38 protein-coding genes and 1 tRNA gene (1 of these 39 cut by a window edge) are annotated in these 48,557 nt (G+C 37.4%); 12 read left to right on the top strand and 27 right to left on the bottom strand.

Annotated features, from left to right (window positions below; genetic code table 11):
• Positions 1-97 precede the first annotated feature (97 nt).
• The 9 genes from WAE64_RS17730 to WAE64_RS17690 all read right to left on the bottom strand — a co-directional run bounded on the left by WAE64_RS17730 (position 98) and on the right by WAE64_RS17690 (position 8,607).
• On the bottom strand, positions 98-1,261 hold the full coding sequence (locus tag WAE64_RS17730; RefSeq protein ID WP_340238875.1) for a carboxypeptidase-like regulatory domain-containing protein: 1,164 nt from the start codon (positions 1,259-1,261) through the stop codon (positions 98-100).
• A 244-nt stretch (positions 1,262-1,505) separates the two neighbouring features.
• Positions 1,506-1,883, bottom strand: coding sequence for a transposase (locus WAE64_RS17725; RefSeq protein WP_340238873.1), 378 nt, complete (start codon positions 1,881-1,883; stop codon positions 1,506-1,508).
• 553 nt (positions 1,884-2,436) lie between these two features.
• Complete coding sequence (locus WAE64_RS17720) at positions 2,437-3,354, bottom strand: bestrophin family protein (RefSeq protein WP_340238872.1); 918 nt, start codon at positions 3,352-3,354, stop codon at positions 2,437-2,439.
• Positions 3,355-3,434: 80 nt separating this feature from the next.
• Positions 3,435-4,991: a Fic family protein gene (locus WAE64_RS17715; RefSeq protein WP_340238870.1), complete on the bottom strand. Its 1,557-nt coding sequence runs from the start codon at positions 4,989-4,991 to the stop codon at positions 3,435-3,437.
• Positions 4,992-6,255: 1,264 nt separating this feature from the next.
• Positions 6,256-6,897 carry a porin family protein gene (locus WAE64_RS17710; RefSeq protein WP_340238868.1) on the bottom strand — a complete coding sequence of 214 codons (642 nt, stop codon included), beginning with the start codon at positions 6,895-6,897 and terminating at the stop codon, positions 6,256-6,258.
• Between the two features lie 85 nt (positions 6,898-6,982).
• The gene (locus tag WAE64_RS17705; protein ID WP_340238866.1) at positions 6,983-7,423 is read right to left on the bottom strand and encodes a sll1863 family stress response protein; all 441 of its coding nucleotides are present in this window, start codon (positions 7,421-7,423) and stop codon (positions 6,983-6,985) included.
• 196 nt (positions 7,424-7,619) lie between these two features.
• On the bottom strand, positions 7,620-7,889 hold the full coding sequence (locus tag WAE64_RS17700) for a YtxH domain-containing protein (protein WP_340238864.1): 270 nt from the start codon (positions 7,887-7,889) through the stop codon (positions 7,620-7,622).
• Positions 7,890-7,912: 23 nt separating this feature from the next.
• Positions 7,913-8,068, bottom strand: coding sequence for a lmo0937 family membrane protein (locus WAE64_RS17695; RefSeq protein ID WP_340238863.1), 156 nt, complete (start codon positions 8,066-8,068; stop codon positions 7,913-7,915).
• Between the two features lie 101 nt (positions 8,069-8,169).
• Positions 8,170-8,607: a hypothetical protein gene (locus WAE64_RS17690; protein ID WP_340238861.1), complete on the bottom strand. Its 438-nt coding sequence runs from the start codon at positions 8,605-8,607 to the stop codon at positions 8,170-8,172.
• 471 nt (positions 8,608-9,078) lie between these two features.
• Here WAE64_RS17690 and WAE64_RS17685 point away from each other — a divergent pair, with 471 nt between their 5' ends.
• On the top strand, positions 9,079-10,188 hold the full coding sequence (locus WAE64_RS17685; RefSeq protein WP_340238860.1) for a fatty acid desaturase family protein: 1,110 nt from the start codon (positions 9,079-9,081) through the stop codon (positions 10,186-10,188).
• 403 nt (positions 10,189-10,591) lie between these two features.
• Here WAE64_RS17685 and WAE64_RS17680 read toward each other — a convergent pair whose 3' ends face one another.
• The 8 genes from WAE64_RS17680 to WAE64_RS17645 form a co-directional block, all read right to left on the bottom strand.
• Positions 10,592-10,789: a general stress protein CsbD gene (locus WAE64_RS17680; RefSeq protein ID WP_340238859.1), complete on the bottom strand. Its 198-nt coding sequence runs from the start codon at positions 10,787-10,789 to the stop codon at positions 10,592-10,594.
• Between the two features lie 379 nt (positions 10,790-11,168).
• Positions 11,169-11,729, bottom strand: a complete 561-nt coding sequence (locus WAE64_RS17675; protein ID WP_340238857.1) for a helix-turn-helix domain-containing protein — start codon at positions 11,727-11,729, stop codon at positions 11,169-11,171.
• A 746-nt stretch (positions 11,730-12,475) separates the two neighbouring features.
• Positions 12,476-12,814 (bottom strand): cupin domain-containing protein, encoded by a 339-nt coding sequence (locus WAE64_RS17670; RefSeq protein ID WP_340238855.1) that lies wholly within the window; start codon positions 12,812-12,814, stop codon positions 12,476-12,478.
• 425 nt (positions 12,815-13,239) lie between these two features.
• Positions 13,240-13,620, bottom strand: coding sequence for a hypothetical protein (locus WAE64_RS17665; RefSeq protein WP_340238854.1), 381 nt, complete (start codon positions 13,618-13,620; stop codon positions 13,240-13,242).
• Positions 13,621-14,154: 534 nt separating this feature from the next.
• A complete protein-coding gene (locus WAE64_RS17660; protein ID WP_340238852.1) occupies positions 14,155-14,571 on the bottom strand; it encodes a response regulator in 417 nt (138 codons plus the stop codon).
• Positions 14,572-15,153: 582 nt separating this feature from the next.
• Positions 15,154-16,251, bottom strand: a complete 1,098-nt coding sequence (locus tag WAE64_RS17655; RefSeq protein WP_340238851.1) for a calcium:cation antiporter — start codon at positions 16,249-16,251, stop codon at positions 15,154-15,156.
• An 81-nt stretch (positions 16,252-16,332) separates the two neighbouring features.
• On the bottom strand, positions 16,333-17,844 hold the full coding sequence (locus WAE64_RS17650) for an acyl-CoA dehydrogenase family protein (protein WP_340238850.1): 1,512 nt from the start codon (positions 17,842-17,844) through the stop codon (positions 16,333-16,335).
• 397 nt (positions 17,845-18,241) lie between these two features.
• Positions 18,242-18,315, bottom strand: a tRNA-Asp gene (locus tag WAE64_RS17645).
• Between the two features lie 479 nt (positions 18,316-18,794).
• Here WAE64_RS17645 and WAE64_RS17640 point away from each other — a divergent pair.
• From WAE64_RS17640 to WAE64_RS17625, 4 genes are all read left to right on the top strand, one after another.
• Complete coding sequence (locus WAE64_RS17640; protein ID WP_340238848.1) at positions 18,795-20,081, top strand: M20/M25/M40 family metallo-hydrolase; 1,287 nt, start codon at positions 18,795-18,797, stop codon at positions 20,079-20,081.
• Complete coding sequence (locus tag WAE64_RS17635) at positions 20,078-21,178, top strand: Nif3-like dinuclear metal center hexameric protein (RefSeq protein WP_340238846.1); 1,101 nt, start codon at positions 20,078-20,080, stop codon at positions 21,176-21,178. The genes WAE64_RS17640 and WAE64_RS17635 overlap by 4 nt, the downstream gene beginning before the upstream one ends.
• 104 nt (positions 21,179-21,282) lie before the next feature.
• Positions 21,283-22,023 carry a zinc ribbon domain-containing protein gene (locus tag WAE64_RS17630; protein ID WP_340238844.1) on the top strand — a complete coding sequence of 247 codons (741 nt, stop codon included), beginning with the start codon at positions 21,283-21,285 and terminating at the stop codon, positions 22,021-22,023.
• A gap of 77 nt (positions 22,024-22,100) precedes the next feature.
• Positions 22,101-23,615: a tetratricopeptide repeat protein gene (locus tag WAE64_RS17625; RefSeq protein WP_340238842.1), complete on the top strand. Its 1,515-nt coding sequence runs from the start codon at positions 22,101-22,103 to the stop codon at positions 23,613-23,615.
• On the opposite strand, the gene WAE64_RS17620 is transcribed toward WAE64_RS17625, so the two are convergent.
• Both WAE64_RS17620 and WAE64_RS17615 read right to left on the bottom strand, forming a co-directional pair.
• Positions 23,602-23,739, bottom strand: coding sequence for a hypothetical protein (locus WAE64_RS17620; protein ID WP_340238840.1), 138 nt, complete (start codon positions 23,737-23,739; stop codon positions 23,602-23,604). The two genes, WAE64_RS17625 and WAE64_RS17620, sit on opposite strands and share 14 nt — an antisense overlap.
• 17 nt (positions 23,740-23,756) lie before the next feature.
• Positions 23,757-25,538 carry a DNA polymerase III subunit gamma/tau gene (locus WAE64_RS17615; protein ID WP_340238836.1) on the bottom strand — a complete coding sequence of 594 codons (1,782 nt, stop codon included), beginning with the start codon at positions 25,536-25,538 and terminating at the stop codon, positions 23,757-23,759.
• A 116-nt stretch (positions 25,539-25,654) separates the two neighbouring features.
• On the opposite strand from WAE64_RS17615, the gene WAE64_RS17610 reads away from it, so the two are divergent.
• Entirely contained in the window at positions 25,655-26,029 is a 375-nt protein-coding gene (locus WAE64_RS17610) for a VOC family protein (protein WP_340238835.1), read from the top strand.
• Between the two features lie 484 nt (positions 26,030-26,513).
• Here the strand turns inward: WAE64_RS17610 and WAE64_RS17605 are convergent, their stop codons facing one another.
• From WAE64_RS17605 to tgt, 3 genes are all read right to left on the bottom strand, one after another.
• Positions 26,514-28,283 (bottom strand): D-alanine--D-alanine ligase family protein, encoded by a 1,770-nt coding sequence (locus WAE64_RS17605; RefSeq protein ID WP_340238834.1) that lies wholly within the window; start codon positions 28,281-28,283, stop codon positions 26,514-26,516.
• Between the two features lie 130 nt (positions 28,284-28,413).
• Positions 28,414-28,662, bottom strand: a complete 249-nt coding sequence (locus WAE64_RS17600) for a NifU family protein (RefSeq protein WP_340238833.1) — start codon at positions 28,660-28,662, stop codon at positions 28,414-28,416.
• Positions 28,663-28,832: 170 nt separating this feature from the next.
• The gene (gene tgt / locus WAE64_RS17595) at positions 28,833-29,963 is read right to left on the bottom strand and encodes a tRNA guanosine(34) transglycosylase Tgt (protein ID WP_340238881.1); all 1,131 of its coding nucleotides are present in this window, start codon (positions 29,961-29,963) and stop codon (positions 28,833-28,835) included.
• 131 nt (positions 29,964-30,094) lie between these two features.
• Between tgt and WAE64_RS17590 the strand changes: the two genes are divergently transcribed.
• Positions 30,095-31,573, top strand: coding sequence for a DUF1501 domain-containing protein (locus WAE64_RS17590; protein WP_340238832.1), 1,479 nt, complete (start codon positions 30,095-30,097; stop codon positions 31,571-31,573).
• 230 nt (positions 31,574-31,803) lie between these two features.
• Here WAE64_RS17590 and WAE64_RS17585 read toward each other — a convergent pair whose 3' ends face one another.
• Both WAE64_RS17585 and WAE64_RS17580 read right to left on the bottom strand, forming a co-directional pair.
• The gene (locus WAE64_RS17585) at positions 31,804-33,516 is read right to left on the bottom strand and encodes an NHL repeat-containing protein (protein ID WP_340238831.1); all 1,713 of its coding nucleotides are present in this window, start codon (positions 33,514-33,516) and stop codon (positions 31,804-31,806) included.
• Positions 33,517-33,940: 424 nt separating this feature from the next.
• The gene (locus WAE64_RS17580; RefSeq protein WP_340238830.1) at positions 33,941-35,287 is read right to left on the bottom strand and encodes a tetratricopeptide repeat protein; all 1,347 of its coding nucleotides are present in this window, start codon (positions 35,285-35,287) and stop codon (positions 33,941-33,943) included.
• Positions 35,288-35,545: 258 nt separating this feature from the next.
• Between WAE64_RS17580 and WAE64_RS17575 the strand changes: the two genes are divergently transcribed.
• The 5 genes from WAE64_RS17575 to WAE64_RS17555 all read left to right on the top strand — a co-directional run bounded on the left by WAE64_RS17575 (position 35,546) and on the right by WAE64_RS17555 (position 42,439).
• Positions 35,546-36,154 carry an OmpA family protein gene (locus tag WAE64_RS17575; RefSeq protein ID WP_340238829.1) on the top strand — a complete coding sequence of 203 codons (609 nt, stop codon included), beginning with the start codon at positions 35,546-35,548 and terminating at the stop codon, positions 36,152-36,154.
• Positions 36,155-36,341: 187 nt separating this feature from the next.
• Positions 36,342-38,204 (top strand): CocE/NonD family hydrolase, encoded by a 1,863-nt coding sequence (locus tag WAE64_RS17570; protein WP_340238827.1) that lies wholly within the window; start codon positions 36,342-36,344, stop codon positions 38,202-38,204.
• A gap of 218 nt (positions 38,205-38,422) precedes the next feature.
• Entirely contained in the window at positions 38,423-39,373 is a 951-nt protein-coding gene (locus WAE64_RS17565) for a sugar phosphate isomerase/epimerase family protein (RefSeq protein WP_340238825.1), read from the top strand.
• A 3-nt stretch (positions 39,374-39,376) separates the two neighbouring features.
• Entirely contained in the window at positions 39,377-40,408 is a 1,032-nt protein-coding gene (locus WAE64_RS17560; RefSeq protein WP_340238823.1) for an Ldh family oxidoreductase, read from the top strand.
• A gap of 504 nt (positions 40,409-40,912) precedes the next feature.
• Positions 40,913-42,439 carry a P-loop NTPase family protein gene (locus tag WAE64_RS17555; RefSeq protein ID WP_340238821.1) on the top strand — a complete coding sequence of 509 codons (1,527 nt, stop codon included), beginning with the start codon at positions 40,913-40,915 and terminating at the stop codon, positions 42,437-42,439.
• 58 nt (positions 42,440-42,497) lie between these two features.
• Here the strand turns inward: WAE64_RS17555 and WAE64_RS17550 are convergent, their stop codons facing one another.
• The 3 genes from WAE64_RS17550 to WAE64_RS17540 form a co-directional block, all read right to left on the bottom strand.
• The gene (locus WAE64_RS17550; RefSeq protein ID WP_340238818.1) at positions 42,498-45,149 is read right to left on the bottom strand and encodes a T9SS type A sorting domain-containing protein; all 2,652 of its coding nucleotides are present in this window, start codon (positions 45,147-45,149) and stop codon (positions 42,498-42,500) included.
• Positions 45,150-45,273: 124 nt separating this feature from the next.
• Positions 45,274-47,904 (bottom strand): valine--tRNA ligase, encoded by a 2,631-nt coding sequence (locus WAE64_RS17545; RefSeq protein WP_340238816.1) that lies wholly within the window; start codon positions 47,902-47,904, stop codon positions 45,274-45,276.
• Positions 47,905-48,117: 213 nt separating this feature from the next.
• A protein-coding gene (locus WAE64_RS17540) for a head GIN domain-containing protein (protein ID WP_340238815.1) crosses the window boundary here: on the bottom strand, positions 48,118-48,557 show its 3' portion. 277 nt of this gene lie beyond the right edge of the window; only the last 440 of its 717 coding nucleotides appear in the window; its start codon lies beyond the right edge, outside the window — the gene reads right to left on this strand; the stop codon is at positions 48,118-48,120.

The following is a 48,557-nucleotide window of genomic DNA, read 5'->3' as shown; positions in this document are numbered from 1 at the left end:
TGTTTAAAGTAAAATTAACATTTTAGCTAAATTTTACCTTGACACAGTTTAATTTACAGTCTCTAATCTATTGAAATAATTCATATATTTCATTCAATTAAAAGTTACTGGTAAATTGTTGTTTTTTCTCAAAATATTTAATAATATCCTCTTCAAGCTTTGTATGTTTTATAGGAATATTTTTCTCCCAGAATGAAGCATTATAAGGTGCCTCCTTTATTATTTTCATATCATTTTCTACAAAGGCAGGGTATATAGTTTCTTTACTTAACCCTTCAATTTCTTCGTAAAAAAAGAACCAGACTTTTTCAGTATTTTGTTCGCTTGAAAACTTTTTCCCGACCTTTTCTGAGAGATAAAGATTATCAAACAATGAAAACCCTTTGCTGTCTTCTTTATAATTAATATCTAATGAAATGGTTCGTGATACATTTCTTGATTTGGGATAATTATAGTCACCTAGTATGCGACATAAATTATCCTTTGAGGTCCAGATGAATATTTCTCCTTCAAATTGAGGGTATACATATTCTTTTGCTTTAGGTTTACAAGATATTACTGCAATTTCTTTTTCACTACCAGGATTGATATAGTGCTTCAGCTTAAATGAATAGGTTTCGGTAATGTCTACTATATTAAGTGGAAAAAAAGGCTTTTTGAATATAATACTGGAATGTAAAAAGCTTAACACAGAGATATTAGGAACAGTATATTTCTGAACTTCCATTTGAGCATACCTCACATTAGTAGGTTGCCATTTGTCTACTCCGAATTGCCCCCATGAAGCGTTTAAAAACATCTCTTGAAGTTTGGTATATTTCCCATTAAAAGAAGAAACTTTTTGATAGAAAGCTTTGAAATAGTGCCTTTTAGAAGTATCATTTAAGGCTTTTCTTATAGTGTTATTTATAATAGATATAGCAGGATTGCCTGTCTTAACTTCAGCTAATTTAATAATCGCAATAGGTAATTGTATCTCCTGAAAATCAGTAGTAATTACTTTTTTTTGTTTTTGTTGGTAGCTTACATGGCTAAAATTCAATATTACGGGCAGTTTTTCAACACTTATTTGAAATTCGCCATTTTCATTGGTAATCGTGCCATTCTTAGAATTTACTTCCATAACCCCCACACCTGAAATAGGTTGTTTAGAAAGACTATCGGTAATTACACCTCTTATTAGCTGTTGGCTGAAGCTATCAATAAATGGGAATAGAATTAATCCCAATATAATAGGGAGATAGACCTTTCTTTGTGTCACAATCGTATATTTGTTAGAAAATAAGTAATACAATATTTCAATTAGGAATTTAAAACCCCGATAATAATGTAGGAAATACTATCGGAGTTCTTAAAAGATAGGCTAAATTTTAGGTTGTTTGCTCAGGCATTGGAGTACCACAAGGCACCTGAACCCAGTTTTCATGCCAAACACCATAAATATCATACCTGCCACGATCTTGCCACTCTTGCCCATTCCAACAGTTCTCTAATCTTTGTAGATATTATTGTCTTTTTTTCAATTTTATAGGCGTTAAAACGACCGTGTTATTTTTAGAAAGTTGTTGGTTGAATTTTTCTGAACTATATGCTTTATCACCGACCACAATTTGATTTTTTAATTGGTAAATCATGGGTTTTATAGCTGTTAAATCATTCACACTGGCAGGCGTAAAATCAAAAAAGTTAGGTTTAGGTATTTTTTCAAATCTGTCCTTACCTATCAAATGGAGCTTTACTCCATGATAAAATTGTTTTTTTGCATCGCAATAGCCCTTATCTGCTATCTTAGATGCTACTTTAGCTGTATAAGGGTGTTTGCAAAGCATGATAGGCAATGAATCCACCAAAGATACATTATCATAGCAATCATTAAAATTCATTTGATTCATCAAATGGGAAATAATTACCTCAAAATGCCAGTATATTGCATTAATTCGTGCATTATAAGCTTGATATGACGGCAATTTTGGAAACCATCAGGACCAATGATTGACCATATAATCATAAGTTGAGCGATGGCTATAATGGCCTTCGAAAATACCACATAGGTAAATCGTTATTGCCTCTTGGTCTGTAAATTCAGGACAATTATTATTGCTCTGTCTTTGGAAATGTAAACTCATGTGCGTATCATAGCACTCACAAACAAGGCTGTATGTTTGTATTAATTGTAAAGGTCGCATTTTGCAATTTAACAAAATACTCCTTGTTTGTTTATGATAATTTCAACCCTTGATTCAAATTTAAACTTTGAATATTTAACAACCGCTTGAATTAAGTTTTAAAATTATTAAACAATAAATTCAGGAAAGGATTTTGTTGAAACGCTCCTATTTACAGTTAATCCTTCAAAACTCTTTCTTAAGTCGCTGTAATGATTCAACCCAATAAAACTACAAGCAATTACCATTTATTGTAGTCTTTTAATACGAGTTAATAAATAATTTGCTGATTTGGTTCTTGCCAGTTAATTCTACGAGTACCAGCCATATCAAATAATGCCGATTCAATCATTTGACACATACTATTTAAGGCGAGGTCATTGGCTTCTACTCCAAATGGTTCCTCAATCTCATCCGCAATCGCCTCAAAAGCAACAAAAGTATAAGCAATAAATACGACTATTAAGGGAGTAATCCATGAAAGGCTGTCTACAAATCCAAAGGATAACAAAAAACAGTAAATGTAAATCGTGCGATGCAGCAAAACCCGATAACTATAGGGAATAGGCGTAGATACAATTCTTTCGCATCCCCCCACTACTTCAGCCAATTTATTAAGATTTTCTTCAAAGTATCCTTGCTGAATAGTGTCGATTCTATTTTCATGTCGCATTTTTTGCACCCATTCAGCGATAAGTCTCATCAGTATAACGGGTTTATATTGCGCTTCTACAACTATGTTCATCTGATTTTCGTTCAGCCGTTTTGCCATATCTTGCTGGGGATCTGTGCCTCTCAACTGATGCTTTAATGCATAAGCAAAAGAGCTAAGTAAATGGATCAAATCCACTATACGAGGATCGTCAGTGCTTAAATCAGCTAAAGTAAGAGCTTGTCGGAGTAATGACCTGGTGTGATTCAACAAAGCGCCCCATAACTTTCGTCCTTCCCAAAAACGCTCATAGCTTGCATTATTGCGAAAGCCAAGAAACAATGCTAATACAAAGCCAAATAAAGCAAGTGGAGTTGGATTAAGAGGTACTTTGAATGAAAAAATGGTTCCATGCAGATAGACAATCATCATGGATAAAATAAATAGCAAGCTTAAACGAGGCAATAATTGGGGTAATACCGAACCATGCCAGACAAAAAGCATTTTAAACCAGTGCTCTTTCTTACGAATAATCATGTGTCCTATGAATAGCTTTTGAAATTTCTCTGTTTTTTCAAAAGAATAAAAACTAACTTAAATACCTTCTGATATCTATCTTAGTTCTGTGGTATGCTAACGATTTTTCCCTGCATTCTTTCCTTAACCAGATTAGCAATCATTGAAGAAAAGGCTGATATGTCTTGCTCAGTACTCGCCCTTTCCAAAGCCTGCATATATTCATTTCTTTTTTCTACGGGTATGACAGTCCATGGATAACCACCTGAGGCGAGCATTGTATTCATCAGGAATCTTCCCATTCTACCATTACCGTCCATATATGGATGAATAAAAACAAAAATAAAATGTCCCAACACTGCCCTCACAGAGGGCTCTGGCTCTTGTTCAAGCAGCTCAAATAGTATTGGCATCGTGTCGCGCATTGCATCTACACTTAATGGGACATGCTTTGAATTGCCTATATATACCTGATGACTCCGATAACCCGCCAAATCTGATGCTTTCAATATGCCGACAGTTACACTAGGGTCAAATAGCTCCCTGTACCATTTTGAGTGATCTTTATCAACCTGGCTCCCGGCATTATTGCCTTTTAGTATGTCTCTAATCGTTTCTTTTACACTTTGAAATGCCTGATAATATCCTCTGGCAGCCATAGCATCTCTTTGCTTTCGGTCATCTTCATTTTCTTCGCTATTCCATTCTCCGCTACTCACCTTGGCTATCAATTCAGGCGTTACCTTATACCGCTCAATGGAAAGAGAATGATAGGCATCTGTTACATACATATCATCTATGTCTTTCATATAAGTCTCATGATTATCCGGTATTCCAGGTGATTGGGGAAAATCTCCGATAATTGTATCACGCATTTGAATCCACATCAGCCGTATCCGGTTGATGTAGGGAGATCGTTCTCGTGCTGAAAGTTTGAGTGTTAATTTTTCTAAAAAAGGATCCTCCTCCCGTATATCATATCCTGCTTGTTTGATGGTATCAATGATTTGATCTGCTATTTTCTCACGACCTATATTTCTGAAAGCCCCGGCTAACCTGCCTGCAATCGTGCTGTGTCCATTCTCTAATAAAATGGGTAATACTTCTGAAGCATCGCGTATCAGAGAAAGGGCTGTCCGGGTATCTATTGCATTTCTTGTATAAATTCCCGGTGAACTATAAATTAATGCGGAGGGAAGATTGTACATCCTGATACCATCAACCATTAGAAGATATTCAGCCGATGGCAAGCTGGTTCGTAAATTAAAAAGTGAGGTCTTATGAGGTAATGGTGTGGGCAGGTTATTACCTTTAGGCGAGCGGATTACGAGTTGCTGCGGTACAGCCCGGTTTCCGGCATGAATCATTAGCGACTGATCAGCCGTCAGACACCATTCCTCTCCAAACTTATAGGTAAGGAATTTTACACAAAATTCCCAAAAAGCCGTATACCATGAAGTACTCTCCCCCTCTATTTCTGCCGGATCTGAAGGAATATACCAACCTTTGGTCACCTCTTTCAGAAAACCGTTCTTCATGAGAATTCCCCTATATGCCCTATTGGGAATTTCATCCGTATAAACTCCAGTAATACCTTTGTCCTGCAGGGTTTTCAGGAATTTCAGGGCCTCAATAAATTTTTCCTTTGGTGTGGCCATAATCTATCATCTTTGACTGGTCTCCTCTATTTAACTGCACGCTACTTCAATTTTCCGAGGAGAACTTATTAAATACTTACGTGCTCATCTTATTAAACGACGATGTGGTAAAGTTATTAAATATTGTCGTGATAATCTTATTATACTTCGCAAAATAAATATACTAAGACTTTTTTTACTGCTGTACTTATCAATGTAGCATTTTTTCCTGTAAAAAAGAAATTCAATCTACTCCGGAATATATTAGCAAACGTTTACTTAACTCAAAAGTAAGAGTGAGTGTAATAGACAAGTTTTTGGCCTTATGAGTTTACCAGATAACATGATAAGAGTTATTCAAAAAAATGCACTGCGCATTTTTGAAACAAGAACAGCTTCTGATAAACAACTATTATTTGAGAAACAAAAGGAACTTGAAGCCGAGGATTAAAAATTGTTTGCCATCGAAGAAAAATGAATTACGAATAAAATCTCTTATGACACCAACGAAAGATAGTTCTAAGATTAGTGCCGAATCGCGCTTCGCGTGTCCGATTATTTACCTCACTATAAAACAAAAGCGCTGATAATCAGTTGCACTGAATGGGCTTGCAATCGAACCTTTAATACCATTATTGACTTTTTTATATAATATTTTTGAATTTCAATGATTAATTTTAGAAAGAACCAGTTAATGATAATTATACCTTTTCTAATTAGCTGTTTAATAAATAAAACATTTCTCTGATATATTTAGCCTGAGGTTGTGACTAATAAGAAATTGCATTTAGTTTTGGAAAACCTCTCAGATCGTATAGTATGTTTCTTTTTGACATATTTGAGACAAAAAAATTATATACCTTAATTTTGTAGTATGCTAAAAGGGGTTTCCTTTTGATCAAGATGGGTAATAAATGAAGAGAAAGTCGTTATGTATGCCAATCAAAATTCCGTTTCTCTGCCTTAAATCCTATTGGTATCTTCGAGTTAAACTCTAATAAAGTCTTGTCTAAAAACTCTTCTCAAAAAGTGCTATTACCATAATAGAGTTTATACCGAATAAGAGTTTATGAGTTCCCTATTTAGCAAATACTCATTAAAACCTTATTCGATATAAATACTAACATATAAAACTAATCATTCTAATATACTGTTGACTTTCTTTAATTACTCTACTACCGTTTCTTAAATATTACAATTATTTGGTATGAGCGAGTAAGAAATAAGTTAATTTTTTACTTAATTTCTATGTCCTTGTTGTATTTCTCACTCCATTTTTCAGGCTTTAAAAAAGTCTGAATCCTATCGTTGCCTGTACCAGGGCATTTTTGTAGCGTGGATTGGTCGATGTACCATCGCCTTTATTATTTTGAAGGTCCCAACTGGCTCTTGTTCCAACGACAATTCTGTTAAAGTTGAAATCAATTCCCACAACAGCACCTAAAGTGTTTTTGCGGATATTATCATTATCAAATTCGTTTTCGTTTGTAACACCGCCTAAAGCGCTATTAAAAGCATTCTTCTGTTTCATAAGATAAGAAAATTGCGGGCCAAGTTGGAGAGTCAAAAAACTGACAGGCTTGATTGAAACCAATAGCGGAATATCAAAATAGTGAGTAGTACGGGTAAGATCATAATTACTGCCTAAAAAAGAACCTGTTTGCTTATATCCTTTCTGTGAATACATTATTTCAGGCTGAACCCCAAAAAACCTGCCGATAGGAATAGCCAGAAATAAACCTGCTGCGGCACCAAATTTGCCTTCAGCATCAAATTGTTCGCCTTTTGAATCATATATGTTTGAGTAATTTGCACCCGCTTTTAGTCCAAGTTGAATTTTTGTACGGGCATTTGAGCTATTATCCTGGCCATAAGTATTAATGGCCAGAATGGTAATTGCTGTTGTGATTAAAAATATCGTTTTCATGATTCTATTGTAAAGTTTTGTGAATTAAGTATTTCTACTTTTTGGACAGATGCATTGTATAATATTTGTGCCTATCCATTACTTCCTAATTTGTGTTTTTTACCGTTATGACTTTAAATGCTCTTCCGAGTTCATCCATATCATGGCCAAATTCAATTTTGAATTTCTCCCAACCCTGTCTACCATCGTCTTTATAATCTTCCATTTTCTTTTTCATTTCTCTGTTTTTTAATTTTAATTCGGCAATTTGTTGTTCGTACCTCATTTCCGTTTCTTCATTTTTGTCAGCAATTTTGGCGTTGAACTCAAGAATGCTTTTCTCATTGGCGGCAATTTTCTCTGAAGTTTCTATTCTATAGCTTGCCATATCAGCCCTGTATTCTTCATTAGCTCTGTCTAAATCTTTTTGTGCCATCGCTACCTTGGTTTCGGCATTGTCAAGCTTCTTTTTGTTAGATATACAACTTGTAAATAATGTACTTGCAATAAATGCAATGATTGAAATTCTTATGATTCTATTTTTCATTTTGCTATATTTTTTATTTTTTATATTTAGAAGTTGTTTAGGATTATTTCTTTCGTTTAAAAATGAGTTGTTTTGGCTGCGCCCGCATCAAATAATTTCAATCATAGCTCTGCTATGGTCTTATCATTTGATTTGTTTCGCTCAAAACACCACTATTTTTAAACTGAAATTAAAATCCTAAACAACTTCTTAAAGTTTATGATCCGGACACTTCGGATTTTTCGATTTTTATATCCTCAGGCTTTGATTGGCCATCTTCGTGTTCGCTTTTTGTTTTTTGTAGACGGTTTTGATATTTTTTATTTAATGAGTCCATTTTGTCTTTAAGGCTGTCGGCATAATCTTCACCTTTATTCATAATTTGTTTTCTTATGAGTGAGCCTTTCCCCGGAGCAAACAAAATACCTATAAATGTTCCTGCGGCAAAACCTGCCAATATATCAGCTAATAATTTACTTGATTTCATACTTGTTTGATTTTTAAATGATGTTATTTGATAACCTTATTTCCTTTATTGATTTTTAGAATAATAATTACAGCCATAATAAGGAGTGCATGAATAATGTAATCGGCACCAAGTGCAAAGAGCCCGACAGCCCATGAGATGATTAAAATCACAGCGAGTAAATACAGTAACTTACTCATACAGATTGTGTTTTGAGTTTGTGCTGTGGTGATAAAAGCGAGCAAAAATACTACTGTAATCAGGAAACCTTATTCCTTTTAACTCAATGCAGAACTTCAGACTAAAAGTTTTTGGTAGATAACACTATTTGTTTGCCCGCATACTGCGTATTGGCGTCATCCTCTGCAGTAATGAAAACCCTAGTGGGTTTAAAAGAGGTAACGGTTCGAAAAGAAGCTTTTAACTGCTTTGACATCATGCCGCTCGAACTTTTTATTTGCCCCAGATTTTTTATCATATTCTGATTAGTTACTATCCATACGACGTAGGTTCGCCTGGGCGGTTCTAAGCGCTGAACTTCCGCTAAATCAGTCAGGTGTATTTCTATGACATTATTCTTGTTTTTATCGGAGTTTATCTCAACATAGCCACGGGCAGCTGGAACAAGCGATGAATTAAGAAAGGATATCTTTTTGGTACAAGAGCAGATTGAAATCACCATTGTAAGGATGAATATCTTCAAAAGTGAAGATTTAAATTGTGTGTTCTTTTTAGTCATATTTTTAAGTTTTTACCACTAAGCCCTTTTTATATAATCAAAAAAACTACAAATAAGATATTTTTCTGATTAGATTGTAAAAACATAAATGATTAAAATAATAGCAAATACGCAGAGAAAAATAGGAGCATCAAATTGTGTTGATGAGTAAAGTTTTCATATTCTGGCCTACTAATATACTCTTACAAAGGTGGCTATTAAAATTCCCTGAAGTATTACATAATTCTTGCTATTAGTTATATGATTCACACACTACCAAATGAAGTCTCAAAATCGGTGAATTTTGTTAGTATTTAATCAGTATCTCTGGAAGTTTTCAAAGTTACATGAATAATCAAGCTATAATATAATAATTAAAGTCAAACAAATATTGACTTTCAGCGTTTATATTAAAATGACTTGCTGATATAACTATAATTACTTCTGTTTTCTCATCCGGTCTTTTGAAAAAATAGAATTAAATATAGTGCCATGAAAAACCAAGAAAAAATTAAATTCGCTGCGCCGAATAAAAATCTCTTTTTCCCTACACTCAAGAAGAGAGTCGATCAGTATTTCGCCGATAATCAAAAATCAAGATATGCCAATAAAACGATGGTGATAAAAACCATTATTCTGCTTGTGGCATATATAGTCCCTTATATCATTCTAATAAGTTTTACACCACCATTGGCTCTTAGTCTATTTCTATGGCTCCTAATGGGCGCAGGAATTTCAGGTATCGGCATGAGTATAATGCACGATGCAAATCATGGTGCTTTTTCACAAAACCCCACGATCAATAAATGGGTTGGATTCACCATTAATCTGGCAGGGGTTGGTGTAATGAACTGGAAGTGGCAACACAATATCCTTCATCATACTTATACCAACGTAGCTAATGTAGACGAAGATATTAAAGACCGTGGTGTAGTCAAACTTTCGCCTCATGAAACTGTTAGGCGTATACACCGCTTCCAGTGGTTATATGCTTTCTTTTTTTACAGTATACTTACATTATACTGGGTCATTCTAAAAGATTTTATTCAATATGCTAATTTTATTAAGTCAGGGGTGAATCGACAGAGCAGTACAGAAAACAGACAAATGCTTGCCGGACTAATTATATTGAAAATTACCTACTTTGCCATTTTTCTTGTAGCTCCTACACTTATTTTTCATATTCCTTTTTGGCAGGTATTGGTGGGTTTTCTTCTAATGCACTTTACTGCCGGACTGGTTTTGACTGTCATTTTTCAATTGGCACATTCAGTAGAGGGAACTCACTATCCGTTACCAAATGAAGACGGTATTATTGAACAAGACTGGGCCATACATCAATTAGAGACTACATCTAATTTTTCTCCTCAGAATAAATGGCTCAGTTGGTATATAGGAGGGTTAAACTTTCAGATTGAACATCATCTGTTTCCCAGAATTTGCCATGTGCATTATCCGAAACTTGCCCCTATTGTCAAACAGACTGCTAATGAATTCGGGCTAACTTATCTGGAAAACAGAACTTTCCTTATTGCTATTAAGTCACATTTGGCCAGCCTTAAACGTTTTGGCATACCGCATTATGATGAAGCAATTGTTTAAAAGAATTAATTTTCGGTTTTTTCCCATACACAATAAAGATGTAGTCTTTGTCTTTGAAATACCTTCAGTTGTTTCTATTTAATCGTAATAGCCAGGATAAAATCTGACAGTTAATTTTGGCTTCTGTCAGATTTTATCCTGGCTATTACGATTTTTGTTATCATAGCTACTGCTATAATAACACTTTCTGATTTTTGAATTTTGGAACCGCTACTATAGGTATTAATTTACGTCCCTCTTCCATTTTATATGCCGACAATATTTTTATCTTGGATGAAGAAACCGATTTTTTATTGTTTTGATTTTTTTTCTGATTATTCATTTTATTGTTTATTTATCAAGTTGTTAATAGAATCTTTATTAATCAAAATCCTAATAGCTATACTTTCGTATACTTATTACATTAGGTTTTCTGCTTAATCTCATCAAAAACCATGATCAATTCTTCTTTGTTTTTTCCTAATATCAACTGAAGCCTTTCTAACATTTCTTCTTTCCGACCCTCTCTGAAAGATAAATCCTCTTCCGTAAGCACCGAGAATTTTTTCAAAAGTTTTGTTTTCTGTTTATTCCACTCTTCCTTTAATTTTTCTCTGTTCATTTTAAATACCGTTTGTTTGCAAAAGAATTTTTGCACTATAAAGGTGAGCTATTTTATTGCAGTACTTGTTATACAATTATTTAGAATGGTTATATAATTCACACATTAAAGGAAATTTTAATACGCCTTCATGAATAATTTAATAAACAAAAAAGCCACCTAAATTAAGGCGGCTTTTGAATCTAAGCTAAATATGGAGAAAAAATGATAAAAAAGTTTTCTGTGAAATTGATATAGAGTTTACAATAGCGGCTATACATGTTAATTAAAAATATCTGCTAGTCTAATATTTTAATCTTGCAACTGGCTGCTACCATTTACAAAGTTCATATTTCCTTTATCTAAACTATTACATAATTATAGCTTATTATTACATGATTCATATATGTTCGATTGGCGTTCGTTTTTTTTGCTTAAGTGATTTAAAAAAAGAAGGCGTTAGACCGGTTATCTTTTTAAATTGATTAGAAAGATGAGCAACACTACTATAATTGAGCCTATAAGAAATTTCGGTAAGATTTAATTCATTGTAGATTAATAACTCCTTTACCCGTTCAATTTTGTGAATAATAATAAAATGTTCAATTGTGATACCTGTAGCCTCAGAGAAAAGATTGGCTAAATAAGTATAATCATACTTGAGTTTTTCGCTGATATATTCCGAATTCTTTACTTTAAGCAATTCGTCTTCATAATGAACCATTTCAATAATAACATTTTTTATTTTTTGTATCAGGATAGCTTTTTTGTCGTCCATCAGTTCAAGTCCTGATTTTAATAAATTAGCTTTTAATTGTTTATTCTGCTCTTCAGTAAGACTCTCTTCTATTTCAACCTCGCCTAAATCTATTGTTCTGTAATTAAGCCCAAGTCTTTCCAGTTCAGCCTTTACCAACATTTTACAACGGATACTTACCATAAATTTGACGTAAAGTTTCATAAAATGGAGATAAAGTTTTGACAAGGTATATCATTAGATAAACGAGATGAATGGTTGAAAAATTAGTGATTAATCAAATTTTTCAATAAACAAAAAAACCACCTAAAATTAAGATGGCATTTGACATGAAACCTAACCACTGTATCTGAAATAAACATTTCAAATAACCTACAAAAGAAATTACTTATTATCGTTTTATCAAAACCATATTCTCTTTTATCTTAACACGTTTGAGTGTATTACAAAGTTCATAATTCGTAAATATAAAGTGTTGCATAATTATGATTAAAATTTATATAATCCACACATTAATTCATTGTAAAAGCTGAGATAATAATAAAAAATACCACCTAAATTAAGATGGCATTTTGTCTCTGATTAACCTTTAACACCAAAATCTGGGCTACAAGATTTTCAAAATTTTACACTCAATAACTCTATCATACTTATAATTATGGTAGATTTGATACTAAAATTACCTTCAGGCACATACCACAGAATATTATTCAGATAATACTGATAGCTTGAGTTGCATTTTTGGCTATTCAATTGAAGCTATACATGTTTTCAATTGTTGCTGAATAGATTCCAGGTAATGTTCAAAATTTATTGTACTTATGCCTCTATCTTCATAAGTGAGATATAACGGTGTTTCGCTTAAATGCGCATAAAGTGCCGGAAATTCATTCCGAATCTGTTCTGTAATCAGAAAGATTTTAGTTATTATTTTTTTTGTTTGGCTATTATTAATCATAACCGCTTTTAATAACTGTCAGTATCATTTTGAATCTGCCATTCGGTTTGATACAATTAGGAGCATGAGCTGGTATAATAATCGATTGCCCTGTCATTAGCTCATGAGATTCGCCGTCAATTACTATCTTAGCCGTACCCTCAATGATTTGAGCATAGGTATCGAAGGGGGTTGTTTTTTCTGTTAATCCTTCGCCTGCATCGAACGACATTACGCTGATATTTCCCGTTGATTTCTTTAGAATGGTTTTAATAACTACAGAATTGGGCACATATTCGATGATTTCCACAGTGATGTGGACTTTTGATTTTTCAATTTCCGGAGTTTCCATGAATCATTGTGAAGATTTATAATTTTAAACAAATAACTTATTATATAACTCAATAAAGTCGTATCTTCCTAAAAAAGCTAATAATTTAACATGGCAAGTCTGTTATAAATGGCATCATTTAATCTAATAAATTGATATCCATTTTATGAAAACTTACCTGCTTCATCCCTCCGATTTTATTTTTATGGGAATGAATTACTAAATAGGAGCAAATTGTTCAGCACTACCTCAAGCTCTGATACTTATCCTGACGTTTTTTTTTGTTTAGAACCTGCTTACCTGTTTTACCAAATTTAGCAGAAACAAAGAATTTGCTCGCCAAGACAGCTATCACAACCCCTGTAAGTATACCGAGCAAGATGTTTCCTAAGTTTGTGCTTATTAATTCCATGACATTTCGATATTTATTATTATTGACAATACGTCTAAATATTCTGTGTAGATAATACAATGTCCGCACTTGGATACCTGACTCTCGAATCGTACTCGGTAGTGATAAATACTTTGATAGGTTTAAAAGGTGAGATAATCTCTAACGATTCTTTTATTTTTTTTACAAAAAAACCGGTCAGACTATTAATCTGGCCTATATTTTTTAAGATAGTTTGCTCAGTGATCATCCATACTACGTAGCTATGCTTTGAAGGTACCAGTCTTTTTACTTCTGTCAAGTCTGAAACATATACTTTTATGACATAGTTTTTTTCATGATTCAGATTTATATCTACATAGCCTCTGGCTGCCGGAACTACAGTTGATATTAAAAAATCAGTCCTTTGTGCATAAATATTTGAGAAAAAAATCAAGACAAGCAGTATAATTAAGGATATGGTCCCAGCTTTATTTTTTAGTTCTGTAGATTTCATAAAATTTAGTTTCACCTTTTATCTAACTGATAAAGTACTAAAGGTGAGGTTGTTTTATCAGAGAAGCATTACATAACTCTATAAAAGTGTTACAAGATTCACACATTTACTTTAATAGAGAGTTATGCTACTTTACTTTTATTTCCTCTAACAAAAAAACTGTTTTGCCTGGCGACCAAATAAGGGCTTTATTTGTTTTTCAAGTAATAAATCTACCTTTTGATTCAGGCTGCATTTCTGCTTTCAGATTAAAAAGGTAATCGTTTTCTGCTCTCATTCTATTGTATCCTTTTCTTCTTGTCTGTTCTGGCTCATCTATAATAATAGGGGCCTCCCTGAATTATGACTTTTTCTGCTGCAATTGATTCATTTACAATTTTGTGTAACTTATCAAGATACGCACTTTCATCAGATAACAGTACATTAGTTTTAGTATTTTCCATAAATTACGAGTATAAACAGACAACTGCATCACTATTCACCGTTAATTCCTACCATTTCGGTTGAAGCAATAGATACGATCATTTGTGAAAGTTGCTTACTTAAAATATGAAAGTCGGTCGGTTTTTGAATAAAACCTTTGGCTCCCAACTGAAATACATGTGCTTTCTGTCCGGTATCTGTAGAAAGAAATACTACAGGAATATTTTTAGTACGGGGATTTTTCACGATTTCTAAAAAACATTCAATACCATTCATTAAAGGCATGTTGATGTCGGTAAAAATAATATCAGGGAGTACTATTGAGTTTTTAAGTTTATCAATTGCTTCTTTCCCATTACAGGCAATATGACACAATACTGTATTCTGTATTCCACTAATTGCCTCGATAAAAAAGCTCTGGTCATCTTCATCATCTTCTATTAATAGAACACTATTTGTTTTTTTCATTTTGGAGTAGATTTTAGCTTATCAGGCAATAGCCTGAAAGGGATATCAAGAAAGTGTGCGGGTAGATATTGCGTTTAAAGAAATAGTTTAGCTGAGGTTATCAACTACTTTTCTATAAAAGGGGGTGTTCAAATATTATTAAATCATCATTGAAATGTTATTTGTGCTATTGCTTATATATTCAATATGACTAAACAAAGATGAGGGTATTTTTTAGGTATGATATTACACAATTGCAGAAAAGAGTTACATCATTCCTTTATATCTGTGTTGCTGAAACTTGTAAACTCTCAGTATAAATAAAAGAAAACTACTCGGTTAGAAAATCAGTGTAATTAGCATAAAAAATCATAAAAGAATTTTTATATGAAGAACAATTTATAAAGTTTCCGGAAAATACAAGAGGGTAAATACTCAAAACCACATAATAATTAATAGGGTTCTATTTAATGCTTATAAAGCAAAAACACTTTTAAATGAAACCATGTGCTTTAAGGTCAGAATATTCTCAACAGAACATTCTTTAATTAAAATAGCTTATGTTAACCAGGTGAAAATTTCTAAGGATTGAAGAGAAAACTCCTATGGCGCTACGATAGTAAAAAGATAAATCACAAAAATAGCTATTAATACTAATCCCTGCATAAGATTTGTTTTTCCGGTTGTCAAAGAAATAGTAATAATAAACAAGGACAATCCGAGTAGAATGGTCGATTTTACATCAATTCCCAGAATCATTCTTATGTCAGTTATTACAGAGGTTATAGCTATTGCCGGAATGCTTAACCCAATACTTGCTAATGCTGACCCAAATGCCAGATTTAATGAAGTTTGTATCTGATTAATTTTAGCTGCTCGGAATGCCGCCATTCCTTCAGGTAATAACACTATTGCGGCAATGATTACACCGACAAGCGATTTTGGTGCTCCTGCCCAAATAACTATGTGCTCTACATCTTTTGACAGCAATTTTGCTAATAAAACCACAATCCCCAAACAAAGTAAAAGAAATATGATGCTTATATACATTTCCTTTTTGGAGGGTTTTTCCGGAAGGCTTGCTTCCCCTTCAATGCCTTTAAGTTTATTTGCCGGAGAGATAAAATAACTACGGTGTCTGAATGTCTGAACCATGGCAAATCCTATATACAAAACCAGACAAACAACAGCAATAAAAAGTAGTTGAAGTGGTGTATATTCTCCACCACCATGGCTTGTAGTATAATTGGGCAAAATTAACACAAAGATAATAATTGATGTAAGTGTAATTAGTGCAGTGCTTACTCCTTGAAGTGTAAAACTCTGTTCTCTGTATTTTAAAGACCCTATAATAATACATCCACCAATAATTCCGGTAAGAATAATCATTACTGCTGCAAAAATGGTGTCTCTTGCCAGTGAAATAGTTTCCAATCCTTTGGCACCAAGCATTATAGAAATTATCAACGCTACTTCAATCACTGTAATCGCAAAGGCCAGCAGGAGTGTTCCAAATGGTTCTCCAAGCCGATAAGCCACTACTTCAGAATGGTGTACTGCCGCTAAAACACTTCCAATTAGAAATAAAGCCAGCAAGCCTGAATAATAAGTGTTTGCAAAATAAGCATTACCAAAATAAGCCAGCCATGCCAGAGAAGGGACCAGAATAGTCCATAGCAAAAGGTAAATTTTTTTCTTCATTTAATTGTGTGTGTGTTATACTAATAACGGCTCTTTTATAAGTAAGAAAAACTTTGTACTTTAATAGAGCTTATGTAATAATTATGCAAACGCCATCCAATCGCTGTTTTCTGCAATATTATCTACGACCTGTATATTTTTGTGCTGATGCATCGAAGCGAGTAGTACTACAATTTCATGTTTTACCATTTCAATGCAATTATCTGTAAGATTCTGGCTAAATCCTAAGCCATTCAATGTCAATAAATCATTTATAGTAATGACTCTGGCAATAATTTTCCCAAGATCAACCATTTTCCGCTGAGAAAGTGAGTCGTCTATAATGAAATTCAATTCTTTCGAATAAATTCTTCCTGCATTTTTAGTTATTTCATTATCACTCAGATAGTTTCCTAAATGCGTTGTTTTTTTCCTTTTCATATCCTTCAGAATCCCCTCGGAAATTTGTGTATATAGCATTTCATTAGAACCCTCAAAAATCTGGAACGGTCGGCTATCCATAATCCCTCTGCCTCCAATATGACTCTTTCTATAACCTTTCGCTCCGAATAGTTGTACATTTAATTGCGCCGACTCCTGCATCATATCCGTTACTAAAGCTTTCATACTATTGGCATGGATTCCGCTACTAGATACATCATTTTCTATTCCGCTGATTTCACAACTTTTTGCACACATGGCCGAACACAGAGTATAGTAAGACTGCATTTTTGAAAGTTGATACTGCACTTGATCTAAAGCAAAGAGATTACTATTCCCTACTGTTCTTTCTTTACAATATTTCATGGCATCGTCCATCATACGTTTCAGGAATCCCATGCCCATGCCCGGAAACTGTAGCCTGCTTCGATGAAGCGTATCAAGCATCATTTTCAGACCGGTAGTTTCAGGAATCAATTTATTTCGTAAGGGAACTTCAATATCGATTTTATTCAATCCGTATGGAATCATATCCAATCCTGCATTATCATAATACTCCATCACTTCTATATTCTGTTCCTGAAGGTGGGTATTGGCAATAAAGAAATCCACGTCTCTAGCTAAATTTCCATTTAGGGTCATACTTCTTGAAGTAACTAACCAATAATCGGCCATGCCGGTAAGTCCCTGCCAATGCTTGGTACCGCTAATGTGATAGGTATCATCATGTAATTCATTCCTGGTTTTCATGTTCAGTGCATCACTACCAAAATCCGGCTCAGTAATCATTAAGCCGCCCATAGCACCTTTGTCCAGAAAGTGCTTAAAAATATCCGACTTTACCAACTCATTCCCATATTTAGCCAATGGTTCTAAAAATAAGGCTATATTAATACCGAATATCAAAGACAATGAAAGCGATTCATATGAAGCGGCCGATAAAATACCTAAACATTCTTTCACATCTGTACCTCTGCCGCCAAACATTTTTGGAATAGACACCGATAAGGGTTTAAGATTCATAATTTCTTTCCATACATGAGGAGGCAACCCTCTAGTAAGACTTAATTGGTCGATATTTTCTTTTCTGAAAAGAGAAGAAAGTGAAGTTTTAAAACGGCTTAGGAAATCAGAGAATAAAACTTCCGGCAGGCACAAGGCAAATTGATTCATGCTGAGAACTTGAGGTAAAGTGCTGCATGCCGTCTATACAACAATAAAAAAGAGAAGTAATTGAAAAAAGTACTGAATAGTCTAAATCGGCCTATTCACTCTAATAACGAAAAAATCCTTATAAAATTGTGTATTAAACCCTGATGTTTTTAGCAATTACGGGGAAACAAATTATCCGACATATAAAACTAAACTTTTTATAGCTATCTATCCTTTATTGCAAGACAATAAATCCTAGCTTATAGTCACTGATTTTGATGAAGAATATTTTAGTTAAATTTTTTCTCCTTCCTACTAATTTTAAGGATTGATCCGAGGTTTGACTCTTAGAAAGGGTTCGATCACTCACATCACTATAAAACAAAAAGCGCTGATTATCAGCGCTTTAAATTAATTGCGGTCCGGACGGGGCTCGAACCCGCGACCCCCTGCGTGACAGGCAGGTATTCTAACCAACTGAACTACCGAACCGTATTTCCTAAACATTGTAGATTTTTGTTTCTTTTCTGTTTCTCTCTCGTTGTTTGGGACTGCAAAGGTAGGGACATTTTAGACACTTGTCAATACCCTAAGCAAAAAAAAATGAAAAAATTTTATTCCAATATCAACATCCACAAAGCAAACATTTCATACTCAACTAGTTACGACCGAAAAAAAAATTTAAATAATTGAAAAAAAAATCAACAAGTATTCGTTTCTGAAATCATTAGCAGCAAAAAAGCATTTTTATAATAGTAATTACCCTAAAAAATCTGATGAAGTTTTTTATTTCAATGCATAGCCAAAGAAAATCGCTTATCTTGTTGACCAAATCGTTCGGACAATGTAAATTGTCAGTCTATCTTAGCTAACGCTTTGCCTATTCCTGCAAGTATTCTGACTATTAATCATTAGCAAACAAAAATATATAACCTGAATACCAAAAAGAGCATTATCATAAAATCATCAGCATGAAAAAAATTTATTTGTTCTTATTCTTACTTTTCGGTGCCAGTTCGTATGCACAAAAAATCAGTCCGGTCGAAAAGAAAATCGTTGAGCATATCAAAAGCAATGTTAAACAGACCGAACAATTACTAGAGCAAGTAGTGAATATTAACAGTGGGACATTAAACCTTGAAGGAGTAAAACAGGTTGGTCAGGTATTTCGTAAAGAATTTGAAGCTATGGGCTTCACTACCGAATGGATACCCCTACCCGACTCCCTAAACAGAGCCGGACACTTAGTGGCATATCGCAAAGGCAAGAAAGGAAAAAAACTCTTTCTAATTGGGCACCTTGATACCGTCTTCGAAAGGTCTATGCCTTTTACTCCTTTCACCCGTCTGAACGATACTACAGCTACAGGACAAGGCGTGAACGACATGAAAGGGGGCGATGTAATGATTATTGCCGCTTTGCAAGCCCTGCATGCGCAAAAACTCCTTGACGACACATCTATTACAATCTATTTCACCGGCGACGAAGAGAGTTCAGGCAAACCTACCAGCGTCAGCCGTAAAGATTTTATCGACAGAGCTAAACAGTCAGATATTGCCCTTGCTTACGAAAACGCCATGAGCTTTAATATTGCCGCTACAGCCCGCCGGGGCGCAAGTGGCTGGGAATTGGTTACGAGCGGAAAAACAGGCCACTCATCAGGCATTTTCAGCCAGAATATGGGCTATGGTGCTATCTATGAAGCAGCCCGTATATTAGATGAGTTCAGAGAAGCACTTAGCCAGGAAAAATACCTTACGTTTAATCCGGGCGTGATTTCGGGTGGAACAGAAGTGAATTATGACCCTGCTTCTGCCAAAGGCGAAGCCGTAGGAAAAACAAATATTGTTGCGCAAAAAGTAATCGTAAGCGGAGATTTACGTTTTATTAGCGAAGCACAAAAAGAAAACGCCAGAACCCACATGCGTGATATTGTGAGCAAACACCTGAATGGTACCAATGCAGAAATCAAGTTTTCTGACGGAATACCTGCGATGGAACCCACACAAGCAAATACCGATTTACTAAAAGTTCTTAATCAGGTAAGTTTAGATTTGAATATGGGAGAAGTAAAAGCAGGTGACCCAGGCTCACGTGGGGCAGGCGATATTTCTTATATTGCACAATATGTGCCTTGTCTTGATGGCCTTGGGGCTTCGGGAAAAGGCGCACATGCACCCGGCGAAACCATTAATCTGAAAGAATTTCCGGCACTTACACAACGCACAGCTTTATTAATTTATCGACTTACACAATGAGAATAAAAGATTTAACAGCGTATCTTGAAAAACTAGCACCTTTGTCTTATCAGGAATCATACGATAATGCAGGTTTAATAGTAGGCAATCCAAACGAAATCATCACAGGTGTACTGGTAAGCCTCGATTCGACAGAAGACGTAGTAGAAGAAGCCATCCAAAGGGGTTGTAATATCATAGTGGCGCATCACCCGATTGTATTTAAGGGCATAAAAAAGTTTACAGGTAAAAATTATGTAGAGCGTACCATTATTAAAGCCATAAAAAACGATATTGCCATTTATGCGACACATACTAACCTCGATAACGTGGTGAACGGAGTAAGTTTCAAAATTGCTCAGTTACTAGGTTTACAACAGGTACAAATATTAGCTCCAAAAGCAGACTTGCTTATGAAGTTGGTCGTATTTGTTCCAATAGACAATACAGGGCAACTCCTTGATGCATTGTATGCAGCCGGAGCGGGCGAAATCGGCAATTATAGCCAGTGCAGTTTCAGGGTAGAAGGCAAAGGCACATTTAAGCCCAATGCACAGGCAAATCCTACTATCGGGCAAACAAGCGGGCCAATGGAAGAAGTAGAAGAAAACCGTGTAGAGGTTATTTTTCCTGCTTATCTTAAAAACCAGATACTAGCTGCCATGCGTAAAGGCCATGTGTACGAAGAAGTGGCTTATTACCTGACCTCACTTAGTAACGAAAACCAGGAAGTGGGCTCAGGAGCGGTAGGTTTTTTACCGCAGGAAATGGCCGAAACAGATTTTTTAGCTTATTTAAAACAAAACATGAAAGTTTCGGTTATTCGACATACAAGCTTGTTGAATAAACCCATCAGAAAAGTAGCCGTATGTGGTGGAGCGGGAAGCTTCATGCTAAGCGATGCCATAAGAGCAGGCGCCGACATATTCATCACGGCCGATTACAAGTATCATGAGTTTTTTGATGCCGAAAACCGCATCATCATTGCAGATATAGGCCATTATGAAAGTGAGCAATTTACAAAAGAATTATTGAAAGATTATATTTGCAAAAAATTCACTAACTTTGCAGTCCATTTGTCGGAAACTCCTACAAATCCGGTAAAATATTATTATTAAACATTGCGTATTCGAGGCAAAATGGCTTGTAGTTCATTCGTCTCTTTTATCAAAATTTAAAGCTTTAAAATCAAGACGCTCCGCCGTAGCGGTTCAATATATTTATGGAATTAACAGTTGCACAAAAATTAGAAGCTCTTCTTAATCTTCAATCGATTGATTCTGAATTAGACGAAATTAAAAAGCTACGTGGTGATTTGCCAGACGAAGTACGTGACTTAGAAGATGAGGTGGTTGGCTTTGAAACGCGTATTTCAAAATTTAAAAAAGAAGTAGATGCTTTAGACGCTGAAAGCAACGGCTATCGTTTGAACAAAAAAGACGCCGAAAAATTGATTCAGAAGTACAAAGACCAACAAATGAATGTTCGTAACAATCGTGAATACGATGCGATTTCGAAAGAGTTGGAATTACAAGAACTTGAAATTCAGTTGGCTGACAAACGTATAAAAGAAGCTGATTTTAAAATCAGAAACAAAAATACTGAAATTGCAGAAGTAGAGTCGGCAATGAATAGCCGCAAAAAAGACCTTGAGGTAAAACGTAAAGAATTAGATGTATTGGTGTCAGAAAGCCAGGAAGAAGAGAAAAATCTAATTGTTAGCCGTGATAAGGCTGCTACTAACGTTGAAGAACGCTTGATTAACGCTTATAACCGTATCCGTGACAATGCCGGTAATGGCTTGGCTGTTGTAATGGTAAAACGTGGTGCTTGTGGTGGTTGTTTCAATATCGTTCCTCCGCAACGTCAGGCAGATATTAAAGACAAAAAGAAAATTATTGTTTGCGAACACTGTGGCCGTATCCTTGCCGATGTTGACGCAATCGAAATCAGCAGAAAATAATCGTTCTTTTCGTACTAAAAAGCCAAATTTTCAATCATCGAAGATTTGGCTTTTTTATTTTTTCTATCAAGTCAATTTTGGTATTCAAAAATCTACATATCGCTAAATTCTTTTTGTGCTCGTTTATTGGGGTACCTCTATGGTTTATATTCACAGTACCCGCTATTGCTTCCGATGCCGACTTTACCCCTAATCTGCAAAAAGCCTATGCCGAAATATTTAAGCTAAGGTTACAGGCAGGCCGTGAGTTAATTGCCAGAGAGAACCCAAAGAATGCATTCAGGGTCTATGTCGAGAATTATGCCGACATGGTAGAATTACTCAACTCAGAAGACCAAACCGCCTACGATAAACTCGCAGGTAAAGAAGATGAGCGGCTAACGATTATAGAAAGTACCGATAAAAAATCGCCTTACAACCGATTTTTACGAGCCGAACTTAAAATCCATTGGGCGCTACTAAAAATACGCTTTGGGCACGAAGTAAAAGCCGCCTGGAGCATTATACAAGCATATCGTCTGCTAGAAGAAAACCAGAAACTATTCCCAAAGTTTGTACCCAATCTTAAATCCTTGGGCTGCTTGCACGTATTGGTAGGGTCTATTCCTGAAAATCAGAAATGGGTTACGGGTATTCTGGGGCTAAAAGGAAACATTCAGCAAGGTTTAAAAGAGCTTGAGTTAGCTTCGCACGACAGAATCTGGGGCTTAGAAGCCAGTTTCTGCGAGTTTTTTATTCAAGCATATATTCTACCTTACAATGATACCGTAAACGAAGCACTGCTTCAGGCAGTAAAAGCACATGACGATAACCTCAATCTTAATTTTCTGGCCACTGCAATCTCTCTAAAAGGTGGCCGTACTGAGCAAGCCGCTTCTTTAATACGTAAAAGCCCTTACGATGCCTCTTATCTCTACTGTCCGGTGTTTGAATTGTATAAGGGAGAAATAAACCTTTTTCAAGGTCATTATCCGCAAGCTGCTGTAGCATATCAGAGTTATATAAGAAATTTTAAGGGGAAAACTTTTTTAAAAGATACTTATTACAAACTGTTTTTATGTACCTGGCTCGGAGGCGACGAGAAGAAAGGCATAGCGTATATCCAGAAAATTCCGACAGTTGGCAGTACAGTTGCAGAGTCAGACAAGGCCGCTCAGAAATTTTATGAGAACTACGCCAAAACTAATACACTTCCACATAAATCGCTTGTTCGTATTCGTTTGGCATTTGATGCAGGCTATTATGAAAAAGCTTTCGATGAAGCCGAAAATTTATCAGAAAACAACTTTAGCCAACCTAAAGATAAAGCAGATTTCAACTACCGTTTGGCAAGGGTGTATCAGAAAACAGCGCAACCCGATAAAGCCATTGCATACTACGATAGAGCAATTGCACTTAGTGACAAATACAAAGAGGCACAATGGCATTTTGGGGCAAGTTCAGCCTTGCAATTAGGCTATATTTATCAGGAGAAAAATCAGAAAACCAAAGCCCGAAGCTATTTTGAGAAAGCTTTGGCATACAAACGTCACGAATACAAAACCTCAATCGACAACAAAGCCCGAGCAGCTTTAACTGTTATGGGTTTTTAGTCAATAATTCTTTTAATTTAGACTTATCTATTGATTGTATAAACTTTCTTGCTGCTTCATGCTTAGCATCTAAAGCATTTTCTACATTTCTGTAGGTTTTTATTTTGCGTTTCTTGGTCCTCATTTCTTGAACGTTTTACTTTAAAACACCAAATCCATCCCCAGTTTCTCTTTCAAATCCCATAGAGCCGGGTTTTTGTTGGCCAGGTACTCAAATTTTTCCTGTGCAGTATATGGGCGGCGTTCTACTTGTGTTTCAACAATTTCGGCGGCAATCTGAATCGTATTATTTTGTAATTGCTGACGCAGATACACAGCCAAATCCTGCTTCATTTGGGTCAGCAAATCCATTTGCACCTGATTATCTAGCCTTAATTTTAATAAACCTCCTTCTAAACCAAACTCACGTTTTAGCATTACGGCTATGGTAGCATTATTGCGTGAGTCAGCAAAACGGTGTAGTTCTCTTTGCAATTGTTCAGGCGTAAAACTCTTATTTACATTTATATTAGCTACGGCTGGTTCGTTAGCCTGATTGGCTTGCTGCCCGACCGATGAAGGTATATCGAGGTCGACATTTGTAGATTTAAACTTCGATGGCGTAAAGTTGGGCCTTGGTGGTATAACAACAGGCGGCTGGCTTTTTACCTGTGGGCTGGTAGCCGGAAGCGACGGTGGTGTATGAGTAACCGTTGGCGTAACACTAACAGGTTGGCTGACAGTATTTTGCACCACAGGTTGTGGGTTTGGTGGCGTAGAAACCGGGACTACATTACCATTTTTTTTTTCGTCTGTCGTGTTAGCCGACAACTCACTTAGATTTAATACATTCTGAATCTGCGATAGCTTCATCAAACCTATTTCAACATGTAAACGCTGATTTTTGGCCGATTTATAATTAATATCCAGATGGCTACCAACACTTAGCGACGAAAGAATATATCCTAGAGGGAGTTTACCTGATTGCTCAAGATAACGCCTCTGTGTAGACTCCGCTACTTGTAACAACTTTACGGTTTGCTGGTCTTTACTCACCATCAGGTTTCTGAAATGCTCGTTTAGACCTACCACAAACTGGTGGCTATCAAAACCTTTTTCCAACACTTCGTTATAAAGCAACAAAGCCCCCGAAATATTGCCACTATACAGAAAATCCGTCATTCTGAAATAATAATCGTAATCCAGAATATGCAGATTATCCAGTACCGACTTATAAGTCATTTCGTTGCCTGCCGCAAAAGTTACGTTCAGGTCAAACATCGATAAGGCATCACGCAAACCACCATCAGCTTTTTGAGCTATCAGCTCAAGTGCCTGATAATCGGCAGAAATACCCTCTTTACTCGCTACATTGGCCAGATGATCGGCCATGTCTTTTATCTGAATACGGTTGAAATCAAAAATCTGGCAACGGCTCAGAATTGTAGGCAGAATTTTGTGTTTCTCGGTGGTAGCCAGAATAAAAATAGCATAACTTGGGGGTTCTTCAAGCGTTTTCAGAAAGGCATTAAAAGCCGCCTGCGAAAGCATATGAACCTCATCTATGATATATACTTTGTATTTACCGTATTGTGGAGGAAACCTCACCTGGTCGGTCAGGTTTCGGATATCTTCTACCGAGTTGTTTGATGCCGCATCAAGCTCATGAATATTGAATGATGCGTTATTATTAAAACTCTTACAAGATTCGCACTCATTACAAGGCGAAATGTCTTCGGTAAGGTTCTGACAGTTGATAGTTTTGGCTAAAATTCGGGCACAGGTTGTTTTTCCTACACCACGAGGGCCACAAAACAAAAACGCCTGCGCCAAGTGATTGGTTCTGATAGCATTTTGCAAGGTGGTTGTGATATGAGACTGCCCAACTACTGCATCAAAAGTAATAGGACGATACTTACGTGCCGAAACTACAAATTTTTCCATGCTGCAAGTTACAAAAAAACGTAAGCGAGACCAAAAATGATAGCCTGATTCCGACTATTTATTTAGCTTTGCAGTGTTATCTTTTTATTGTTAATTAGCCAATTATTTACTGTATTATGCTTAATAAGCTATCTATCAAGGCCTTCAACCATGTGGCATTGCAAGTAAGTGATGTAGAAAGAAGTGCCGAATTTTATGCCAAAGCACTTGATTTAGAAGAAATTGCCATTCCCGCATTTGATTATCCTGTAAAATGGTTCAGCCTAGGTGCTAACCGTGAATTGCATTTGATTGGCAGAGAAGAAAATGGTGCATCAACGGGTATCAGAGGGAATCATTTTGCATTGGAAGTGTCAGATATTCTGCAAGCCGAAAAACACCTGCAATCATTAGGTATAGCATATATGCCCATCAAACTACGCCCTGATGGTATCAAACAATTATTCCTGACAGACCCTGATGGGCATTATATTGAGTTGTGTGAGATGTAGAATAAGAATTTGTTTGTTATATATAACTAAGAGTATGTTTAAATTTTGTTATTCTGACCAAAAAGCAAATATTTTTTGGCTAGACAAGGCGACATTTTGCAGATGTAGCCAGCAGCTACATCGAAAAAATGCAACGCAGTATAGTTAAAAAAGATTGCTTTGTAGGTCGAATCATAAATTTTAAACATACTCTAAATATTACTCACAATCAACAATTAGGTTATGTTTTGAAATTAATTTATCCTGAAACTGCATCAAATCCGACCTACACACTTATCGGCACTTATAGACAAAGTAACTCCTATAATGCCGAAATTGACATATACCATAGCACACCTACCAAAAATTTACTCGTAGAACTATTACTTAACCTTAGCCTAATTTTAGTGCTAATATTTTAGGCGATATTATTGTAAGGTATAATTGTTAAAAAAGGGCTGTTTCATTACAAAACAGCCCTTTAAAATATGAAATTTCATAAATTTTACAACTCAACCAAGGTTTCAGAATCACACTGGAAGATAAACTGCATGTTCTCGGCTAGTTCGGCTTCCGAAAGTTTTTTCATTTGCGTATCAAATCCGCCAGCATATTTTTTAGTGATGCTTTTGGCTTTTTCCAGAATCTCAATAATGAACGGATGCTTTGGTTTGCCTATTGATTGCCCAAAGTCCTGAATATCGGCCTTGAACATCAGGTTTACCGGAATCTTATACATTTGCCCGTTGCGGGCAGCGCATACAGGAACAGGCTCATATATAGGCGACGACGAAAACTCACCCATTTTCTTTTGGGCTATTTTATATTGCTCGTCAGACTCACCAAATACAACAGCTACTTTTTTTCGAGGAGTATTTACTCGCTCGGCAATCATTTCATCAAGTCTTTCTAATAACTGGCGGAAATTGACGGTATTTTTACCGCTTCTGATTCGCTCACGGATTGATTGACGAATAAAATAAGTGATAGATTGCGTAACCGTAAGCCCGATTTCAGCCATTTGTTTGAATATCAATGAAGATGGCGACATACCCGGAATAGTGTTCGGGTCGTGCAATAGCACACGGCTATCTGGTGTCAGGAAGCCATCAATGCGTGTTACTACACAAAAACCAAGGGTATTGAAAGTCTTCAAAAGGCTTTCGTGTATTTTATGCAGATTCTCAAGGCTGGTATCAACCGGAATCCGTTTTTTAGTAACATTCGATTTATATTTCGATTTGAAGTCGAAGGTCTGAATCTCACCATAAATTTCAGTAGGCGGTAAAGCAATTGCTTTGCCATCATCTTGCTGAATAACCCCACACGAAAACTCCTGCCCTACCACAAACTCTTCAATCATCACGTAGTCTTCTGCGTGTGCCGAAACCACGGTTACGGTTTCAGACGTGAACAAAACGGCGTCAAGCTCTTCCATAAGGTCGGCAGGGTGCGCCAGTATTTTACCATTTACCATTACCGGAAAACCAATGCCCTCATCCAGATTTGTTGTTTTTTCCATCATGTGGCGTTTCTGGCGGTCGGTCATTTTTTCCCATTCACTTTTCTTGAAAGTGACTTCAAAAAAGCATTGGTTAATGGCTCTTGTAAACTCTTCAAGGCTCCTTTTTCTGACAATGGCTACACCGATAGAAGAACCCTGATGTGGTGCTTTTACTACAAACGGGAAGCCAATATTGTTGATCAGGTCGGTAAATAATTTTGAGCGGTCGGCAACAGCCCATTCTTCGCGGGTAAAAGTAACTGATTTTTTCTTCTGGCCTGTTACAAGCGAAATCAGTTTGTTTTGCATAGGTTTGTTAATTCCTACTGCCGAGCCCATTAGGCCAGGCCCCATGTATGGAATACCATACCACTCGAGCAAGCCTTGCATACTACCGTCTTCGGCCTGTGGGCCGTGCATGATAGTAAATGCAAAATCCATTATTTGAGGAAAATCGGTTGGTTGAATTTGTTTCCCTACTTTATAAATAAGTTTATAGAGCTGAGTTTCGTTGAGTTCGCCGAGTGATTCGATGTAGACCCTAAACCCACGATTGAGGTTTTTTGATGGAAAAAAATCACGGATAGACTCTTCATAGAGTAGTTCAGGATTTATTTGAATAAAATGCCCTAAACTATCTACAAATATCGGCACAGGTTCAAATAATGCCTTGTCAATGTGTTCGAAGGCCGTTTTCCCCCCTAAATACGATATTTCTCTTTCTCTGGCTTGACCGCCAAAGAAAACCCCGACTCTAATTTTATTTGCCATTATTTAACCTAAAGCTGATAACGTTGGTGCGTAGTATGCGAAAATTAAATTGTTTGCAAGATAATAAAAAAGCCACTTGCAAACACAAGTGGCTACATATTTTTAGCAATCGGTCTATCAGATGCGTTCATTAAAACGCAGGTGTCAGATTCAAAGCTTCTACTTTACGGATTTCAGGTACAGCCTTTAAAATGGCTTCTTCTAGCCCAGCTTTGAAGGTCATTGAAGACATAGGGCATGAACCACAAGCACCTAGTAACTCTAGTCTTACAGTATAATCGTCAGTAATTTCAATTACTTTTACGTTTCCGCCATCTGTTTGCAAGTAAGGTCTTACAGAATTCAGGGCAGTTTCAACTCTCTCTATTAAATTTTCCATATACCAGCCATTTCGGAGGATTGTGTCTATCTACAAAAGTAAAAAAATATTGAAAAAGTTCAAAATTCTTCTATGAACTTGTCTGACATTATTTTTCGGAAAACAAAGCTCTAAGTGTTAGAAAAGGAAAAATATTTCTAATTGCGTCTGTCCAGACTAAAATAAGTTATTTACAATCGCTCCATTACTTTCTTAACCATTACTTTTTTCCATTCGGTAAAATCTCCGGCCAGAATATGCTCACGAGCTTGACCTACCAGCCATAGATAAAAAGTAAGATTATGCACACTGGCTATCTGAGCCGCCAGAATTTCGTCGCACTTCACTAAATGGCGCAAATAGGCTTTGCTGTAAAATGTACTGGTGTATCCACCAAGCGTTTCGTCAATCGGGCTATAATCATCTTTCCACTTTTCGTTTCTTATGTTAATTATACCTTGTGTGGTAAACAACATTCCATTACGGGCATTGCGGGTTGGCATCACACAGTCGAACATATCAATGCCGAGCGCAATGCTTTCAAGAATGTTCTCGGGTGTGCCTACTCCCATCAGGTAGCGGGGCTTGTCTTGTGGCAGAATATCATTTACGTAGTCGATAGTCTCGTACATTTTGTCGGCAGGTTCGCCTACTGCCAATCCACCAATGGCGTTGCCTTCACGGTTTTGTTCGGCAATAAATTCGGCCGATTGAATGCGTAAATCCTTATAAACACTACCTTGCACAATCGGGAAAAGGCTTTGCGTATAGCCATAAAGCCCTTCGGTGGCATCAAAGCGGTCGCAGCAACGTTTGAGCCAGCGGTGCGTCATTTCCATCGATTTTTTTGCATAGCTATAATCACAAGGATAGGGAGCGCACTCATCAAATGCCATAATAATATCAGCACCAATTACTCGCTGAATATCCATTACATTTTCGGGCGTAAAAAGGTGTCGTGAGCCATCAATATGTGACTGGAACTTTACACCTTCTTCCGAAATCTTGCGTATATCTTTCAATGAAAATACCTGATAGCCGCCCGAGTCGGTCAGGATAGGTTTATCCCAGCCATTAAATTTATGTAGACCGCCAGCACCTTGCAGAATATCTAAGCCTGGGCGTAGGTATAAATGGTATGTATTACCCAGAATTATCTGTGCCTGAATATCGTTTTTTAATTCTCTTTGATGTACAGCTTTTACGGTTCCGGCCGTACCCACAGGCATAAAAATAGGCGTAAGTATTTCGCCGTGGTCGGTCGTTAGTTTCCCGGCTCTTGCCTTCGAACCGCTATCAGTTTTTTGTAATTCATATTTCATGTTGCAAAAATACGAAAGATTCAGCTGAAAAGCCATCAGTTTTAACTAGGTAATATGCCAGATTTTCAGGCATTTATTTAATACAATCAAAGATTGATTAGTATATTTGTCTTGATTCTATTCAAGCCCCAATGGAAAAATTAATAAAAGAGTTTCTTCATGCCGAAAATCTGCGTCAGACACGCCGGCATTTCTTAAATACTTGTACTACCGGTTTAGGAGTAGCCGCCTTAAGCTCGCTGATGAGTGGCTGTTTTCCAAAAAAATCAGGTGAAAACCAAGCAATGACAGACCCAACTTTGCCTAAAACGCCACATTTTGCGCCAAAGGTTAAAAGGGTTATTTATATACACATGGCGGGTGCGCCTTCGCAGCTAGAGTTATTTGATTATAAACCTGAATTGCAAAAATATGATGGCGTAGACTGTCCGCAGGAATTTCTGGAAGGCAAAAAGTTTGCGTTTATCAGAGGTGTGCCTAAAATGCTGGGGCCATTGGCGCAATTTAAGCAACACGGGCAGTCAGGGAACTACATTTCTGACTTTATGCCCTACCTGCCAGAAGTAGCCGATGAACTGACCTTTATAAAGGCTATGTACACCGACCAGTTTAACCATGCACCTGCCCAATTGCTGATGCAAACAGGTAGCCCACGCTTAGGGCGGCCAAGCCTGGGTTCATGGGCGATGTATGGTTTAGGAACCGAAAATCAGAATCTGCCGGGCTTTATAGTTTTAGCATCAGGCGGCCGTAGCCCCGATGCAGGTAAAAGTGTATGGGGGAATGGTTTTCTGCCATCGATATACCAAGGGGTGCAATGCCGCACAGGTGCAGACCCCGTACTTTATGTATCAGACCCACATGGTATGAGCCGTGATATACGCCGACAAACCATTGAGGCCATTAATGAGATTAACCGCCAGCAATACGACGAAGTACAAGACCCTGAGATATTAACACGTATTTCGCAATACGAAATGGCGTTCAGAATGCAGATGTCGGTGCCTGAGGTGATGGATATTAGTAAAGAACCTGAGTGGGTACGTAATATGTACGGCGCCGAGGTAGGCGATGCTTCTTTTGCCAATAACTGCCTTTTAGCCAGACGATTAGTGGAAAACGGCGTGCGTTTCGTACAATTGTATCATTGGGGTTGGGATTCGCATGGAACTGACCAGCGTTTGTCTCTTGATGGTGGTTTTAAGGAACTTTGTAATATAACCGACCGTGCCGTAACAGGCTTATTGAAAGACCTGAAAATGCGTGGATTGCTCGACGAAACCCTTGTAGTATGGGGCGGAGAATTTGGCAGAACACCAATGCAGGAAAACCGTGACGGGCAAACTCTACCATTTAAAGGTCGTGACCACCATCTGGATGCCTTTACGGTGTTTATGGCTGGCGGAGGCTTGAAAAAAGGCATGAGTTTTGGCGAAACCGACCCACTGGGCTATTATGGCGTAAAAGACCGTACACACGTGCATGATTTGCAGGCAACTATTCTTCATTTATTAGGCTTTGATCATGAAAAGCTGACATATTTCTTCCAAGGCCGCCCATTCAGATTGACTGATGTGGCCGGAAAAGTGATAAGGCCTATATTAGCTTAATTGTTTAATTATAAAGTGTTGGTAAAAAATAGTTTATAATATTAATTGACATATGATTTGAGGCTCTAGTCAATTTTCCCAAGATATGACTAGTCTCCGATGGAATTAAGAAATATCCCGCAAAGACGATATAGTAAAACTTTAAACTCTATTTCGCCCAATAGGTAAAATCCCTGTTATCAGATTTTATAATGATAACAGGGACGCCCAAATGTAAAATATTTTCTTTCTTATTCCTGATAACGCCAGATGAATAAATCTCCATAATAACTATTATTAGTTGAATGCACTTGTTGATACCCAAAATTGATAGTCTCTTTGAAATTACCGATAGTATAAGCAACATTATTTTTTACAGATATTCCCCTTGTTGACTCATCGTATCCATCTATTGCGCTTACAACCCATTGTAATGCCCCTGCTGCGTTATACTTTGCAATAAATGGCTCTCCATACTGTACTCCTCGTACATAAAAATTATCTGATGAGTTAACACTATAAAACCACGAGTCATACTGTAACGTACCTGTTATGTATGGATTTCCATTGGCATCTACATCTATATCACCCGAAAAATTATGATAACTACTAGTATTACCATGCCTAGTAGCCCACAGTATATTGCCATTTAGATCGTACTTAGCAAGAAATCCGTTAAAATAGCTAGTTGATCCAACGGTCGTTAAAGAATTAGTTCCTAAACCTGGACCAAAAGAGAGCGCATTTTTATAACTTCCACAGATATATATAGCATTGGCAGCAGCAGAATAAGTAATTCCTCCCATACTTTCTTCTACTACCGAACCAGCAGTTTTAGCCCACGTAAAATCACCAGATGCAGTATATTTCATCACAAATATATCTATATCTCCTCTTGAAGTGAAAGTTACTGTATTTGGAGATTCCCCAAACATAGCAGTACCAGCGTAATGTCCTAAAACATAAACATTATTAGAGGCATCACATACTAACTCAAATCCTGATTCACCATTGTTTCCACTACCTGCGGTTTTTACCCAAATTATATTTCCATTAGCTGCATTATGTTTAGCAGTAAAGATATCATCTGTACCCGAAGTAGAACTTAAACTAAAACCATCAAATGCTACAGTACCTCTATAGTTGCCAGTAGAAAGAATATTACCTGCTGAATCAAAAGTCACACCTTTGCCTCTGGAATGAAAATTACCTCCAGAACTAAATACTTTATACCAAATTAGTACACCCGATGAATTATACTTAGCAACAAATATTTGTTCATAAGAACTACTAGTGGTATATGCGCTTTCACCGCCATTTGTAGAGTAAAAGTTCGTAGCATACCTCAAATAACCCGTTACTGCTATATTTCCTGTATTATCTAAAGCAATATCAAGAATCTCTTGATTGCCCCCAGAACCTCCTATCTGAGTAGCCCATAATAAACTACCGTTCTTATCATGTTTAACAATAAAACCGTCATAATCACCTAATGAAGTAAGTGTTCTGCTGTTTGAAGTACTTCCAAAAGTAATAGCACCATAGAAACTTCCTACTGCAATTTGATTACCTGCATTATCAGCAATAATCGATTCCCCAAGCATATAACTATTTGTTGCGGCTTTAAACGCAAACGACGAACTCAAAGGAGTAGAGGCCACTATATTGGCATTGGCACAAGCCCATTGGCTACCGTTGTAGGTTTTTAGGCATTTCAGGTCAGTATCATAAGCCATAAGCCCTGTAGCGGGCGAAGCTATAGCGTTGATTTGGGCAGTAGTCATCCGTGGAGGAAGCATTCCTTTATTCGTAGAGCGTAACTCAAGAAGAGCCGATGCAGGCATTGCCGCCGCTGCATTCTGGTTAGCTATGAGTGTTCCGGTAGGCGTTGTTTGTGCTCCCTGCCCCCACAATGAAAATTGACAAAAAATAGCCAGAGCAATAAGTAAAGTTTTTTTCAGCATAGTGTTTACCTTAGTCAAGTTAAGAATTGATAAAACATATAAATGCTATGCATTAAAGAAGAGGTACCAAGCCAAGTAAGCTTAATAGTCAGGCTCTTTCTGAAAACCCCAATACCTCATTCAGATTGGCTGCTCAAAACAAAAGAGTATTAATTCTTCATGTAAGTATCAGCTTAAAATGCACAGCAATAGTGCTAAAATTACAGTAACACCTAGCCTTTGTCAATCTACATTTAACTAATACGGTATATTACCTTAGAAGACCATTTATTCTTCAAATGAAAACGAGCAAGTACTATTTTAGTCTAAGACGTTTACTTATTCGCAATGAGTGTAATTTTGTATTGAACTAAACAAGAGCCAAATAAACACCAAAAGCCTTGCTGATAGCAAGGCTTTTGGTATATAAAACTAAAACTATATCTTAATTACAGTACTCACGAATCACGTTGTAAGCAGCCGAATAACCTAATTCTCCGGCACGGCTTAGGTCGTAACAGCCGCCATTATCGTCGCCCAAAGCGTGTTTGATAATGCCTCTTACATAAAATGCTTCACCATATTTAGGGTTTAGCTTAATGGCGTTTGAGCAATCTTGTAGTGCTTCTTTCTGTGCACCAGTTGCCGAGCGCACAAAACCACGGAAGAAATACGCTTCAGCATAAGTAGGGTTTAATTCAATAGACTTATTAAGGTCAGCAATCGAACCTTTTGAGTCTCCGTTCTTGAATCTGGCTACGCTACGGCTGTAGAATGCCTCTGAGCGGTCGTCAGAAAACTCGTTGATTTTCCCTTTCTCCTGTACTACATTACGTAGCTCGTCAAGAATATTTTTATTGATACGGCCCGAATAAGTAACTTTCGAGTCTATATTTATGTTGTTAACCTCAATCGCTTTGGTCAAGTCGTTGATAGCATCTTTCTGGTTATTCAATTTACTTTTACAGAATCCACGGCCATAGTAAGCTCTTACATTCTGAGGGTCTAGTGTAATCGATTTATCGAAATCGTTGATTGCCCCTCTGAAATCATCAATTTTAGTTTTGCTGAAACCACGATTATAGAACGACTCGCTATCTTCCGGGTTCAATTTAATTGCCTCATCAAAGTCTTTGATAGCGCCTGTAAAATCATTGATTTTCAAACGGCTGAAACCACGGCTTGCAAAAGTCTGCGAGCGTTTAGGATTCATGTCAATGGCTTTTGTAAAGTCAGCAATACTACCTGTAAAATCTTCTAAACGTAATTTGCAAGTTCCACGAGAATAGTAAGCCTGAAATTTGTTTATGTCTTCTGTTTTCAGTTCAATTACCTTCGTAAAATCTTCAATAGCACGGCGGTAATCCAATAGTTTGGCTCTTGTAGTACCTCTGTACAAATAAGCAAGGGCATCTTCAGGGCTCAATTCAATGGTACGATTATAATCTTGCAATGCCGATCTGTGATCTTCTTGCTCGCCTTTACTTTTACCACGGAACAAATACGCTAAAGCATTTTTAGCGTCAAGGTCAATTGTTTTGTCAAAATCCAGAATAGCACCACGGTGGTCTTTTAGTTGTTGTTTTGCTAAACCACGGTTAAAATAACTACTCGGATTATCAGGGTTCATTGCAATAGCAGTGCTATATGCTTGAGAAGCACCTACAAAATCACCAGATTTACTTTTGTTGACACCAATGTCGAAATACTCAGAGGCCGTTTGCTGTGCATAAGTACTTGACACACTCAAAACTGCTGCAAGGAAACACAAAGAAAGAAAACTTTTTTTCATAAGAGAATTTAAGCGTTTAGGAGGAAGTATCTAACGATGCTAAGAGAAAATTATACAGTAGCAAAGATAAATTTTATGCGCCTTTACTCAATGTTTTTTCTGAAAAGATTTTGTTAAGCCTGCCACTACATCAACATAGTGTAAATTTTATCACAAAAAACTTGCAAAATTCAATTGTTTTTTAGCAATTTTACCTTAGTTTATAGTTCACCTTTAGGTAGAACCCCTTACTTACGTTGCTAAAAATTTCCTAAATTCATGAAACTACTTCGCCTTTTGGCAGGAGTGGCTATCAGTGTAGTGCTGTTCGCCTCTTGTAATTCAGCCAAAAAATCATCTCAGGACACCGCAAGTGGTCGTAAAAAAGACCCCGTTGCAGCCGATGCAGCTTTGAAAATCGGAATCATGCTTGACAAACTGGCTACCGATTTAGTTAGCGCTACTACAGGTAAAGCTGATATTTTTCGCACAGGCGAGGGTATCAACATTACTTTCCAGCCGGATTTTTATTTTGAATCTAGTTCAGAGCAATTAACACCAGATGCTAAAAATTTACTGGATCAAATATCGGGCGTATTGAATCGTTACCCTTATACTGAATTATTCATAGAGGGGCACGCCGACAGCAGCGGGAATCAGTTAAAAAACAAGAAATTATCTGAAAACCGTGCCAAATCAGTGGCATTGTATTTAAAAGGCAAAGGCGTATTAGCCGAAAGGCTGGCTATTGCAGGCTATGGCGCTACCCGCCCTTTGGCAAGTAATGAAACACCGGAAGGACGCCGTAAAAACCGCAGAGTATTGGTAAAAATAAGAGCCAACGAGAAGAAATTTTTAGCTTCAAGAATACAGGTTGCGAGTAAATGATAAATCTGGCATTAATCATTTTTATAGAAGAATCGGTAGAATTTCTCAGGGAGATTCTGCCGATTCTTATTTTGGTGGGTTTAGTGCAAACGTATTGCTCAAGATTCAAACTAAATCCATATTCTTCACTATATTTACGCATCTGAAACAAACAATTAATTATCTCTAAACCCATTCTCAACAAGCTATGCGAAGCATCCTTCTTATCTGCTTACTTTTATGTACTGGTTTGGTTTCTGCCCAGAATCCAGATGCCGACTACGTAAAAGACAATTATAAAAAAAGAGAAATTTACATTAGTATGCGCGATGGCGTGCGTCTGTTTACCTCTATTTATCTTCCTAAAGACTCTACCAAAAGCTATCCGATTATGTTGCAGCGTACCCCCTACTCGGCAGCACCTTATGGCGAAGGCAAACTCAAAACATTGGTAGGCCCAAGTGCTGAACTGATGCGAGATGGCTACATTTTTGTGTATCAGGATGTGCGGGGCAGATGGATGTCGGAAGGAGATTTTGTTGAAATGCGCCCGCATATTGATACTAAAACCGATAAAAGCCAGATTGACGAGTCGACTGATACGTATGATACCATTGATTGGCTCGTTAAAAACCTTTCTTACAATACAGGAAAAGTTGGTATGTGGGGAATCAGCTATCCGGGCTTTTATACATCAGCCGGACTTATGTCGACCCACCCTGCTTTAGTGGCTTCGTCGCCACAAGCACCAATGGCCGATTTATGGCGTGACGACAGCTATCATAATGGAGCCTTCATGTTACCGCATAATTTCGGTTTTTATCCTTTCTTTACTAACCGAACCGATAACAAACCTACGCAAAGCTTCGGCAAGCGTTTTGATTTTGGCACGCCTGATGGCTATCAGTTTTATTTGAATCTTGGCCCGATGAAAAACTCATTGAAATACACCGAAACCCTCGGCAAAGACCCATACTGGCGAGCGAACCTCGACCACCCAAATTATGACGATTTCTGGAAAAGCCGTAATATTCTGAACCACCATAACGGTATCAAACACGCCGTAATGGTTGTTGGTGGCTGGTACGATGCCGAAGACCTTTATGGTACTTTCAAGACCTACCAATCAATTGAACAGAAAAATCCGGGTATCACCAATATTTTTGTGGTTGGGCCGTGGGTGCATGGCGGTTGGGCCAGAGGCGACGGCGATGTACTGGGCAACGTAAGTTTCGGTCAAAAAACGAGTACGTATTACCGTGAGAATATCGAACGTAAATTCTTTAACTACTACCTGAAAGGGCAAGGCGATAATGTTTTTGCAGAAGCGCTGATGTACGAAACGGGCACTAACAAATGGCGTAATTTTACAGAATGGCCACCGAAAATAGCCAAAGAAAGAAATCTGTATTTTGCAGCTAATGGCAAGCTATCGTTCAGCGAACCAAGCGAGAAAAAAAGTGCCAGCGAATATATATCAGACCCTGCTAAACCAGTACCATCGTCAGACTACATCACTTCTGGCATGCCGCGCGAATACATGGTTGACGATCAACGTTTTGCAAGCCGCCGCCCTGATGTACTTACCTTCCAGACCGATGTTCTTGATAAAGATGTTACGCTGGCCGGCAATATATGGGCAAATCTGAAAGTAGCTATTACAGGCACCGATGCCGATTTTATTGTAAAAATAATTGACGTGTACCCTGACGACGCTAAAGACAATGCCAACACAGCCAAACACATAAAAATGGCTGGCTACCAACAAATGGTACGAAGCGAAGCCATGCGTGGCAAGTTCCGCAAGAGTTTCGAAACACCTGTGCCTTTCAAGCCGAACAAGGTAGAAGATGTATCATTTGAATTACAAGATGTACTTCATACTTTCCAGAAAGGCCACCGAATTATGGTGCAGGTACAAAGCACGTTTTTCCCGATTATCGACCGCAATCCTCAGAAATTTGTACCAAACATCAATTTCGCCGATTACTCCGATTTCCAGAAGGCTACGCACAAGGTTTTCCACGAAAAGAAAAACGCCAGTTATCTCAAAGTAAGAGTACTGGAGTAATTTTCTGATAATTTTGAATTTATGTAAGCATACTTAAATTCCTCTCTTTATTGTTAACGCCATGTATAGAACAATAGGGAGAGGAATTTCTTATTTCAACTTTTCTATTTCAGGCATATCATTTTCAACAAAGTTCTAATTTGCTTGAAAACTCAAACAGATAGCCTTATATTTACCCTCTATCTTTTCAATCAAATATACTTATTACAAAACTATCGATGGAAGCAAACACTATTTCACGAAGAAACTTACTAAAAAACTCATTAGTTGTAGGTGCAGGCTTGGGTTTAGGAATACCCGAAGCAATGGCTGAATCAATAAAAAAAGCCAATCATAACTTCAAATTCTGCTTAAATACAAGTACCATCAGAGAACAGAACCTTGGGCTAATGGGCGAAATAGAAACCGCCGCAAAAGCAGGTTTTGATGCCATTGAGGTTTGGGTAAACACCGTAGAAAAATATGTAGAACAAGGCGGCAAGCTAAAAGATGTTAAGAAAAAAGCAGCCGACCTTGGCATTACAATTGAAGATGCCATTGGTTTCTCGAAATGGATTGTTGACGATGCTAAAGAACGTGAAAAGGCTTTGGAGCAAAACAAAAAAGAAATGGCTATGTTAGCCGAAATAGGCTGTAAACGCATTGCTGCACCTCCGTTTGGTGCTACAACCGGTGAGGTACTTAACCTACAAGCCGTAGCCGAAAGATACGGTAAACTATTGGAAGTAAGTGATAATTTTGGTGTAATACCCCAACTAGAATTGTGGGGATTCTCAACCAATTTGCATCTATTTGGCGAAGTTTTATACGTAGCTTCCGAAAGTGGTCACCCAAATGCCTGTGTGTTGCCAGATGTATATCACTTACACAAAGGCGGCTCTAGCTTCAATAGCCTTAAAATGGTAAACGGCCCTTCTATCCACATGTTTCATGTGAACGATTATCCGGGCGAGCCGCCAAGAGACACCATCAACGATAGCCACAGAGTATTACCCGGCGATGGTATTGCTCCAATGACACAAATCCTGAGAGATTTGAATAGCAAAAACACGCCAATCATGTTATCGTTAGAGTTATTCAACAAAGAATACTGGAAAATGGACGCTCTGGTAGCCGCTAAACTAGGCATAGCTAAAATGAAAGCATCTGTTGCCAAAGCAATTGCATAATATATGAGAAGTTCGCAGGCACTTTTACAATTCAGTCAGCAGGTATTACAACAAGCAGGTTTAGACGAAGAAAAGGCTTTCCATACAGCCCACATACTGCTTGAAGGAGAATTATTGGGGCATCGTACGCATGGCCTCCAGTTATTGGCTTCCTATGTTGCTGAATTAGAAAAAGATACCATGACCAAAACAGGCGATGCCAAATTACTGAACGACATGGGCGCAGTATTGGCATTAGATGGCAGCTATTTACCCGGCCCCTGGCTTGTAAATAAAGCCATTGACGAAGCCTGCAAAAGGGCACAACAATACGGCACTACTATTGTTACGATACAGAAATCACACCATATTGCTTGTCTGGCTGCTTATTTAGAAAAGGTAGCCCGACAAGGCTTTATGATCATTTTGGCCTGCTCTGACCCTCGAAACAAAACAGTAGCACCTTTTGGTGGGCTTACGCCTACTTACAGCCCTGACCCTCTGGCTGTTGGCATTCCGACAGAATCAGACCCGATTATGATTGATGTTAGTATGTCAACTACTTCTAATGGGCTGGTGGCGCGTTCTCATCGTAATCAGGAGCTTTTGCCGCATAACTGGCTTATGGATAACCAAGGAAATGTAAGTAACGACCCTGCTACTTTTTATGCCAATCCTCCCGGCTCAATACTGCCACTAGGTGGGCTCGATAGCGGCTATAAAGGCTTTGGACTAGGTTTAATGATTGAGGCACTCACAAGTGCTTTAGGCGGGCACGGACGGTCGGAAATGCCGCTGCGCTGGGGTGCTTCGGTTTACGTGCAAATCATAAGCCCCGAAGGGTTTGCCGGAGAAGAAGCCTTTAAACGTGAAGCTGAATACTTCAAAAACCAATGTCTTAATTCAGAACCAATTGACCCAAATAAGCCTGTAAGAATGCCCGGTGCGAGGGGTTTTGAGCTAAAACAACGTCAACTAGAGAATGGCGTTGAATTACTTGCTGAAACCCAGAGCTCATTAGAAGAATTGGCAGAGAAATACAGAATTAGTTTTTGATTTCGGGAAATTTTTCCCCCAAAAAAATCAACAATATTTTATTTCGTATATACATGCGCTAATTTGTAGAAATAATACCCCAAATTGGTGTCGTATACTACAGGACTGATTTTTTCTATCGTATATACATGACATTATAACTCTACAAACTCAGATAAGACATGAATAATTTATTGAGAGGATTATTAGCTGGCTATGGCGCAAAAAAATTAGGTGGTGGTTGTTTCGGAACCATTATTGTTTTTATCATTTTATGGGTCATTTTAGGGCAATGCAGCTAAAATAACTCTCTTTATTTCAAAAGAGGTTTGGTTTTGTTGAAAGCAAAACCAAACCTCTTTTTGTTATATACTGTGCCTACACATTAAAAATGAGCATATTTTTCTGAAATGAGATAAGCACACAAACCATTTCTTACTTAAATCCGTTATTCTATCATGGCCGATTAGTGCCTACATACGTCTCTATCCACTCTTAACAAAGAAAATTAGCAGCATACGCATTATGGGATTCGACAGAAACTTATTAAAAATTAAAACACTGGGTGAGCTGAAAGCCAGTAATTATCGCCCAAAATCAATTAAGCAAGAGCTTCGAGACAACTTAATCGAGAAATTAAAAAATAAAGAAGTGGTTTTTCCGGGTATATGGGGTTATGAAGACACCGTTATTCCTGAGGTAGAAAAGGCCATTTTATCAATGCACCACATCAACTTATTGGGTCTTCGTGGGCAAGCCAAAACCCGTATTGCCCGCTTGATGGTGAATTTATTAGACGAATACGTGGCCGTAGTAGAAGGTTCTGAACTAAACGACGACCCGCTTCAACCGCTATCACGCTATGCCAAAGACCTGATTGCTGAAAAAGGCGACAACACACCAGTTAGCTGGTTGTCTCGTGCAGAGCGTTATAACGAAAAACTGGCAACGCCCGACGTATCTATTGCCGATTTGATTGGTGATGTTGACCCGATTAAAGCAGCTACTTTAAAACTGCCTTATTCTGACGAACGTGTGATTCACTTTGGTATGATTCCACGCTCGCACCGTTGTATTTTTGTAATCAATGAGTTGCCTGACTTACAAGCACGTATTCAGGTATCACTATTCAATATTCTACAGGAAGGCGATATTCAGATTCGTGGGTTTAAACTCAGAATCCCGCTTGATATTCAGTTTGTATTTACTGCAAACCCTGAAGATTACACCAATCGTGGAAGTATCGTAACTCCGCTAAAAGACCGTATCGATAGCCAGATTGTAACGCACTATCCGAAATCGATTGAGCTTGGTCGTAAAATTACCGAGCAAGAGGCTATTGTTAAAACTGAACAAAAGAAAATTGAGGTTAACGACATACTGAAAGACCTAATTGAACAAATAGCAGTAGAAGCCCGCCAAAGTGAATACGTAGATGCTAAAAGTGGGGTATCGGCCCGTATGACAATCTCGGCTTACGAAAACCTTTTGAGCTCGGCTGAAAGACGCTCCTTAATTAACGGAGAGAAGAATGTACATGCCCGTGTATCGGATATTTATGGCGCAATAGCGGCTATCAATGGTAAAATTGAGTTAGTGTATGAAGGCGAAGTAGAAGGCCCTGTATATGTAGCGCAAAGCCTGATTGGTAAAGCTATGCGTGCAGAGTTTCTGAAATATTTTCCGAATCCTGAGGCTTTGAAGAAAAAGAAATCGGGTAAAAATCCTTTTCAGCAGGTATCAACTTGGTTTGGTGAAGGCAATGTGATTGATTTCTTAAACGACCTCACCGATCGTGAGTATCGGGCCAGATTAAAAACCATCGATGGTTTAGATGAACTTGTAGAAAACTTTCATCCACGTTTAAATGAAAACGATAAACTATTCATGATGGAATTTGCCCTACACGGTTTAGCCGAATTCTCATTAATCAGCAAACAAGCACTAGACACAGGCTTACAATTCAAAGACCTGCTTGATAGTATGTTTGACCCGAATAAAATGAAATTCGACGATGAGGACGAAGACGATGATAGCTTCAAAAGATTTTGATGATATAGCATAAAACAAGCCCGATAGTATATGCTATCGGGCTTATTTGTTTTAAGGCTTAGTTACCTTTAATAATCTTTCTGCTGAGTAGTTTATCTCCTACTTTTATTTTCAGCAAATACACACCATCAGGTAGCGATTCCAGATTAATTAGCTCTTTAAAGGCTAAATTTACCTGATTCTCTTGTGTTTGCATCAGAATTTTACCTTCTACATTGTAAAGTTGAAAACCAAGTTTCTCGGGCACAACCGTTTCTACAGACAAGTGGCAAATGCCTTGTGTTGGCACAGGGAATAATTTTACTTTTGCTCCGGCAAGCTCTTCATTACCTAGTATGATAATTCGTATTTCTGCTTTTCCGCTTACTGTTCCTTCACCACAATCGTTTTTTACAGAGGCAAGCTCATAAACAGTTGTTTGTTCTGGTTTTACAGCAAACTCAAAAGGTGTTGTATTAGCTGTAAATTCCTGATTGTTAGTTAGCTTAAATGCCCAAGGCGGTAGAGAAGTAAAATCAACCTTTATTTTGGCTGAGTCACCATGCATGAGTTCTTTACTGCCGCTGATAAGAGCTGTTGGCAGTACAATCTTTTCTTTTACAACTACCGCATCGCTTATTCTTCCACATCCTTCTTTTTCTATCCAAGCTCTATAAGTTCCTTGAGCAGATACTTTAATAGCTTGCGACTGGTTATTATCAAAACCCTGATTATCTTTCAACCACATATAAGAATAATCTCCCTTAGCGGCTTCAATACTAACCGCTCCATTCGGGCAAATAAAGAGGCTGTCTTGGTTTGGGGATAGAGTTTTGGGGATGTTTACTTGTATTTCGCTAGCATCTACTTTTATTGAATCTGTTGCTATACAAGTCCCTTGTTTCACAATAAATTTATACGTTCCTGAACTTACCAATAATTGATTATAATTATTACTTATTGTCTTATTATTTAATTGCCATTCATAACTTGTAGGTTTACTATTTGTTATCCACCAATTAAAATCATAATAGCTTAAAGTACTATAAATATTAGGGTATAAATATAGGCTATCATAACATGTTGGAAAGTATTTACTGAGTTTAACATCTAATTTATTAAACTCAATTTTGACAGGGTTTGACAAATACATGCAACCTCCATCAACTTGAGTTTCTAATTGATAAATTCCTGTTTCTTTCGCTGCAACATAACCTTTATTAGCATTAGGTAAGGCTATTCCGTTTAATTTCCATTGATGTTTAGGATTATCATTAGTTCCATAACTCCAAGCATTTAATGATAGGCTATCCAGACACGTACTTGTAGGTAAAGTACTATTTATTGAGTAGTTGGCAACTTTTTCTTTAGCAACAACAGTAATCGTATCAGAAAGCATTGCACAAGTTGCCACATTATTTGGCGTTGAAAAGCTTGCAACAGCATGATAATTTCCAGATTCTTTAATTATAAAATCGCTATTTCTGTTAACCTCCTTAAAAAATTGATTATCTCGATAAATTTTAAATGACAAATTGTAGCCGAAGGCCCTAGCATCCCAACTTACGTTCCCCGCCATCTCCTCTCCTAAACAAAACTCTTTTTTAAATCCATGAAATTGTATTGCATTTAGTTTATGAATCTTTTTGACAATAAAATTTTCTGAAAAAGTTATACAATGCGCTTGAGTAATTTTTAATCTGTAAGAACCAGCTTCCTTTGTTTTGTATGTATCTCGGTTAGCACCATCGATATCACTCCCATCTTTTTGCCATTGGTATTTTATCCCTTCTAAAAAATCTTTTCCTCCTCTTTTATGGTCTAAATACTGCATATTATCAAAAGTAACTTCTTGCCCATCGCATATTTCAATAACATTATTTTTCAGCTGATTATATGGATTAATACGCAGAGAGGAAACCTCTAATTCTCCCACTATTGCCTTGTAAGGATCTGCAATCACTTCACAATTACCTTGCTTAATTTTAACAGAAAAATTTCCTGTTTTTTTTGCTAAATAATGTTTTTCATTTGCACCAGGTATATCAATTCCGTTAAACCGCCATTGATAATTTGCATTATTTAGCTCACTACTAATAGATAAATCGACACCAAATTCATCACAAACAGCCCAAGATGTATAAGGAATGATTCTTGGTTTTTCTAACTCTCCAATTTCTACCTTAACATGCCCATCTACACTATCCGCTGACACACACCCTTCTTGTATTACTCTTACAAAATAACTGCCCGATTCGGCAGCTTGATAAGAATAGTCATTAGCTCCTTCAATTACTTTTCCATCTTTCAGCCATTCAATTTTATCATATTTAAGCACAGGCCATACGTCAAGCTTTACCGAACTACCATTGCAAGCTTTAGTTGTGGTATAATCAACTGTTACATAATCATGTACATAATTCCCAACATAAATAATATTTGATCTGATTTTAGTTTTGGTGCTTTCAATTATTAAAGTATGGTATCCTGCAGCTGGCGTAAACTTTATTGGACTTGATTTTGCAGAGTCTAATAATAAATAAGGTTCTGAAGTAAGCACAAAATACAAGTTAAATGTTTCATCGCTTGGAAAATCGCCAGTAAGTGAAAAATATAATACGTTTTCAGAGCCGGTACAAAGGCGCTTGGAAGGCTGATGTAACTCAATACTTTGCCCAAAAGCAGCAAACGAACTAAAAAACAGCAGTAATAAGAAGGTAGAAGCTTTCATTAATTAGATTAGTGTAGGTTACTTAATAGAACACAGCGTTCAGAATGCAAATAAGGTAAATAGTTTTGACAATAGTAAAATATTATCGCAACTATTTACCTTATTTTTAAAAGAGAGATATGTATCAGCCTAGCTTCGCTAAAGCCTCTTCCAATGCTTTTATTTTGGCATCTGCATCAGCTAATTTCTGGCGTTCTTTTTCTATAATTTCAGGTTTTGCATTTTGTACAAAACGCTCGTTAGCTAGTTTTGCTTCTGTCGATTTTTTGAAACCTAGTGTATAATCTAACTCTTTTTGCAGATTAGCCTTTTCAGTTTCAACATCAATATTAGAACCCAAATCTATCGTAAACTCATCGCCTTTGATTACAAAGCTCACACCATCGATATTCTCGCTTACGTAGCTTATTGCTGAAATGTTAGCCAGTTTCTGAATCAATCCAGCCAATGACTCATAACGAGCCTGAGTACCTGTTTTAATAGCTAATGGCAAAGCCTCTTTTGGCGAAATTTGCTTAGCGTTACGCGTATTACGAACAGTCGAAATGATTTCAGTTAAAATATCAAAATCAGCTAATATTTCTTCGTCTATTTCTCCAACTGTTGGGAAAGATGCAATACAGATAGAATCATTAGCTTCTCTTGTTTTTATGTTCTGCCAGATTTCTTCTGTAACGAATGGCATCCAAGGGTGAGCCAATCGCATCAGGTTATCAAATATTTCAAGCGTAGCTTCATAAGTTTGCTTGTCGATAGGCAAGCTCTTACCGTCAACATACGCAGGCTTAATCATTTCAAGATACTGCGAACAGAAATCGTCCCAGAGGAGGTTATAAGTACTCATCAAGGCTTCAGACATTCTGAATTTGCTGTAATGGTCTAGTGTTTCGGCTAACACCTTATTAAACTTCGACTTAAACCATTGTACAGCTTTAGCCGAAGCAGGATTCTGTTCTAATGTTTCCGACACCTCCCATCCTTCTACTAATCTGAATGCATTCCAAATTTTGTTATTAAAGTTTCTGCCTTGCTCAACTAGCTTTTCATCATACATTAAATCATTTCCAGCAGGTGAGCTAAACAACATACCTGTACGTACGGCATCAGCGCCATATTTTTCAATCAAATCAATTGGGTCTGGTGAATTACCCAAAGATTTTGACATTTTACGGCCTTGCTTATCTCTTACAATACCTGTCAGATAAACGTTTTTGAACGGATATGTTCCTTTATACTCGTAACCTGCAATAATCATACGTGCTACCCAGAAGAACAAAATCTCAGGGGCAGTTACCAAGTCATTAGTCGGGTAATAATAGTTTATATCTGCATTATTCGGGTCTTTGAAACCATCAAAAACGGAGATAGGCCATAACCACGAACTAAACCAAGTATCGAGTACGTCTTCGTCTTGCGTAAGGTCCTGCTCGCTTAGTGCAAAGAGTTGGTATTTATTGCGTGCTATGTTGAGCGCCTCTTTTTTGCTTGTAGCTACAATACAAGTACCATCTGGCATATAATAGGCCGGAATACGATGCCCCCACCAAAGTTGACGGCTAATACACCAGTCTCTTACGTTTTCCATCCAATACTTGTAAGTATTTTTGAATTTCGGCGGAATAAACTGAATTGTATCATCCATTACGTTTTTCAAAGCCGGCTCCGATAAATCTTTCATTTTCAGGAACCATTGCAAAGAAACTTTAGGTTCAATTACTGAACCTGTGCGCTCTGATGTACCAACGTTTGATTTATAGTCTTCTACTTTCTCCAGATTACCCGATTCTTCAAGTAATTTGATGATTTTCTTACGGGCAACAAAACGGTCTTCCCCAACTAAAATCTGTGCTTTTTCGTTTAGTTTACCCTCATCTGTCAGAATATCAATTACAGCCAGGCCATGTTTTTCTCCTAGCGTATAATCGTTCTGGTCGTGGGCAGGTGTTACTTTCAAAGCACCTGTTCCAAAATCTACCGTTACGTATTCGTCAGCTATAATTTTTATCTCACGGTTAATCAACGGAATCCTAACTGTTTTACCAATCAGGTGTTGGTAACGCTCATCTTCTGGGTTTACGCAAATAGCGGCATCGGCCATAATGGTTTCAGGGCGAACCGTAGCAATTACGATACTTCCTTCATCACCATCATAACGGATATACACCAGTTTTTGCTGAATATCTTTCATGATAACCTCTTCGTCCGAAACCGTGGTTTTGGCCTGAGGATCCCAGTTTACCATTCTGTACCCACGGTAAATCTCACCTTTGTTGTATAAATCAACAAAAACTTCAATTACGGCATCGTATAAACTAGGCTCCATCGTGAAACGTGTACGATCCCAGTCGCAAGAAGCGCCAAGTTTACGCAATTGTTTCAGAATGATTCCACCATATTTATCTGTCCATTCCCAGCAATATTTCAAAAATTCTTCACGACTAAGGTCGCTTTTGTTGATACCTTGTTCTTTAAGCATGGCTACCACCTTAGCCTCAGTAGCAATAGAGGCGTGGTCGGTACCCGGCACCCAGCAAGCCTCTTTTCCTTCCATTCTGGCCTTGCGTGTCAATACATCTTGTATAGTATTGTTCAGCATGTGTCCCATGTGTAGCACACCCGTTACATTGGGTGGCGGAATCACGATACAATAAGGCTCTTTGTCGGGATTCGGTTTCGAATTAAAATACTTGTTATCAGTCCAATACTGATACCACTTGTCTTCGATTTCTTTCGGATTGTAGGTTTTGCTTATCATCTTAATCTGGTAATCCTCACGGACGAACAATTTGTGTATCTACCCGTAGTTTACACACTACAGGCACTCCTACGCTGCAATTGCAACAAAAAGGAGTGCAAAATTACGATTTTTTCAGCGAATTAACGATTGATACGTATATAAAAAAACCTGCAAATGGTATGATACCAACTTGCAGGTTGAGCAGTTAAGACAAGAATTAAAATATATTACTTAGTTGGCATCAATTACTCTGCCTGAGCCCGAAATACGGTGGCTGATTCGTGGTGTACCTCTAAACCATACTGTGCCACTACCTGTAATATATACATCAAGGTTATAGTAAGCAGTTGTTTCACAACGCCCTGAGCCATCTATGTCAACATCTGAATTATCGGCACGCAAACCGAACGATTCTATTTTGCCGCTTCCTGTCATGGTATAAATGGCATTTTTGGTGTCGCCCTCCATAAAAATCAAGCCTGAGCCACTCAATTGTGCATTTACATCATTTTTCATATCAAGTGCAACATCAATCAGTCCACTGCCCGATAATCTCAAATCGATGCTTTTGCCGTATATTTTGTTATCGCTGATAACTCTTCCACTGCTGGCAACATCAATACCATAAATATCAGGCGTTTGTACCCAGATTTTCACCTTCTGATTGGTGC

This window comes from Emticicia soli, from assembly GCF_037860775.1.
Classification (GTDB): domain Bacteria; phylum Bacteroidota; class Bacteroidia; order Cytophagales; family Spirosomataceae; genus Emticicia; species Emticicia soli.
The sequence above is the reverse complement of the archived record's forward strand: the minus strand, read 5'-3'. Positions and strand labels throughout refer to the sequence as shown.

What these genes read in the sequence shown, in the direction of transcription:
- WAE64_RS17725 (WP_340238873.1), bottom strand. Translation starts at nt 1,883, where the DNA reads ATGAATTTTAATGATTGCTATGATAATGTATCTTTGGTGGATTCATTG.
- WAE64_RS17720 (WP_340238872.1), bottom strand. Translation starts at nt 3,354, where the DNA reads ATGATTATTCGTAAGAAAGAGCACTGGTTTAAAATGCTTTTTGTCTGG.
- WAE64_RS17715 (WP_340238870.1), bottom strand. Translation starts at nt 4,991, where the DNA reads ATGGCCACACCAAAGGAAAAATTTATTGAGGCCCTGAAATTCCTGAAA.
- WAE64_RS17710 (WP_340238868.1), bottom strand. Translation starts at nt 6,897, where the DNA reads ATGAAAACGATATTTTTAATCACAACAGCAATTACCATTCTGGCCATT.
- WAE64_RS17705 (WP_340238866.1), bottom strand. Translation starts at nt 7,423, where the DNA reads ATGAAAAATAGAATCATAAGAATTTCAATCATTGCATTTATTGCAAGT.
- WAE64_RS17700 (WP_340238864.1), bottom strand. Translation starts at nt 7,889, where the DNA reads ATGAAATCAAGTAAATTATTAGCTGATATATTGGCAGGTTTTGCCGCA.
- WAE64_RS17695 (WP_340238863.1), bottom strand. Translation starts at nt 8,068, where the DNA reads ATGAGTAAGTTACTGTATTTACTCGCTGTGATTTTAATCATCTCATGG.
- WAE64_RS17690 (WP_340238861.1), bottom strand. Translation starts at nt 8,607, where the DNA reads ATGACTAAAAAGAACACACAATTTAAATCTTCACTTTTGAAGATATTC.
- WAE64_RS17685 (WP_340238860.1), top strand. Translation starts at nt 9,079, where the DNA reads ATGAAAAACCAAGAAAAAATTAAATTCGCTGCGCCGAATAAAAATCTC.
- WAE64_RS17680 (WP_340238859.1), bottom strand. Translation starts at nt 10,789, where the DNA reads ATGAACAGAGAAAAATTAAAGGAAGAGTGGAATAAACAGAAAACAAAA.
- WAE64_RS17675 (WP_340238857.1), bottom strand. Translation starts at nt 11,729, where the DNA reads ATGAAACTTTACGTCAAATTTATGGTAAGTATCCGTTGTAAAATGTTG.
- WAE64_RS17670 (WP_340238855.1), bottom strand. Translation starts at nt 12,814, where the DNA reads ATGGAAACTCCGGAAATTGAAAAATCAAAAGTCCACATCACTGTGGAA.
- WAE64_RS17660 (WP_340238852.1), bottom strand. Translation starts at nt 14,571, where the DNA reads ATGAAAAAAACAAATAGTGTTCTATTAATAGAAGATGATGAAGATGAC.
- WAE64_RS17655 (WP_340238851.1), bottom strand. Translation starts at nt 16,251, where the DNA reads ATGAAGAAAAAAATTTACCTTTTGCTATGGACTATTCTGGTCCCTTCT.
- WAE64_RS17650 (WP_340238850.1), bottom strand. Translation starts at nt 17,844, where the DNA reads ATGAATCAATTTGCCTTGTGCCTGCCGGAAGTTTTATTCTCTGATTTC.
- WAE64_RS17640 (WP_340238848.1), top strand. Translation starts at nt 18,795, where the DNA reads ATGAAAAAAATTTATTTGTTCTTATTCTTACTTTTCGGTGCCAGTTCG.
- WAE64_RS17635 (WP_340238846.1), top strand. Translation starts at nt 20,078, where the DNA reads ATGAGAATAAAAGATTTAACAGCGTATCTTGAAAAACTAGCACCTTTG.
- WAE64_RS17630 (WP_340238844.1), top strand. Translation starts at nt 21,283, where the DNA reads ATGGAATTAACAGTTGCACAAAAATTAGAAGCTCTTCTTAATCTTCAA.
- WAE64_RS17620 (WP_340238840.1), bottom strand. Translation starts at nt 23,739, where the DNA reads ATGAGGACCAAGAAACGCAAAATAAAAACCTACAGAAATGTAGAAAAT.
- WAE64_RS17615 (WP_340238836.1), bottom strand. Translation starts at nt 25,538, where the DNA reads ATGGAAAAATTTGTAGTTTCGGCACGTAAGTATCGTCCTATTACTTTT.
- WAE64_RS17610 (WP_340238835.1), top strand. Translation starts at nt 25,655, where the DNA reads ATGCTTAATAAGCTATCTATCAAGGCCTTCAACCATGTGGCATTGCAA.
- WAE64_RS17605 (WP_340238834.1), bottom strand. Translation starts at nt 28,283, where the DNA reads ATGGCAAATAAAATTAGAGTCGGGGTTTTCTTTGGCGGTCAAGCCAGA.
- WAE64_RS17600 (WP_340238833.1), bottom strand. Translation starts at nt 28,662, where the DNA reads ATGGAAAATTTAATAGAGAGAGTTGAAACTGCCCTGAATTCTGTAAGA.
- tgt (WP_340238881.1), bottom strand. Translation starts at nt 29,963, where the DNA reads ATGAAATATGAATTACAAAAAACTGATAGCGGTTCGAAGGCAAGAGCC.
- WAE64_RS17590 (WP_340238832.1), top strand. Translation starts at nt 30,095, where the DNA reads ATGGAAAAATTAATAAAAGAGTTTCTTCATGCCGAAAATCTGCGTCAG.
- WAE64_RS17585 (WP_340238831.1), bottom strand. Translation starts at nt 33,516, where the DNA reads ATGCTGAAAAAAACTTTACTTATTGCTCTGGCTATTTTTTGTCAATTT.
- WAE64_RS17580 (WP_340238830.1), bottom strand. Translation starts at nt 35,287, where the DNA reads ATGAAAAAAAGTTTTCTTTCTTTGTGTTTCCTTGCAGCAGTTTTGAGT.
- WAE64_RS17575 (WP_340238829.1), top strand. Translation starts at nt 35,546, where the DNA reads ATGAAACTACTTCGCCTTTTGGCAGGAGTGGCTATCAGTGTAGTGCTG.
- WAE64_RS17570 (WP_340238827.1), top strand. Translation starts at nt 36,342, where the DNA reads ATGCGAAGCATCCTTCTTATCTGCTTACTTTTATGTACTGGTTTGGTT.
- WAE64_RS17565 (WP_340238825.1), top strand. Translation starts at nt 38,423, where the DNA reads ATGGAAGCAAACACTATTTCACGAAGAAACTTACTAAAAAACTCATTA.
- WAE64_RS17560 (WP_340238823.1), top strand. Translation starts at nt 39,377, where the DNA reads ATGAGAAGTTCGCAGGCACTTTTACAATTCAGTCAGCAGGTATTACAA.
- WAE64_RS17555 (WP_340238821.1), top strand. Translation starts at nt 40,913, where the DNA reads ATGGGATTCGACAGAAACTTATTAAAAATTAAAACACTGGGTGAGCTG.
- WAE64_RS17550 (WP_340238818.1), bottom strand. Translation starts at nt 45,149, where the DNA reads ATGAAAGCTTCTACCTTCTTATTACTGCTGTTTTTTAGTTCGTTTGCT.
- WAE64_RS17545 (WP_340238816.1), bottom strand. Translation starts at nt 47,904, where the DNA reads ATGATAAGCAAAACCTACAATCCGAAAGAAATCGAAGACAAGTGGTAT.